The organism is Sphingobacterium humi (assembly GCF_009768885.1).
In the GTDB taxonomy this organism is placed as follows: Bacteria; Bacteroidota; Bacteroidia; order Sphingobacteriales; family Sphingobacteriaceae; genus Sphingobacterium; species Sphingobacterium humi.
The window spans coordinates 1-56,977 of the sequence record NZ_WSQA01000019.1 but is presented as its reverse complement, the minus strand read 5'-3'; the positions used below and the strand labels follow the sequence as shown (position 1 = coordinate 56,977).

Annotated in this window: 48 protein-coding genes; 25 read left to right on the top strand and 23 right to left on the bottom strand. The window is 42.6% G+C overall.

The genetic code is table 11. The features are described from left to right. Window positions 1–748 precede the first annotated feature (748 nt). Window positions 749–1,618 carry a pirin family protein gene (locus GQF63_RS18690; RefSeq protein WP_160370776.1) on the bottom strand — a complete coding sequence of 290 codons (870 nt, stop codon included), beginning with the start codon at window positions 1,616–1,618 and terminating at the stop codon, window positions 749–751. Between the two features lie 559 nt (window positions 1,619–2,177). On the opposite strand from GQF63_RS18690, the gene GQF63_RS18685 reads away from it, so the two are divergent. The 3 genes from GQF63_RS18685 to GQF63_RS18675 all read left to right on the top strand — a co-directional run bounded on the left by GQF63_RS18685 (window position 2,178) and on the right by GQF63_RS18675 (window position 4,940). Then, window positions 2,178–2,540 (top strand): BlaI/MecI/CopY family transcriptional regulator, encoded by a 363-nt coding sequence (locus tag GQF63_RS18685; RefSeq protein WP_160370775.1) that lies wholly within the window; start codon window positions 2,178–2,180, stop codon window positions 2,538–2,540. Window positions 2,541–2,542: 2 nt separating this feature from the next. After that, window positions 2,543–4,156 (top strand): M56 family metallopeptidase, encoded by a 1,614-nt coding sequence (locus GQF63_RS18680; protein WP_160370774.1) that lies wholly within the window; start codon window positions 2,543–2,545, stop codon window positions 4,154–4,156. 163 nt (window positions 4,157–4,319) lie between these two features. Beyond that, window positions 4,320–4,940, top strand: coding sequence for a trimeric intracellular cation channel family protein (locus GQF63_RS18675; RefSeq protein ID WP_160370773.1), 621 nt, complete (start codon window positions 4,320–4,322; stop codon window positions 4,938–4,940). A 44-nt stretch (window positions 4,941–4,984) separates the two neighbouring features. Here GQF63_RS18675 and def read toward each other — a convergent pair whose 3' ends face one another. Continuing rightward, the gene (gene def / locus GQF63_RS18670) at window positions 4,985–5,572 is read right to left on the bottom strand and encodes a peptide deformylase (protein ID WP_160370772.1); all 588 of its coding nucleotides are present in this window, start codon (window positions 5,570–5,572) and stop codon (window positions 4,985–4,987) included. A gap of 79 nt (window positions 5,573–5,651) precedes the next feature. Here def and GQF63_RS18665 point away from each other — a divergent pair, with 79 nt between their 5' ends. From GQF63_RS18665 to miaA, 3 genes are read left to right on the top strand one after another with little or no spacing between them, the layout of a single operon-like run. Continuing rightward, window positions 5,652–6,422: a hypothetical protein gene (locus GQF63_RS18665; RefSeq protein WP_212592656.1), complete on the top strand. Its 771-nt coding sequence runs from the start codon at window positions 5,652–5,654 to the stop codon at window positions 6,420–6,422. A 54-nt stretch (window positions 6,423–6,476) separates the two neighbouring features. After that, window positions 6,477–7,649 (top strand): Gfo/Idh/MocA family protein, encoded by a 1,173-nt coding sequence (locus GQF63_RS18660; RefSeq protein WP_160370770.1) that lies wholly within the window; start codon window positions 6,477–6,479, stop codon window positions 7,647–7,649. Further along, window positions 7,628–8,563, top strand: a complete 936-nt coding sequence (miaA, locus tag GQF63_RS18655) for a tRNA (adenosine(37)-N6)-dimethylallyltransferase MiaA (RefSeq protein WP_160370769.1) — start codon at window positions 7,628–7,630, stop codon at window positions 8,561–8,563. Before GQF63_RS18660 ends, miaA begins: the two co-directional genes overlap by 22 nt. A gap of 50 nt (window positions 8,564–8,613) precedes the next feature. On the opposite strand, the gene GQF63_RS18650 is transcribed toward miaA, so the two are convergent. The 4 genes from GQF63_RS18650 to GQF63_RS18635 form a co-directional block, all read right to left on the bottom strand. Further along, window positions 8,614–10,167, bottom strand: a complete 1,554-nt coding sequence (locus GQF63_RS18650) for an Rne/Rng family ribonuclease (RefSeq protein ID WP_160370768.1) — start codon at window positions 10,165–10,167, stop codon at window positions 8,614–8,616. A gap of 275 nt (window positions 10,168–10,442) precedes the next feature. Beyond that, the gene (locus tag GQF63_RS18645; protein ID WP_160370767.1) at window positions 10,443–11,291 is read right to left on the bottom strand and encodes a tetratricopeptide repeat protein; all 849 of its coding nucleotides are present in this window, start codon (window positions 11,289–11,291) and stop codon (window positions 10,443–10,445) included. 11 nt (window positions 11,292–11,302) lie between these two features. Beyond that, window positions 11,303–11,590, bottom strand: coding sequence for an HU family DNA-binding protein (locus tag GQF63_RS18640; protein ID WP_149527532.1), 288 nt, complete (start codon window positions 11,588–11,590; stop codon window positions 11,303–11,305). A gap of 199 nt (window positions 11,591–11,789) precedes the next feature. Continuing rightward, on the bottom strand, window positions 11,790–12,854 hold the full coding sequence (locus tag GQF63_RS18635) for an aminotransferase class I/II-fold pyridoxal phosphate-dependent enzyme (RefSeq protein WP_160370766.1): 1,065 nt from the start codon (window positions 12,852–12,854) through the stop codon (window positions 11,790–11,792). A gap of 137 nt (window positions 12,855–12,991) precedes the next feature. Between GQF63_RS18635 and GQF63_RS18630 the strand changes: the two genes are divergently transcribed. Next, window positions 12,992–14,026 carry a TonB-dependent receptor gene (locus GQF63_RS18630; RefSeq protein WP_160370765.1) on the top strand — a complete coding sequence of 345 codons (1,035 nt, stop codon included), beginning with the start codon at window positions 12,992–12,994 and terminating at the stop codon, window positions 14,024–14,026. Between the two features lie 6 nt (window positions 14,027–14,032). Beyond that, the gene (locus tag GQF63_RS18625; protein ID WP_160370764.1) at window positions 14,033–14,374 is read left to right on the top strand and encodes a LytR/AlgR family response regulator transcription factor; all 342 of its coding nucleotides are present in this window, start codon (window positions 14,033–14,035) and stop codon (window positions 14,372–14,374) included. Window positions 14,375–14,387: 13 nt separating this feature from the next. Here GQF63_RS18625 and GQF63_RS18620 read toward each other — a convergent pair whose 3' ends face one another. Genes GQF63_RS18620 through GQF63_RS18610 form a run of 3 tightly spaced genes read right to left on the bottom strand, consistent with a single transcriptional unit; the run spans window position 14,388 to window position 16,614 of the window. Next, window positions 14,388–14,849, bottom strand: coding sequence for a hypothetical protein (locus GQF63_RS18620; protein ID WP_160370763.1), 462 nt, complete (start codon window positions 14,847–14,849; stop codon window positions 14,388–14,390). A 33-nt stretch (window positions 14,850–14,882) separates the two neighbouring features. Next, entirely contained in the window at window positions 14,883–16,232 is a 1,350-nt protein-coding gene (locus GQF63_RS18615) for a tetratricopeptide repeat protein (protein WP_160370762.1), read from the bottom strand. After that, window positions 16,186–16,614, bottom strand: a complete 429-nt coding sequence (locus tag GQF63_RS18610; RefSeq protein ID WP_160370761.1) for a hypothetical protein — start codon at window positions 16,612–16,614, stop codon at window positions 16,186–16,188. Before GQF63_RS18610 ends, GQF63_RS18615 begins: the two co-directional genes overlap by 47 nt. Window positions 16,615–17,054: 440 nt before the next feature. On the opposite strand from GQF63_RS18610, the gene GQF63_RS18605 reads away from it, so the two are divergent. Next, window positions 17,055–17,612, top strand: a complete 558-nt coding sequence (locus tag GQF63_RS18605) for a hypothetical protein (RefSeq protein ID WP_160370760.1) — start codon at window positions 17,055–17,057, stop codon at window positions 17,610–17,612. A 92-nt stretch (window positions 17,613–17,704) separates the two neighbouring features. Beyond that, on the top strand, window positions 17,705–18,265 hold the full coding sequence (locus GQF63_RS18600; RefSeq protein WP_160370759.1) for a DUF4256 domain-containing protein: 561 nt from the start codon (window positions 17,705–17,707) through the stop codon (window positions 18,263–18,265). 35 nt (window positions 18,266–18,300) lie between these two features. Here GQF63_RS18600 and GQF63_RS18595 read toward each other — a convergent pair whose 3' ends face one another. The 3 genes from GQF63_RS18595 to GQF63_RS18585 form a co-directional block, all read right to left on the bottom strand. Next, on the bottom strand, window positions 18,301–19,194 hold the full coding sequence (locus GQF63_RS18595; protein WP_160370758.1) for a phosphatidylserine decarboxylase: 894 nt from the start codon (window positions 19,192–19,194) through the stop codon (window positions 18,301–18,303). Window positions 19,195–19,870: 676 nt separating this feature from the next. Beyond that, window positions 19,871–20,095: a hypothetical protein gene (locus GQF63_RS18590; RefSeq protein WP_160370757.1), complete on the bottom strand. Its 225-nt coding sequence runs from the start codon at window positions 20,093–20,095 to the stop codon at window positions 19,871–19,873. 45 nt (window positions 20,096–20,140) lie between these two features. Beyond that, the gene (locus tag GQF63_RS18585) at window positions 20,141–21,661 is read right to left on the bottom strand and encodes a glycoside hydrolase family 130 protein (RefSeq protein ID WP_160370756.1); all 1,521 of its coding nucleotides are present in this window, start codon (window positions 21,659–21,661) and stop codon (window positions 20,141–20,143) included. A gap of 168 nt (window positions 21,662–21,829) precedes the next feature. Between GQF63_RS18585 and GQF63_RS18580 the strand changes: the two genes are divergently transcribed. The 13 genes from GQF63_RS18580 to GQF63_RS18520 all read left to right on the top strand — a co-directional run bounded on the left by GQF63_RS18580 (window position 21,830) and on the right by GQF63_RS18520 (window position 38,506). Next, the gene (locus GQF63_RS18580) at window positions 21,830–23,050 is read left to right on the top strand and encodes a glycosyltransferase family 4 protein (RefSeq protein ID WP_160370755.1); all 1,221 of its coding nucleotides are present in this window, start codon (window positions 21,830–21,832) and stop codon (window positions 23,048–23,050) included. 2 nt (window positions 23,051–23,052) lie between these two features. Further along, entirely contained in the window at window positions 23,053–24,135 is a 1,083-nt protein-coding gene (locus tag GQF63_RS18575) for a hypothetical protein (protein WP_160370754.1), read from the top strand. 98 nt (window positions 24,136–24,233) lie between these two features. Then, window positions 24,234–25,238 carry a LacI family DNA-binding transcriptional regulator gene (locus GQF63_RS18570; protein WP_160370753.1) on the top strand — a complete coding sequence of 335 codons (1,005 nt, stop codon included), beginning with the start codon at window positions 24,234–24,236 and terminating at the stop codon, window positions 25,236–25,238. 184 nt (window positions 25,239–25,422) lie between these two features. Further along, window positions 25,423–26,268 (top strand): glycerophosphodiester phosphodiesterase, encoded by an 846-nt coding sequence (locus GQF63_RS18565; RefSeq protein ID WP_160370752.1) that lies wholly within the window; start codon window positions 25,423–25,425, stop codon window positions 26,266–26,268. Between the two features lie 10 nt (window positions 26,269–26,278). Beyond that, entirely contained in the window at window positions 26,279–29,512 is a 3,234-nt protein-coding gene (locus GQF63_RS18560; RefSeq protein ID WP_160370751.1) for a SusC/RagA family TonB-linked outer membrane protein, read from the top strand. Between the two features lie 5 nt (window positions 29,513–29,517). After that, window positions 29,518–30,978, top strand: coding sequence for a RagB/SusD family nutrient uptake outer membrane protein (locus GQF63_RS18555; protein ID WP_160370750.1), 1,461 nt, complete (start codon window positions 29,518–29,520; stop codon window positions 30,976–30,978). 9 nt (window positions 30,979–30,987) lie between these two features. Next, complete coding sequence (locus tag GQF63_RS18550) at window positions 30,988–31,773, top strand: glycerophosphodiester phosphodiesterase (RefSeq protein ID WP_160370749.1); 786 nt, start codon at window positions 30,988–30,990, stop codon at window positions 31,771–31,773. 19 nt (window positions 31,774–31,792) lie between these two features. Beyond that, window positions 31,793–32,818, top strand: a complete 1,026-nt coding sequence (locus GQF63_RS18545; protein WP_212592655.1) for a substrate-binding domain-containing protein — start codon at window positions 31,793–31,795, stop codon at window positions 32,816–32,818. Window positions 32,819–32,827: 9 nt separating this feature from the next. After that, window positions 32,828–34,303, top strand: a complete 1,476-nt coding sequence (locus GQF63_RS18540) for a sugar ABC transporter ATP-binding protein (RefSeq protein ID WP_160370747.1) — start codon at window positions 32,828–32,830, stop codon at window positions 34,301–34,303. A gap of 9 nt (window positions 34,304–34,312) precedes the next feature. Further along, window positions 34,313–35,233 (top strand): ABC transporter permease, encoded by a 921-nt coding sequence (locus GQF63_RS18535; RefSeq protein WP_160370746.1) that lies wholly within the window; start codon window positions 34,313–34,315, stop codon window positions 35,231–35,233. Between the two features lie 2 nt (window positions 35,234–35,235). Further along, window positions 35,236–36,732 (top strand): mannitol dehydrogenase family protein, encoded by a 1,497-nt coding sequence (locus GQF63_RS18530; protein ID WP_160370745.1) that lies wholly within the window; start codon window positions 35,236–35,238, stop codon window positions 36,730–36,732. Then, entirely contained in the window at window positions 36,725–37,594 is an 870-nt protein-coding gene (locus GQF63_RS18525) for a PfkB family carbohydrate kinase (RefSeq protein WP_160370744.1), read from the top strand. The genes GQF63_RS18530 and GQF63_RS18525 overlap by 8 nt, the downstream gene beginning before the upstream one ends. 12 nt (window positions 37,595–37,606) lie before the next feature. Beyond that, a complete protein-coding gene (locus GQF63_RS18520; RefSeq protein ID WP_160370743.1) occupies window positions 37,607–38,506 on the top strand; it encodes a glycerophosphodiester phosphodiesterase family protein in 900 nt (299 codons plus the stop codon). 56 nt (window positions 38,507–38,562) lie between these two features. Here GQF63_RS18520 and GQF63_RS18515 read toward each other — a convergent pair whose 3' ends face one another. Next, on the bottom strand, window positions 38,563–39,123 hold the full coding sequence (locus GQF63_RS18515; RefSeq protein WP_160370742.1) for a hypothetical protein: 561 nt from the start codon (window positions 39,121–39,123) through the stop codon (window positions 38,563–38,565). A 1,117-nt stretch (window positions 39,124–40,240) separates the two neighbouring features. On the opposite strand from GQF63_RS18515, the gene GQF63_RS18510 reads away from it, so the two are divergent. Then, window positions 40,241–41,491: a YaiO family outer membrane beta-barrel protein gene (locus GQF63_RS18510; protein ID WP_160370741.1), complete on the top strand. Its 1,251-nt coding sequence runs from the start codon at window positions 40,241–40,243 to the stop codon at window positions 41,489–41,491. Between the two features lie 2 nt (window positions 41,492–41,493). Here GQF63_RS18510 and GQF63_RS18505 read toward each other — a convergent pair whose 3' ends face one another. From GQF63_RS18505 to GQF63_RS18465, 9 genes are all read right to left on the bottom strand, one after another. Beyond that, complete coding sequence (locus tag GQF63_RS18505; protein WP_160370740.1) at window positions 41,494–44,901, bottom strand: sulfatase-like hydrolase/transferase; 3,408 nt, start codon at window positions 44,899–44,901, stop codon at window positions 41,494–41,496. Beyond that, complete coding sequence (locus tag GQF63_RS18500) at window positions 44,898–45,968, bottom strand: hypothetical protein (protein ID WP_160370739.1); 1,071 nt, start codon at window positions 45,966–45,968, stop codon at window positions 44,898–44,900. Before GQF63_RS18500 ends, GQF63_RS18505 begins: the two co-directional genes overlap by 4 nt. A 3-nt stretch (window positions 45,969–45,971) precedes the next feature. After that, entirely contained in the window at window positions 45,972–46,334 is a 363-nt protein-coding gene (locus tag GQF63_RS18495) for a response regulator transcription factor (RefSeq protein ID WP_160370777.1), read from the bottom strand. 5 nt (window positions 46,335–46,339) lie between these two features. After that, window positions 46,340–50,254, bottom strand: coding sequence for a response regulator (locus GQF63_RS18490; protein ID WP_160370738.1), 3,915 nt, complete (start codon window positions 50,252–50,254; stop codon window positions 46,340–46,342). A gap of 242 nt (window positions 50,255–50,496) precedes the next feature. Beyond that, on the bottom strand, window positions 50,497–50,958 hold the full coding sequence (locus tag GQF63_RS18485; protein WP_160370737.1) for a hemerythrin domain-containing protein: 462 nt from the start codon (window positions 50,956–50,958) through the stop codon (window positions 50,497–50,499). Between the two features lie 36 nt (window positions 50,959–50,994). After that, a complete protein-coding gene (locus GQF63_RS18480; RefSeq protein WP_160370736.1) occupies window positions 50,995–51,399 on the bottom strand; it encodes a cytochrome C in 405 nt (134 codons plus the stop codon). Beyond that, complete coding sequence (locus tag GQF63_RS18475) at window positions 51,392–51,661, bottom strand: hypothetical protein (RefSeq protein ID WP_160370735.1); 270 nt, start codon at window positions 51,659–51,661, stop codon at window positions 51,392–51,394. The genes GQF63_RS18480 and GQF63_RS18475 overlap by 8 nt, the downstream gene beginning before the upstream one ends. Window positions 51,662–51,668: 7 nt before the next feature. Beyond that, complete coding sequence (locus tag GQF63_RS18470; protein WP_160370734.1) at window positions 51,669–52,682, bottom strand: cytochrome c; 1,014 nt, start codon at window positions 52,680–52,682, stop codon at window positions 51,669–51,671. A gap of 23 nt (window positions 52,683–52,705) precedes the next feature. Beyond that, window positions 52,706–54,838 carry a cbb3-type cytochrome c oxidase subunit I gene (locus tag GQF63_RS18465; RefSeq protein ID WP_160370733.1) on the bottom strand — a complete coding sequence of 711 codons (2,133 nt, stop codon included), beginning with the start codon at window positions 54,836–54,838 and terminating at the stop codon, window positions 52,706–52,708. Between the two features lie 322 nt (window positions 54,839–55,160). Here GQF63_RS18465 and GQF63_RS18460 point away from each other — a divergent pair, with 322 nt between their 5' ends. Next, on the top strand, window positions 55,161–56,675 hold the full coding sequence (locus GQF63_RS18460; protein WP_160370732.1) for an NAD(P)H-dependent oxidoreductase: 1,515 nt from the start codon (window positions 55,161–55,163) through the stop codon (window positions 56,673–56,675). Between the two features lie 69 nt (window positions 56,676–56,744). Here the strand turns inward: GQF63_RS18460 and GQF63_RS18455 are convergent. Further along, a partial coding sequence (locus GQF63_RS18455) for a transposase (RefSeq protein ID WP_160370731.1) occupies window positions 56,745–56,977 on the bottom strand: 233 nt, incomplete at its 5' end.

Sequence of the window (56,977 nt, the reverse complement as noted above, 5' to 3'; positions counted from 1 at the left end):
AGGTAGAAGGTTTTTTTGATTCTGCAAAATTTATTTTAAAATAATTTCTGAGGCTCTTTTTGTATGGTGTGTGTTGCTCCTAATTGCTTAGTCTCAACGGCCCATTCCCTTCTGTTTGTCATGGCTGATTCCAGCCGTCCCTCCCTTGCGGAGTGGTGCAAAGATAGGGACAAATTACCTTCACTTCCAAGAGATACAGCAAAGTATTTTTGTGGAAATAGCGTAACTCGCTAGGACATTGCGTGATAAATTTAGCAGACAGGAGATGTGAGTGCGTAAAGGGTTAACCAAGGGAGGGATTTCCCAATTATTTTCTCTACAGTACATTTAGCAAACGAATCACAGAATTTACTAAAAGTTGTATAATATAATTAAATCTTACCCTATCATTAAAGATTAACTTAGATTCTAATTTATAATCCAGAAGTCCCTCCCCTATCTCTCCAAAATAGATGGAACGCAGAACAGAACTCTCAACTAAAATCGAAGGATAAAACCATCATTTCTACTAGATGAAACAATGCATTATGACAACCTGGAAATAAACTACACAACATTAATAGATAGTATAACCTTTTTTATTTTGGTCGATTATATAACAAATTTCGAAATTTGAATTAAAAAAAGAATTGAACAAAAACGGTTAAACGCATTTTTGTAAACTGGATATGACTATTTTATCTAAAAGAACAAATAAGTGGCCCTAACGAACTCATAAGAATTTCCTATGTTCAAAGTCGGGTGAAATCTAATCTTTCAGATATCCAAACTTTCCGGCTTTAAAATCCCGGTATGCTTGTTTAACCTCATCCTCTGTATTCATCACAAATGGACCATATGCTACTATAGGTTCATTTATAGGCGCACCACTTATAATAAGAACAACTGCATCTTGAACCGCATCCAAATCTATCCTTTGTCCACTGTTTTCAAACAAAACAAAATGATCCGTAGCAACAGCATGTCCATTGACCACAACAGAACCTTCCAAAATCAACAAGCCAGTATTATAATTTTCTGGTAATTCAAAATGAACCTTTGCCGTAGCTTTCAATTTGGCATTAAACAAATTCACCGGAGAAAATGTGCTCGCTGCACCCTGTACACCATTAAATTCACCTGCGACCACTTCAATAAATCCTAATTCTCCATCCACTTCAACTTTTGGAATCGAATTATTTTCTAAGGCCTGATATTTTGGAGAAGACATCTTATATTTAGAAGGGAGGTTAACCCATAACTGTACCATTTGAAATTCACCTCCTTTTTTGCTCCAATCCGATTCATGAAATTCCTTATGTAATACGCCGGAAGCAGCCGTCATCCACTGCACATCACCTTCACCGATAATTCCTCCACCACCACTGCTATCAGCATGTTCTACTTTGCCTTTGTAAGCTAATGTCACAGTTTCAAAGCCGCGATGCGGGTGTACTCCTACTCCTTTTGGGATCTCACTTGCTGGAAAATTATATTTTGAATTATAATCAAATACTATAAAGGGATCCATTCTTTCCATTGGAATCGCTGATGGAATAAAACTATGAACTCTAAATCCGTCACCTACAAAATGGGGTAATTCAGGCCTAATTATCCTTTCTACATGTTTTAAATTCATTATACTCTCCTTTTTATATAATACAAAGCTAACCGTTCCTTAAAGGAAAACCATTGATCTATGTTAATAATTCACAAATTCCTATTATATTAATATATAGCAATTATTTGATAGTTCAAACTTGATAAAATATTGTGAAACAATCCGAAAACTCTTTATTAATTCCAATTCTAATTGGTTACAGTTTGATTAATAGGTTGTTGGTAGGTAGAAAATTTTTAGGCCCTTTTTTATTATCAATACCTTTACTAGATTAATTCATAAAAATTCGAGCCTTAACTTTTGGTTTTTTTATCATCGAACGATTCTAAGGATTTTTTCGCTCGCTCAATGTCCGGCTTATTTAAGAATAATAAAATTGTCGTCGCTTTTTATTATTAAAATAATAAAAAGCAAATGGCAAGAAAATACAACTTAAGAACTGACATATATGTGACCAATCTAGATTTTCCAGAGCCAACTTTTGTTTGAAATAAAAAAAACTAAAAAATATTTTGATATTACGAAAACCTTCGTACATTTGATTACGAAACAATTCGTAGATAAAGAAAGGAAAGCAATGAAACCAACGGAAAGTGAAATGGAAATCTTACAGGTATTATGGAAACAGGGACCTTCCAGCGTACGTACAGTATTTGAACAGCTCGATAAAAAGGATGTGGGCTATACCACCATTCTGAAGCTGATGCAGATTATGCATGAAAAAGGCATGGTGGACCGGGATACCTCTTCCAAAACGCATATCTACGTAGCGTTGATCAGCAAGGAAAATACCCAGAACCAGTTTTTAGATAAGATGATCGACACCGTATATAATGGATCGACGGCTCGCTTGGTGATGCAGGCCTTAGGCAACGAGCGAACCAGCAAAAAAGAAATAGAAGAAATTAAGGCGTTCTTAAAATCCTTAGAAAATAATTAATCATGGAAATCCTCCTCTACAAAACCATTACCGCCATCGGGTGGAGCATGCTTCACTCCATATGGCAAGGTGCCATTCTGTATATACTCTTATGTATAGCCATGCTTGCCCTACCAAAGATGCATGCTCGCGGAAAATTTAACTTGGCTTTTATTTTTCAGGGCTTAATGGTTGTCGGTTTTATAAGCAGCTTTTCTTATTATTACCAACTACCCTTGGCGGAAACGGATAGCCTAACCATCCATGCAGACTTGATGGCTCAGTACCTGCAACAGGTGCCTCAGCATGCTTTCGCCTTAGAGAGTCTCTTCCCTTACCTCTTTATTATATACCTATTAGGTTTAGGCATTCACACGCTGCTATTAACAAGAAGCTACCTACAATTGCGTAAGCTAAAATATAAAGGACTCCATGGCAGCCCATTGGATTGGCAGGCACAATTTGAAAAAACAAAAGCATTGTTGGGCATATCAGGCTATGTACCCTTGTTTTTATCGCAGCGCATCAGTGTGCCCATTACCATCGGCTTTATAAAACCAATGGTGCTCTTTCCGCTGGCCTACGCTAATCAGATGGCTATTGAACAAGTTGAGGCCATCCTACTACACGAGTTGGCGCATATTAAAAGAAAAGATTACTTATTAAACCTAATTAAAGTAACCATAGAAACCATGTTGTTTTTCAATCCGTTTACCTGGGCCTTTTCGAAGATCATGGAGCGCGAGCGTGAACATGCATGCGACGATATGGTGCTGGAATTGGTAGACAAACCGTTAACCTATGCGCATGCACTGGTGGAACTGGAAACCCTTCGTCAGGAAAAAAATCACCCATTAAGCATGGCAGCAACAGGCAGAAATAACCTATTTAAACGCATTAAACGCATCACCAAAATGGAAACAAATTACATCTCCGTAAAGCAACAATTGCTGGCCCTATTGATCAGCTCCGTTGCTTTAATCAGCCTAGTCTGGCTATTACCAAGCCAGGAACTGCAGGCAGCAGAACCGGAAAAAGTACAGTTGCAAACAGTAAAGGCTCCCCTTGTACCCTTAGCTGCCTTAGCGCCTGTGCAGGATACCACGAAAAAGAAAAAGGTAAAAACACAGCAGGTCATCGTCAACAGCAGGGCAGATAGTTTAGCCCTACCAAAAGAGGTACAAGCTAAACTAAAGAGCATTAAGGAACAATCTAAAGACATAGAAAAGCATTTCAATTCACCGGAATGGAAGGAGCGAATGGCCTTCATTGAGAAAAATGCACAATCCATCCAAGAGCATTTCAATTCGCCAGAGTGGAAGGAGAAAATAGAAAAAATGACTCAAAAGATTGAGGCGCAATTCGACAGCCCGGAATGGAAAGCAAAAATGAAGGAAATTGAAAAGCAGGGTAAAGAAATTGAAAAATACTACAACTCGCCGGAATGGAAGGAGAAAATAGCCAAAATAGAACGTGAAGCCAGTAAAGTAGAAGCCTATTTTGAATCGCCGGAATGGAAAGAAAAGATTAAAAAAATTGAAGAAACCGGAAAAGACATTGATAAGTATTTCAAAAGTGAAGAGTGGAAAAAGAAAGAAAAGGAATTGAAAGCATTACAAAATTCCACGGAATTATAATGAAGAAACTGCAGCCTTGCAGCTTAACCCTATCTTATGTTTTGTTGTTTAGTCAAGGAGCCTAGCCGGCTCCTTATTTGATTTTACTCCTAGCCTAAGCCGTAAAAAGCCATTTAGCCCTTTAATAAATTTTGTATTATTGTAGCTGTTAACCAAGCAGTATATGGATTTAATCTATGGCATCGATTTATTAGGAACGATGGTCTTTGCAATTTCCGGCGCCATGGCCGCCAACAGAAAGGGAATTGATATATTTGGCGCCACCTTTATGGGATTTGTTACCGCCATTGGGGGCGGTTCCCTACGAGATGTTTTCCTGAATATACGCCCGGTATGGGTGGAGGATGGCAATTATTTACTGGCCATCTTTACCGGGGTATTAATATCGGTGCTCTTCAATAAAAATCTCTATAGCTTTGCGCGCACACTCTTCCTGTTTGATGCGCTCGGTATCGGCTTCTTCACTATTGTAGGGGTTCAAAAATCGTTAAGTTATGAAAGTTCGGCCATGGCCGCTGTTATGTTGGGTATGTTTTCTGCCAGTATGGGTGGGGTAATCCGCGACACCCTGATGAACGAAACCCCCTTGATATTAAGAAAGGAAATCTACGCATCAGCATGCTTGGCCGGCGCCATCTGTTATGTGCTATTGCATATGACACCAATTTCTGAGAATTTCAATGCCTTTATAAGCGCCAGTCTGGTTTTCCTGATCCGCTTTTTATCGGTGCGTTATAATTTATCTCTGCCTAGCGTGCCTCCGGTAGAAGAAAAAGAAACATAAAAAAAGCCAGATTTTTGATCTGGCTTTCTTGTATGTAAGAACGATTATCGTTTCTTCTTTAATTGCGGGAAGCTCATTTTATAAGCTACACGGATTTGCCCTTTTGAAATGGCATCCAACTTACCTTTCAACATCGCTTTGCGCAAAGGCCCTAATTTATCGATAAACAATTTACCTTCGATGTGATCGTATTCATGCTGAACCACGCGGGCCGCTAAACCGGTCAGCTCCTCTTCTTGCTCTTCAAAATTCTCGTCCAAATAATTAATCACGATATGCTCCGGGCGCAACACCTCTTCATTGATATGAGGTATACTTAAACATCCCTCTGAAAAAGGCCATTTTTCCCCAGTTTCCTCCACCATAATCGGATTGATGAACACCCGTTTGAAATCCTTTGCTGTAGGATCGCCTGGTCCATCCTCGTCGTCCTCCCCGAAAGGAGAGGCATCGATTACAAAAACACGGATTGGCAAGCCAACCTGTGGTGCTGCAAGGCCTACCCCATTTGCCGCATACATCGTTTCAAACATATTAGCAATTAAGCCTTTTAATGCTGGATAATCTTCGTCTATTTCTTCGGCTTTCTTGCGCAAAACCGGGTCGCCATACGCTACTATAGGTAATTTCATTTATTATATTTTACCCTGCAAAGTTATTAATAATTATAGGAATGGACGATATTGTTCGCAAATAGCCTAATTTTGCAGCATGAATAAGGGTGGATTAAATGCATTAATGGCATTTCTTGAGGAATCATTAGGTTTTAAACCTATGCGCAGGGATTTTGCATCCTATAGCCTCATTCAGGCAGAAGGCCTCCCCTTTCATATCCATTATTATCCCGATTCCGATAGCCCTACACAAACAGGAAGTAGCGACAAAACCATCCATCTGCGGGAGGCGCAAATACGACGCATGCCTGAGAAGCTTTTTGCACGTTTAAAAGTACAAGCCGGCCAAGGCCGTCGGATCTATGCGCGAGATACCGTTGTTGCGCGTATTGATAAGGGCATGGTACTGGAGTTTCTGCAGGAACAGCACCTGCAAGTAGCCCTTCCGGGAAAATATCGCTATGGACTATTTTTGGCAGGAGAGCTGGTTTCTGTTGCCGTATTTGCCGGAGGAAGGCGCATGCCCGAAAAAGGAACTGATTATCGCTCTTTCGAACTCCTTCGCTTCTGTCATAAAGGTGACCTGCTAGTGGTTGGCGGACTATCTAAGCTTATCAAGCGTTTGGTGGCGGATTTCAATCCGCAAGATATCATGACTTATGTAGACTTGGATTGGACGCAGGACTCTTCTTTGCAGGGCATTGGGTTTAATATAGAAAAAACGCTAGCTCCGCAGCAGTTCTGGATAACAGATCAAAACCAGATACCCATCCACAGCCCGCAGGACATTCAAACATGCATGGAAAAAGCGCCGGACGGCTATCTTCATTACAATAGTGGAAGTACAAAATTAGTGCTGTACCTATAAATCCTTCAAGATTTTACTATATTTATTCTTTAATCAATCGAAATACACTCATTTATGAAACGAAAACTTCGCATGGGCATGGTCGGCGGAGGAAACGACGCTTTTATTGGCGCCGTTCACCGTATTGCTGCCTTTATGGATGGAAAAATAGAATTAGTTTGTGGATCGTTTAGCGTGAACCCAGAGATTTCGCTGCAATCAGCACGCGATCTTTTTGTTCCCGAGAATCGCGTATATGGCAGTTACCAGGAAATGATAGAAAAGGAAGCGCAGCTTCCGGAAGGTGAACGTATGGACTTTGTGACCATCGTGACGCCTAACTTCTTACACTTCGAGCCTGCGAAAATGGCGATGGAACACGGCTTCGATGTGGTTGTGGAAAAACCAATGACCGTTTCCTTAGAAGAGGCGCAAGAATTACAGGCCACTGTAGAGAAAACCGGCAGAACGCTTTGCCTTACCCATACTTATTCGGGCTATCCGATGGTGAAACAAGCCAAAGCCATGGTGAAAGAAGGCCATTTTGGTAAGATTCGTAAAATTGTGGTAGAATACCCGCAAGGCTGGTTAAGCCGCTTAAGCGAGCGTGAAGGAAACGCCGGTGCCGCTTGGCGCGCCGATCCGAAGCGTTCCGGAAAGTCGTTGGTCATGGGTGATATTGGTACGCATGCTGCCCACCTTGCTGAATACGTAACGGGATTAAAGATTCAAGAAGTTTGTGCCGATTTAACCACCTTTGTGGAAGGCCGTTTATTGGATGACGATGGTTCGGTATTGTTACATTTTGAAAACAACGCCAAGGGTGTTTTAATGGCTTCGCAGATTTCTGCAGGTGAGGAAAACGCTGTGCGTATTCGTGTATACGGTGAAAAAGGCGGTTTGGAATGGGCAAACGAAGACCCGAATAACCTGATTATTAAAATGCTGGATCAGCCAAGACAATACTACCGTACGGGAAATGCCTATGCAGCGCCCTTTACGTTAAGTAGTTTTGCTACCCATAATACCCGTATCCCTGCAGGGCACCCGGAAGGCCTATTGGAGTCTTTCGCGAATATTTATCGTAACTTCGCCTTAACGGTTTCCGCGAAGATGGAAGGTCGCACAGCAAGTCCTGAGGAGCAGGACTTCCCGAATGTATATGACGGGGTTCGCGGCATGGCCTTCATCGAAACGGTGGTAAAAAGCAACGAAAGCAACGAAAAATGGACCAAGTTTGTGATCTAAACAACGTTCAAGATATTATCAGTTTTATAAATCGGGCGAAAGAACATCTTTCGCCTGATTTTCTTTGTATCCTCCTTGGCCCCACAGCCTCGGGGAAAACCAAGCTGGCCGTGCAGCTGGCAAAGGCACTGGATGGGGAAATTATCTCCGCCGATTCCCGCCAGGTATACCAAGGTTTGGACATTGGCACCGGAAAAGACCTGCAAGAATACGACGGCATTCCCTATCATTTAATAGATATTATCCCTCCAGATACCCATTATGAGGTAAAAACATTTAGGAAAGATTTTCAGGAGGCTTTTGCAAAGATTAAAGCAAAAGGGAAACTCGCTATTTTATGTGGCGGCACCGGCTCTTACATCCAATCGTTATTGCAAGAACAACCCTATAGCCATATCCCGAAATCGGAGGATTTTCATGTGGAACATCGCGGTTTTACCAAGGAAGAACTCATCGCGCGCCTAAAACAGGAAGCGATTCCTGCCGATTTCCAGATCGATTGGGACAATCATAAACGCTTAGTTCGTGCCCTAGAAATTGTAGCATACCTGAAAACCCATCCCTTGCCAAAAGCAGCAGCGAAACCTCATTTCGATTACCTCATCCTGGGACTTAACCCTGATCTTGCTGAACGCAGAACCCGTATCGATATCCGATTGGAGAAAAGAATAGATGAAGGCTTAATCGATGAAATTCAAGGACTCCTAAATAAAGGACTTAGTCATGAGCAAATCCAATGGTTTGGCTTGGAGTATAAATATGGTTCGATGTATCTCCTCGGCGAACTGGATAAAACAGGTTTTCAACAAAAACTGCAAACGGAGATCCACCGTTTCGCCAAACGACAAATGACCTATTTCCGGAAGATGGAAAAAGATGGTCTTAAGATACATTGGATAAACAAGAGTGAATAGCTTAAATCTAAATCTTTATAACTAAAAAAAGCGACCCGAGGGTCGCTTTCTTACAATTTAATTTCTTCGTCTTTGGCATTAAAGAAGTGGAATTCTGTTAGATAGTAGGAACTCATTTCCTTCACTTTAATCCATTTTCCGTATTTGAAAAACCAGTTCACTCTTCGGGAAATCAGCCCTTTTGTAATATAGGCTGCGATATAAGGGTGAACACATAGCGTTACGCCTTTTTCGTTTTGTTCCTGTAGAATAAAACTTAAATTGTTTTCAATATCGTCCAGTAAGACGATGCTGGATCTAATTTCGCCAGTGCCATCACAAGCCGGACATTTTTCATTCGTCACAATGCTCATTTCTGGTCTAACGCGTTGCCTAGTAATCTGTACTAATCCAAATTTACTAGGAGGGAGAATCGTATGTCTGGCCCGATCACTGGCCATACATTCTTTTAAGAATCCATATAATTCTTTTCGGTTAGGGGCTTTGTGCATATCGATAAAATCGATTACAACAATGCCGCCCATATCCCGCAGCCTAAGCTGACGGGCAATTTCTTTTGCCGCTTCCTTATTTACCATAAGGGCGTTATCTTCTTGATTTTCCTTGTTGGCAATGCGATTTCCGCTGTTCACATCAATCACATGCAGTGCTTCGGTATGTTCGATGACCAAATAGGCACCACCCTGTAAATTGACGGTTTTGCCGAAGGACGCCTTAATTTGCTTTTCTACCCCAAAATGGTCGAAAATAGGCTCTTTACCTTTGTAGTGCTTGACTATCTTTTCGAGGTCAGGAGATATCTCCTTGATATATGATTTGACCTCTTCGAAAATATCCGTATCGTTAACATAGATATGGGAGAATTCATCGGTAAGGATGTCGCGCAATATTGTTGAGGCGCGATCCATTTCCCCAAGTACTTTTTGAGGGGGTTCAGCTGTTTTAAGGCGTTTGGTAAATAGTTCCCATTTAGAAATCAGGTCGAGTAGATCTTTTTGCATTTCTTCTACTCCTTTACCTTCAGAAACGGTGCGAATGATTACCCCGAAGTTTGGCGGTTTAATACTTTCGACGATTTTCTTTAATCTGTTTCTTTCGGCGCTGCCTTTTATCTTCTTGGAAATGGAAACCGAACTTGAGAAAGGAACCAGCACTACAAAACGGCCGGCGATGGATAAGTCAGAACTTAACCGTGGGCCTTTGGTAGAAATGGGTTCTTTTGCTATTTGCACGGGCAACAGCATATTTCGGCTTAATATGTCCGAAATCTTACCTGCTTTGTCAATGTCCTTTTCAAGTTTTAAACTATTGAGCAGTTTCTCTTGATAACTGCCATTCTTTACCACTCTGGTAAGTTTAAGCAAGGATTGAACTTGAGGTCCGAGATCCAGATAATGCAAGAATGCATCTTTTTCGTAGCCTACATCTACGAATGCAGCGTTTAACCCCGGCATGATTTTCTTTACTCTCCCTAAGTAAATATCACCTACCGCGTAGTTATTGTCTGCTTGCTCTCGGTTGAGCTCAACCAGTTGCTTATCCTGTAGTAAAGCAATAGTCACCCCCTTATCGGGGACTGAATCGATAATTAATTCCTTTACCAACAGCTAATAAATTAAGGACGGTTGTGAACTCGCTCCACAACGTATGGTGTCCGGTTAAACAAAAAACCGTTTAATGAAAAAACAATCTATGATGAATATACTATCATAGATTGTATCCACATATGTTTAGAAAAAAGCTTTACAGCTTATTTTTTCTTGTGTCTATTTTTTCTTAAACGTTTTTTGCGCTTGTGAGTAGCCATTTTGTGTCTTTTTCTTTTTTTTCCGCTTGGCATAGCTTTAATGTTTTTAAATGATTATTACTAATGTGTTAATTACTTACTTAGCTCTTCGATACGTCTATCGATGAACTGGGAGAGACTCGGATCGGCGGCCATTTCTTTGCTTTTTTGAAACGCAGCGATAGCTTCGTTCTTCATCCCTATATTTTCATAGCCAGTGGCTAAATAGAAGTATGATTCAGCATCAGGTTTTTGTTCTACAACCGTTTTAAAGCGTTCGATAGCTTTATCGAACTGTCTAGATTGTAGCGAGAAAAGACCTAATGTTTTATTCGCTTCTAAGTTTTTAGGTTCTGCTTGTACTACTTCACGTAAAATAGCGATTCCGGCCATCGGATTGTTTGTTCCGGTAACCATAGCAGCTCCTAATCCTGTTTTGGCATCCAAATTTGCACCGTCTAGTTCTACTGCTTTTTCATAAGCTACAATAGCCTGCTGATTCAGCGCTTTGGCCATGGTACTATCTTGAAGGTTAGTATACGCTTTACGGTAAGCATTTCCTGCTTTTAACCAATAGTCGAATTTAGGAGAAATTTTCGCCATTTCCTCATACAATAATGCTTGAGGGGCAAATTTTTCCACATCATTCCATTTATTGGCCAATTGCTGGTAGAAATCTACTTTTTCTTGGCCATCGGCTTTTTCAGCTTTTGCTTCCAAGTCGTTGATTTCTGCTAATAGGGAAGGGTTTAAGCCGCGTTTTGCAGCTTCGGAGGCCGTGCTCAGGTTCACTTGTTGAGCAGGGGCAGCTGAAGACTCAGCGGCACCTGCGGTATCTTTTTCTTGATCAACCAAGCCCTTCACCGGACGTAACACAAGGAATCCCATAATGAGGACGACTGCTGCAACAACGATGATTTGGATTTTCTTGGTATTTTTCATGAATCGAATACTTATTTTTTATTCCCGTTTTTAACTTTTTCTACAAAAACTTTTGCAGGTTTGAAACTAGGCACGAAGTGCTCAGGAATGATGATAGCTGTGTTTTTAGAGATATTACGTGCTGTTTTTTCCGCTCTCTTTTTTACCACAAAGCTTCCAAAACCTCTAACGTACACATTTTCTCCACCTACCATTGCGTTTTTAACCACTTTGAAGAATGCTTCAACGGTTTCTTGTACATCAACCTTCTCTAAACCAGTTTTGTTAGAGATTTCTGCAATAATTTCTGCTTTAGTCATATCTATATTTACTCTAATTATTCTAAACCCTTGGCATCTTTGCCCTTTTGGGGATGCAAAAGTATTCTTTTAAAATGAGTAATGGAAATATTTTTATGTTTTTTTACAGACCAAATTCCTACTATTCAAGTATTTAGTCTAAAATTCCCCAATATTACATTTCAAAAGGCTTGCAAAGCTACAATTATTTTATTGACAATCAAAGAATTAATACATCTTGTGACAACAATATTTCAGATAATGCTTGGATACCTTCCTTCGAATGCAGTGCTGAAATCACGATACGATTTAACAAGGGACTGGTCGGTAAGGGATAGGGAAAACTCGAAATTAACACCTTCTTTTTCAGCAAGGCTCGGTATAATCCAGGTTCTTTTGAGGTAAAAACCGGAAACCGCGGCACCTGTTGTAACCTCGCTTGCGCGAATAAGTCTTTCGCTAGCGCTATATTTTCATGCAAACGCTCGAATGCTGCCTCATAAATTTCCTGCCCCTTTAGCAAGGCAAATAAGGCTGCCGGTGCGCTCGGCGAAGCCCCCATATAGATAGGATGTTTGCGAATCAGGTGAATGTAACGCTCCGGCCCCAAGATAACACCAGCATCGGTTCCCATTCCCTTTGCTAAGGAAGCTAATAGAACAAGCTCCAGATTTTCCGATTCAAAGGCTGCAGTATCAACCGAGGGCCTATTTTTTTCCAAAACAGCGATTCCATGGGAATCATCCAAGATAAACAGCACTTTTTTATGTTTCGGGAGCTGCCGAAAATCAGAAAATTCAAATAATTCCGGAGTTAAATTATCCAAACAGTTGGAGATAATCACAAATTGCGACCCTGCGGATTCCTGGATTTCCTGGATAACATCGGTTTTCCATTGCTGAAAGCTTCGGTTTTCGGAATGATTTTCTTCCAACCATAAAGCCGGATGACTGCCGGGTGCATAAAACACCTGACCTATCTTCGCTAAAGATCGTACCACAGCTTGCGCGGCCAGATAGCCCGAAGATAACAATACCGCATCTTCAAAGCCAAAGCGCTGCGCCATATGCTTTTCGGCTTCTTCGTAAATTCCCAATTGCACATTATTGGTTCTGGAAGTACCATTGTTTAGGCCATAAGCATCTATTCCTTGCTTATAAAGCTGAATATAGGCCGGGTTATCCAACAAGCCGAGGTATGCCGTTCCGCCGAAGAAGGCGTAATCTTGACCATCAATGTGAATGGTTCTGCCGGTAGGCTGATGCAAGTTGCGAAAAGAAGTCATGTTTCAGGTATTGATAGGCAAATGTACAAAAACCTTCCCTAACCGATTTACCCAATCTATCTCCCTTATTCGTCAATTGGTCTACAAATAATTTCAAACCGAGTAAGCTGTTCCTAAATTCCTCAAAAAAACAATCCATGCGTTTTATCCTTCTTATTTTTCTCTTGTTTCCATATGTTGCCAGCAGTCAACAGGCCCTCATTTCTGGACGAATCCTTCAGAAAAACAAAAAACCATTAAGCGCTGCCAATATTTTTATTTCGGGTAGTTATGACGGTGCCAGTAGCGATAGTTTAGGATTTTTCCATTTTAACAGTGCCCTTAAGGGGCCTCAAACCTTACTCATTAGCGCCGTTGGCCTTCAACCCCAAAAAGCATCCATCGATCTTAAAGACTCCATCTATCTAACCATTATCCTTCAAGCAGATCAGCAGGCTATTGAAGAAGTGCTTATTCGTGCCGGACAGTTCAAAGTAGGTCAACAAGCAAATGCAGCCATATCTCCTTTAGATATTGTGACTACTGCTGGAAGTATGGGCAATATTATCGCAGCATTAGAAAAGCTTCCCGGTGCTCAGATTGCTGGTGAAAACGGACGATTGATGGTTCGCGGAGGAGATCCTTGGGAAACCCAAACCTATATTAATGGATTTCGGGTTGCCCAACCCTACACGGCATCGGCCAATGGAGTGCCTGTAAGGGGTCGTTTTTCGCCCTTCCTTTTTAAGGGCACCAATTTTTCTACAGGAGGCTATTCAGCAGAATTTGGCAATGCTCTATCCAGTATATTAAACCTTAGCACGGATGTGAAACTCGCTGAACCCAAAACCGACTTATCCTTTTCTTCCATTGGCCTTGGTCTCAGCAACAGCCAAACCTGGAAAAACAGCTCACTCAGTATCAATGGAACCTACAGCAATCTGGGGCCCTATTTAAAGATCATCCCACAGGACATCGTTTGGGAAAAACCTTATCAACAAACCAATGCCGAAGCCATTTATCGAACTAAAAGCGACAAGCATTTCTTCAATCTATATGCCGCATACAGCGATGAACGCTTTGCTTTTGAAGATTATGCCATAGCTTATGATCAATCCGTCAAAACCAGTATCCACGAGAATAATATATATCTCAATAGCAATATCAGCTATTATCTTCCGGCTGGATGGTAGTTTGACTTGGGTGGAAGTACCCGATTTACCTTTAAAGTAGGTCAACAGTTAAAACTAATCAGCATTGAAGAAATAGAGAGCTTTTATGCTGCCAACAAAGGCACCTATTGCTATGGAAAATCAGGAGAAAATTATTTAATAGATTATACGTTAGATCAATTGGAAAAACAATTAGATCCTGAATTATTCTTCCGGATAAACAGAGGCTATATTGTGCAGCATCGTGGCATAAAAAGCATTGCCATCCACTCCAATTCAAGGCTACGGATTATTTTTAACCACAACCCCGCCAGCGATGCCATCGTCAGCCGAGAAAGGGTGCAAGCCTTTAAGTCCTGGTTAGCATAAGCACTACCCTTCCCTACAAATGGAATTTCAGCGGAATATTCACCCCTACGGAAAAAGTAAAGCCATCAATAGGTTTAAAATCCTTTTTTGTGTTGATATCGAAACCATAACCCGCGGCGAATTCCAAGAGATTGAACAGCCCTACTCCAGCTTTAGCAGTTGCTGTATAAGGGGTTATCTCACCCTTAATAAATGGCCAAATTGCCACATTATTCAGGTAATAGGTCAGGCCAAGTTCGGGGATAACGGTGGTTTTATCCATCATCCAGGTAAAATTAGCGCCAGCATCGATTTTTAAGAATTGGGAAGGGTTGGTTGCAAACAGCCCCCAACCGGAAGCCTTGAGGAAACTTCCACTTTGGTACTGATAGCCCAAGCTAGGGCCAAAAATCCAACCGTTATTTTGATTCCTTTGGGCATGTGCCTGCCCTACAGTCAGGCCCAAAACAAGTAATAAACTATAGAAAACCTTCATTTGATATTTCTTTATTGCAATTTACAATAAAATCTATGAAATTAATTCCATGACGGTTTCATATTCTTCGCCAAAGCGTTTTCGCAGTCGTTGGTTATATTTCTTGACGGCTTCCAAGGAAACCCCCAGCACATTCGCCGTTTCATGCGAGCTTAATCCCAGTTTCTGAAGAACAATAAAGCGAATACTTTTCTCACTGAGGTCCGAGAAATCGCGGCGCATCTGACCGTAATAAGAAGGAAATTTCTCTTCAAACAGCTGCTTAAACTTCCTCCAATGCTCATCTGTCATCACATGCGAATACAAAACCTGCCTCAGCTTTCCATTTTTCTCTTCAATATAAGCCGATTTAGAAAGGTTTATCCGTTTTATTTCCGTTTGCAAGCCTTCAATCTGTCTATTCTTCTCCTCGAGGTATTTCAAATAACTGTCCATGGTTCGGTTAGTGCGTTCCAATTTCTGATCGAGCAGCAATTTTTCCATACGGAAAGCCAGCACCTTGCGTTCGTAGCGACTATAACGGATACGTTGCTTCCGCCTTGAATCGATATAGGCAATACAGGAAATCACCAGCAAAAGACAGATAATGATGATAAACATGATCCGCAACGTCTTCTGCTGATCCATTTTAAGACTACTGATTTTTCTTTCGTTTAGAAAACGTTCCTTCGCCACCTGAATTTTAGTACGTTGTATGGCATGGAAGTTTTCACCAAAATCAATGCTATCTTGCAAAATGGATAAGCTCCGTCTAGCATCCAATTCCATGTACTTATCGCCCAATTGTGCAGCCAGGAGTACTTTTAGCTTTTCTGTTTCTATCCACACCTCGGTTTTATAGCGAATCGTCGGTAAGATACTCCTTAGCCATTCCAGGGTCTTTTGCAAGGCTGGCCAATTCTGTTGCGCAGCATAAATTTTCGCTTTTAGAACACCGGCAAAACAAACATTTGCCCCATCATTTACCAATTGGCTCAACCGAATATCCTCCTCCACGTAAGCCATGGCGGAATCCAACAGGCCTTTTCCTAGCGCAATCTGACCTAAATTCCCTTTCACTTTAGCCAAACGAAGCTCGTCTTTTTGGGCTTCCGCAAGCGTTTCGGCCTCCTTCAAATAGCCATAAGCAATGGCCGTATCTCGTGCCTGCAAATAATACAGTCCTAAATTATCCAACAAGGTCGCTCGTTTATTGCTGCCTGCAGCACTGTAATGCAGGGCCTTTTTTAAATAAGCCACCGCATCTTGATACTCGCCAATGGTACCAAAAAAATAGCCTAGGGCACGGTAAGAATCATCAGGGGTGAGCAAAGTCGAAGGCGAAATTTCCCCGATTTTAAACGAGGCCGCCATAAAATAGGGCAAGGATTTCTCTAACTGCACAAATTGATAGTAATACTTTGCGAACTCCAACTGAGCCCAAAGCAATAAGGCCGGGGTCTTCGGTTTCGCGGGCTTTAACGAGCGCTAACTGAAAATAACGCTCACTATACGGGTTCAAACTATTAAATCGCCGTGCTATCCCCCTGCCCATCAAAGCATAATATACCAAGGATTGCATTTTTGGCGAAGCTTTCAGCACCTGTTGACGCAAAGGGGTCAAAAACTCCTTTAAAGCCAAGGTATCTGCTTTATAATTCCCTTCCCGCTCAATAAAATTACTTACAGAGCCGTTCGTTTTACTTTTTCGGTGCTGTGCATAGCCAGGTATAACTACCCCAAATAGCAATAGAAGGAAAGCATAAACAGATAATTGTTTAAACATCAGTTATTAAAATAATAGTATCTCTTTACAAGATTTCGTGTGATTTAAATCGAAGATACAATAATCTATAGGATTTAAACAACATAAGGGTATACAAATGGCATAAAAAGCTCATTATCTGCAATATAGAAAATTATCAATTTAATTTACACGAACAATAAAACAATATTTTTGCACGCTTTGTCCCTTTTTGTTCACCAAAATAGGCAAATATGGAATTAAGGCATAAAATTTGTCCGCCAATTGTCCGATGGTTAAATTATTAAACTTTAGACAATATTGTTTATATTTGGTTAGTCGAATAAATCACACTAAATAAATCGACCTTGGAACCTAGTTCCGCTCACACAATTGTATGATAGCTCTTGTTGTCAGGCCCCCAAAGCTGGTTGCACCTGTTATTGTATTTGGTACTATACTATTAGTAAAATCGAAGCACTATGGAATTTCTGTATGCTATTCCTTTAGGCACCATTCAGGTTTTGTCAGAAGCCTGCATTCGTCTATTACAAACGAATATCCTGGTGTATATTTTGCAAGGGGTGCTCCTCTATGGCCTTTGCATCTGTTCTGTCATCTTTCTGATGTCTTTTTTAGGCCGAAACCTCGATAAGAAACAGAAAATAACCTATTGCAAACTACAAGAACGCTATATTAATTTTATTCAAAACCAACTATCTACGCATGAATGCCTCAGGGAAGAGGACTTCCAACGCGCTTATTATAAATATTTCGAAGATCTGCCCCATAGGAACCCGGCCTTTTTGTCCTTGGCCTTCCACCTTTTGATGCAGGAAGAAACGTACCTCAAGGAAAGTTATAATTTTGAAACCTTTAAATCGGCTTTGCATATCGCCGCTCAACCACCTCGGGGTTATAATGCGCTAATTGCCAATTTCAAATTGCGCACCTGCTATCGGGTTTCTTTGTTGAAAAACTATGTCTTAAACTCCAAGCTGATGATGGATATCCGAAAATGGATCCCCAAACATACCTGAACCTAGGAAAATCTGAATCCCCTTGTTCTATTTATGGCAGATTAAAACTAATTTGCATGGGTATTGTTTACCCCAATACTTGATAAACAACTATGAAAAAGAAAAAACTCTCAATTGAACAATGCGCCGGCCTATTGGAAGTCCTGCAAAAGCGTTTTGAAAAACATATAGAACGACATCCTGACCTGCAATGGACTGCAGTACAAGCCAAACTTGAAGCACATCCCGACAAACTGGCCTCCTTAATGGAAATGGAGCAAACCGAAGGGGAACCAGATGTTTTATTTTACAATAAAGAAACGGATGAATATGGCTTTGTAGATTGTGCTGCGGAAAGCCCTAAAGGCCGCCGTAGCTTATGTTATGATGCTGAAGCCTTAGCCTCCAGAAAAGAACACAAGCCCAAGAATAGTGCAGTAGCCGTGGCTGAGGCCATGGGCGCAAGCCTGTTGGATGAAGCCCAATACCAACAGCTACAGGAAACCGGGAAATATGACTTGAAGACTTCGTCCTGGCTAAAAACGCCAGATGCCGTTCGCACCTTAGGGGGAGCTCTGTTTGGTGACCGACGTTATAACCGTGTGTTTACCTACCATAATGGTGCTGAATCCTATTACGCCGCACGCGGTTTCCGAGTGTTATTAACAGTATAACAAAAAGTACTTGACCGCGGTCAAGTACTTTTTTGTTAGTTTGCTTTTAGCCCCACCTTTTCCCCTAGCTGCACCAGGGTTTCTATTCTTTTTTGGGAATAGGCCAAAATATCTGCATCGGGCTGAATGCTGTCCTTTTTAAAGATCTGTACTACAGTTGATCCGCCATATTCGAAATAACCCTTCTCCTCGCCTCTTTCAAAGCTATAGGGGCCATCGTGACCTTGGATGATCTTACCCACCAGCAATGCACCAACTTCCAAGTGCAATACATCACCAAAGTTTTCGGTATGCAATATGGTCAGTTCCCGGTAGTTCTTCGCAATCAAAGCACGCGTTTCGGCCAAAGCCAAAGGATGCACCGAGTGCAACACCCCTTTTATGCGACGAACACCATCCTGTGTACCTTTATCGATATAGCTATAGCGGTGGTAATCGTTCGGCGCCAAACGATACACAAAACACCAGCCATCGGCATATTCGGCAGCCAAGGCTTCATCCTTCAATAAACTTTCCAAGCTATACCAATAGCCCTTTACCGGAATATTGCTGGCCTCCGATAGATCGAAGATCATTAACCTGGAATCAGCAGGTGATATCAAATGCGACGGCTCGTTATCAATCGGGCGTGCATTTTCCTTCAGCTCGCGGATAAAGAAATCATTAAAGCATTTAAAGGAATGGATAGGCTCCTTCACCTCCTCGGTATTGATTTGATAATGGTCGATAAATTTTGGAATCTGCCCTAAGCTTTTTGGCGACTTCACGTAACGCGCATAGGCTTTCGATACCATGCTTTTATTCAACAACGATTTGGTCAATGCCCTGCCTAAGGTGTTTTTGTACAAAAAGGCCAACCCATTCACCTTGTAAGTGTTCTCCAGTTCTATTTTCTTGGTTTGCCGATTGTATAACTCCGGAACTTTCATTTGATAGCGATTTATGGCCAAATTTAATAAATAGAATTTAGTTTACGATAGTGGAAAGAGAGAGTATACTAGTGAAAAGGACAATAATGTAGTTCGGCGGTGAACTCTTGTAGACATTTTGTTGTGCTTTTGCACTTCCCTTGTTCAACACTTTTCAATGGGTAGTGATAGGGGTGAGAAAGGGGTTTAGAAGGGTGGTGATTTTTTGAAGTATGGTTAGAGTTCTCATGGTGCTGTTATCGTGAGCGGATTCGAAGGACTGCTACGTCAGTGCAATCAATCATGCATATCGCTCTTAATAGTAGTGTCTTACAGCAATATGTCTTTGATAGCTTCGTCAAAGTGTTTGACATCAGTAGATGAAAATTGTTAATCACATTTTGATATCATCACATCAATAACAGTTAATTAAGTACATTAAGAATGCTTGAACACACTGTCGTACTTGTCGTTCGTGGTTGGACACAGCTAGTAATGACATGTTTTTACAATACATTTTTAATAAACGTATTAGTTATGCTTGAATGTATTGACGTACCAGACCTTCGAATCCGCTCAGGATGACAATACTTGCCGGCACGCAATATAAGGCGGGCCGCAGTTTACTAACATAGCCCAAGAAAAGAACGACATTTTGCTGTGCTCTTTCCCCAGGCTACCTCGCTGCTTATTTTAATTATTTCTTTGCGCCGCCACCTCTTAATAAGGCGACCAGTAATAAAATAAATACGGCGCCTCCTACTACCCATACCCAAGGTTTGGCAAATAGATTTCCGTCATCACCCTTATCAATATCCACATTAATGTCTAGTCCCTTTTCTTGTGCAAAAGATTGCAGGGATAAAAAAACAAACATGAAGAGCGTCCATGGACGCATGCTGCTTAACAATTCTCTTTTCATAGCATCGTAATTTTAGTTTATAGGGGTTATAACATCCATTCTCAATTAAATGTTTTTTGCTGGTTCTTTTTTGCTGTTGCTGCTGGGTGGCATTTCTTGCTCGCCATCTTGCAATGCCGCTAAGAGTTCGTTTAAACAAATCGTTGCGTAGGTCGATTCCTGATCGGAATAAGCATAGGGTAAGATAAGCTGGTTATTATGAATCATCTGCCCACAAGAATATAAAACATTCGGTACGTAGCCATTCCGTTCTTCTTCATTGGCGAATAATAAGGGCCGAGTTAATTTTCCGATGACCTTGGTCGGGTCGTTTAAGTCTAATAAAATAGCGCTTAGGGAATATTCGCGCATGGGTCCCACCGAATGGGTAATCACTAACCAGCCGGCCTCCGTTTCTAGGGGTGAACCGCAATTACCAACCTGAATATATTCCCATGGGTATTCAGGCTCGGCCACTAAAATAATCTCCTCATGCCAGTTGGTGAGGGAAGTCGAAAAGGTGATGTAGCTATTCTCTCCATCAATGCGGCAGAGCATCGCGTATTTCCCGTTGATTTTTCGCGGAAACAGGGCCGCCCCTTTATTGGCGATCTTCCCATTGATGGGCTGCACCTTAAAGTTGACAAAATCCTTGGTCGATAACAGTTTGGGAAGAATGGAATGGCCATCATAAGCCGTATAGGTGGCGTAGTAAGTAACCTTCCCTTTTTCATTGACATAGCGTACAAATCGTGCGTCCTCGATACCGTTTTTCTCGGTATCACTAATCGGGAAAATCACCCGTTCCGATATAGAGGTGTCCAAGGAGTAGGAAATTTCATAATGTGAGGAGGCAATCCACAGCATTTGTTGCATCAGGATTTCATCATCATGGGTCAGGTCATGGTCTTCAATCATCTCGCGCACAAAACGCTGCAACTCATCGTAAGTGAAAGTTTCTGTAAGCTTGTTTTGTATGACTTCCATAATGCCATTCTCCGGCTTATGGAGCTCGACCAGTTTCTCCAAAAATTCCTCCCTTTTGTAGCGATGGTTTTTAATGTGTTTTGGTTTATCCAATAATCCCCCGACCTCATCCAGGTGGATATTGAGGTCCTTGTCGATAATGGCCGATCGGAACACAATCGAAGAGAGGTGCCCTTCCCCTACGGCTCTAAAGCTCATGATAATCCTTTTTTCCCCTTCGTGAATTTGCGATTGATCGGGCGACAAGATAATAGATGGGTTAAAATAGGCCGCCGCTTCAATGGAATATTCCATAGTAAAATAGGACCCGATCAGCAGCTTATCCACATCTGTCAGGCTTTGCTTATCAATTTTGAGTTCTTTCAACACAGGTTCCACGTAATCAAAGTTACGATCCAGCACCCGTAAGATGCTGCGATGCCGGCGGGCATAGTTCCTCAGGATTTGGGTCACCAGGTTGGACTTCTGCTCGGCAGACATCGCCAATACCCGGCCGACAATTTTCTTAGACCGATCTATGGACAGGACAAACCTACGGGCTAACACCCGATCCATTTTAGGCTTAAAAAATATCTGTTTTCGGTTTACTGTAATTCCCATTATGATGAATTTATTACAACACGTTTATTCCATAACGTCATAAATGCCCTGATGTTTAAGGAATTGTCATAATATTTTTATTTTTCTGCCCATGCTGAACAAATTCAGCAGCACATTGTTCCTTTCATAGATCACGAATAAAACATTCAAATTTTTGGAACGATATCTATGAAAATATTAATTATTGGCACCTACCTTCCCCTGCAATGTGGCATTGCTACCTTTAGCCACGACTTATACCGCTCTTTACGTGGCAAAGGCCAGGATGTGGATGTGCTAGCTATTTCTGCCCAGGCGGACTTAAAATATCCGCGGGAAGTGGTTTTTAGTATTTACCGCAATGAGCTTTCCGATTATAAGCTTGCTGCACTATGGATAAATAGCCAAAAATACGATGCCTGCATTATACAACATGAGTTTGGGATTTTCGGAGGACCTGCCGGCAATTTCTTGCTGACCTTACTGAAAGGGTTAAAAATTCCGGTAATCAGCAATTTACATACGGTATTGCAGGAGCCTAGTGCGGAGGAATATGAAGTGATTCAACAGCTTGCCGCGGGAAGTTCTATGCTCACGGTGATGACCCAGCGTGCCATTAGCATGTTGCAGGATCGGTATCATCTTCCTGCCGATAAATTAAGGCTTATTCCACATGGGGTTCCTGAATTTGGCATTACTGCAACAGAAGCCAAAGAGTACCTCGGTCTGGAGGGAAAAACCGTAATGCTGTCCTTCGGTTTATTGGGGCGTAGCAAAGGTTTTAACGTAGCTATTGAGGCGGTATCCAAAATACGCGATGAAAACTTTGTGTATATCATTTTAGGTGCTACCCATCCGAATGTGCTGCGCGAGGAGGGTGAGAAATATCGCAACGAACTCATTCAGCTAGCCGCCGATTTAAACTTAAGTGGGAAGGTGCAGTTTGTAAATAAATATGCCAGTGATACGCTGCTACAGATTTATTTAAAAGCCTGCGACATCTACGTTACCCCTTACCCGCATGAAAACCAGATGAGTAGCGGCACGCTGTCCTTTGCTTTGGGTGCGGGCGCCGCCGTAATCTCCACACCTTATTGGTATGCAAAGGATTTACTGGCCGAAGGGCGCGGCTGTTTATTTGATTTTAATGATGCGGATGCTTTGAGCCACTGCGTGCAACAATTAATAGATACCCCTTCTTTAATGCAATGGTATCGGCAGAATGCGCTGCGTTTTGGCAGCAGTATGTCGTGGTCTAATGTTGGCCAGCAACAGGTGGAGTTAATCGCGACACTCTTGGCGAGCCAATCCCGGAATAAAAGTATGGAAATCGTACGCAGCAAAGCGGTGGCCTTGGGTCTTAGCTTTTCGAAAAAAGCGAAAGGTCAACATCAAATTGCTAAAAACTAATTGTGCAAAATTTTACAGAACAGACCTTAAAGCACCTTATCACTTCTTTTTTTGAAGAAGTTCCGGTTGTAGACCTCCGTTATATTCGAAAACTGAGCAGCCAAACCGGGATATATCAGCATGCGCGCTATCAGCTTCCTAATTATCATCATGGCTATTGCTTGGATGATAATAGCCGGGCCCTGCTCTTGCTCTTAATGGCCGATCCGACGCAGCAGGAGGAAACGCTATTTCGATCCTACCTCTCTTTTATTGCCTATGCCCAATTAGCCGATGGCAACTTTCGGAATTTTATGAGCTATGACCTGCAATGGCTAGAGCCGCAAGGTTCCGAAGATAGCTTGGGGCGCACAATTTGGGCTTTGGGTTACCTCATGAATAATACAGCTTATGCCTCCTATTTTGCGCTGGCCGATGAGCTTTTTAACCGTAGCCTCAACCCTATGCTGACGCTACGTTCCGCACGCGCCATTGCCTACACCTTACTCGGTTTGGAACAGGCCTTAGCCGTGAAACCTAAGGATGGCTGCTATTTGGAAAATGCCAAGCAGCTCAGCTTATTTTTAGTGGGTGAATTCCGATCCTGCGCCGATGCAGATTGGCCTTGGTTCGAGGAGGTCATCTCCTATGATAATGCGGTTATTCCCCTGGCTTTGTTGCGCATGTCCAACTTGTTCCAGAAAGAAGAGTGGCAACAAATTGGCTTGGAGGCTGCTAATTTCTTAGATAGCATTCTCTTTCAGGGCGATCACCTGTCGACCATCGGGAATGAAAGCTGGTATAGTAAAGGTAGGGAGTGCTCAATTTACGGTCAGCAGCCTATTGAAATTCCTAGCATTATCATGCTGTACCAAGAATTGTATCGCCTTGCCCCTTCGGATTTGCTGGCCCATAAAATCTATAAAAGCTTCCTTTGGTATTTGGGGTATAATGTACAAGGCGAAAACATGTTCAATGCCGTGGAAGGTTCTTGCTATGATGGCCTGGAAGCTTATGGCGTGAATAGGAACCAAGGAGCAGAAAGTAATATCTCCTTCTGGATGAGCTATGTGTTGCTGCAGGAGTGGTTGGCAGGGCGGGGGTAGCTAAAAATTTAAAAAAATAATTTTTTCTTTTGTTTAATCGTTTAAATGAAATAATTTAGTAGTACCAATTGCTAAAATCGATGTCAAAGAAGGTTTCTATGAAAGATATTGCAACCGAGCTCGGGGTATCCGTTGCTTTGGTTTCCTATGTCTTAAACGGTAAGTTTACAAATCGGATAAACGTAGAAACAGCCGAGAAGATACGAAAGCTGGCTAAGCAACATAATTACCGTCCGAATCAAATCGCAAAGAGTTTAAAGAGCAGCAAAACCTACACTATTGGTTTAATTATCGCTGATATTTCCAACTTATTCTATTCTTCCATTGCACATTTTATCGAAGAAGAAGCCAACAAGCAAGGCTATAATGTTGTTTTTGGCAGTGCCTATGAAGATCCGGAGCGCTTTGCCTCCATCTTAGATGTATTCATTGCCAAGCAAGTGGACGGATTAATTCTAGCCGTTCCTGAAGGTGGCGAGAAATATTTGGAGCGGGTGAAAGAAGTAAGTTTGCCTTTTGTAGTTTTAGACCGGGAGTTTGCCGAGCTTGACCGCAGCATGATTGTTAATATTGATAATTATGGGGCCTCGAAAGTGGTGGTTGAACATTTTCAACAACAAGGCTTTACAAAAACTGCTGCAATAGCATTAAAAACCAACTTGAAGCACTTACAAGCGCGTAAGGAAGGTTTTATGGAAACCAGTAGTCAAGCTTTAGGACTTCGCGAACCCCTCTTTTATGAGGTGTTGGAGAAAGACCTGGAGCAGGAAATAGAACGGATTATCCTACATGCCGTACAAGTAGAAAAGGTAGATTCTCTTTATTTTTTCACCAATCGTATTGCGATGGCCGGTCTGGCAGTATTGGCACGATTTGATATCGCCGTTCCCGAACAAGTAGCTGTCGTTTGTTTTGATGAAGCTGATGCTTATAAAATCTTTAAACGCGAAATTACCTATGTTCAACAGCCGCTAAAAGAAATGAGCCAAATGGCCGTTCAAAAAATCCTAAATCCGGAGATTAGAAAATTAAAAAAGATTTTTCAAACGAAGTTGATCGTTAAAGAATCTACTAATCAAATTATAGATAACGAAAAACTATAAGGAAATAACCAATTTATTTCTGTTTTATTTAAGCAAGTAAACTGATAAACCATCTATTATTTAACAAAGTGTTAAGACATCCTTAATAAATAGATAATACGAGGCTTCTAATATTGCAGGAATATTAAAAAAGAACAAAGTCTTCGCTTGGATGATTTTGTTTAATCGTTTAAACAAACTACCTATGAAAAAATTATGTATGCTTTTCCTCAGCTTGGCATTGCTTTCTTGCAGCAAGAGCAGCTTGCCCGGCAATCAACCGCCAGAAGAAAATCCTCCGGGTGCAACAGTCGATCTTGCGGAAAAAATTGTGGCTCACCGCGGTGCATGGAAAGAGTTCGGTTATCCAGACAATTCCCTAATTGCATTTGAAAAAGCCTTGAGCATGGATATCCTAGCCTCGGAATGCGATATTCAAATTACCAAAGACGGCAAAGTGTTGATTTACCATGACGAACAAATTAACGGCAAGTACGTAAAAGACCTAACTTATCAGCAAATCCAAGAGACTTACAATCTAAGTAACCAAGAGGATGTGCCGCTATTATCGACCTTCTTAACCAGCTTGTCGGCCTCCAGTACAAAAACCCATTTATGGATGGATGTTAAATCACTGAGCGATGCCGCCGGCGGTAATGAGCAATCGATCCGTGCCGGAAAAGAGGCTAGCAAATTAATAAAAGCCGCAGGGCTAATGAGCAAGGTTCGCTTTTTAGTCGGCCGTAAAGCCGTATTAGACCCTGTAATTGCAGAAGTGGATGGAAAATGGGAAGTAGCCTATATGAACACGGCTTATACCGCCAATCAATTCAGCAATGCAGGCTATACTTGGGCGAACTTCTCCTATGCCCATATCTACAAGTCGGGGACTGGTGATCAGCCTTTATTTGACAGTTATACCGATAAAAACATCAAATTAAGTGTACACACCGTAGATGATGTCGCTATCGCACTTTGGTTTTTAAAACAACCAAAACTCTATGGTCTTACAACCAACAACCCGTTAATTATGAAAAATCTAAAACTCTAATCTTCTACTTATGAAATTTGTTTCATTCAGGTTTAGAAATAGGACGACCCGTGCCTCAGTTCTGTTTCTACTAACCGTAGGCCTACCAACAGTAGGTTTACAAGCGAACAGTAAGGCTCCTTCCCTTACTTTTTTATCGGGGATACAGCAAGAACCAACCATTAAGGTGGTTGATTCTAACGGGGAAGCCATTGCAGGTGCTTCGGTCCATGTGGTAGGCACCTCCATTTCAGGGTCGACCAACCAGCAAGGAGAACTCAAACTCGCCGGTATCAAAAACGGACAATCCATTCGTGTAAGTATGCTAGGCTACCAGGAATTGGTGAAAGCATATATAGCAGGAGAAGCCTTGCAATTTACCTTATTAAATAACGATGAGGCTTTAGAAGAAGTGGTGGTTGTGGGCTACGGCACCCAGTCAAAAAAAACCGTAACAGCAGCAATCGGCCGTATTGATGGCAAAAACTTTGAGAATCTACCCTTAAACTCGGTTGGTGATGCCATGAAAGGGAAAGTAGCAGGTTTACGCGTTTATACCACCGACAACCAACCAGGGGAAAACCCAACCTTCCGCATTCGGGGTGGTTCCTCCATCAACCAATCCGATGCGCCTATTATTGTCGTAGACGGGGTAGTTCGGGATATGTCTGGCATCAACCCAAACGACATTGAATCGGTTGAAATCCTAAAAGATGCCGCTGCAGCTGCCATTTATGGCGCACGTGCATCGAATGGTATCGTGATGATTAGCACCAAAAAAGGAAAAAACCAAAAGCCACAGATTACTTTTGAGAGCAGCCATGCTGCTCAAAGCCCGGCACAGCAGTTTGACCTGATGAACGCCGAAGACTATATTACTTGGATGCGTAAAGCCGTTCAGAATGGTAAATACCCCCAGCGGAACTTCCAGAATGGCTATTCCATGAGTTCGGCAAATACCGAAACCTCTATTTGGACGCCTCGTTATTTGGAAAATGGAGAAAATGCACCGGAAGGTTGGAAAACAATGACTGATCCATTAGATCCTAGCAAAACCATTATGTTCCAGGATGTAGATTACCAAAAGCGTTTCTTTGATAATTCCTTCTGGAGCAACTACTATGTAGGTGTAAACGGCGGAAGCGAAGCTGTGAAATACGCTGCCTCCGCAGGCTATACCGATGACCAAGGGATTGGTATCGGCACGGGATACGACCGCTTTACCATGAAAGGCAATATGGACATCAAAATCACCGATAAATTGAACTTTGCCGGTGGCTATGATTTCTCTAAAACCAATATGGAAGACTACCCGGATAATAAACGGAACTCCGTTCAAAGAGGCTTAAGTACACCGAATACCCACCGCTTATACAATACCCTGACTGGACTACCGGAAAAAGGAATTAATGGCAGCACCCCTGCCCCAGATTGGTATGAATATTACTATGACCGTGGCCAAGTAACCAAGAGAAATACAGCCTTCGGACGTTTAGACTATCGCCCTATTAATGATTTGAAGTTTACGGCCATGTTGACCAATTTCAACCGCCATTCCCGCTTCAATAGCTTTATCAAAGCCAATGAATACAATGGCCTACGGGATACAGAAGAAGGATTCAGCGAAACAGAACGTTTAAACTTTCAGGCGTATGCAAACTACAGCAAGCAAATTGGGGATCATGATTTGAACATCGTAGTAGGTACCGATTATATGAAGGATAAACTGAACTCCTTTTCGGCCTCGGTAACGGGTGCTTCTTCCGATAAGGTGCCAACGCTATCTGCGGGTTCTATCCCAGGTATGCCTAGTAGTGGTCGTACTGCAGAAGTGTTGATTTCCTATTTCGGTCGAGCCAACTACAATTATAAAAGCCGCTATTTATTAAGCTTAACTATGCGTGCAGATGGTTCATCAAAATTTGCGGAAGGCAATCGTTGGGGCTACTTTCCGGCGGCATCTGCAGGCTGGATTGTATCGGAAGAAGACTTCTGGACAGCAGAATCTTGGTTTAATAATTTAAAAATCCGTGGTAGCTACGGGATGACCGGAAACAATGCAATCGGCTTGTTTGATGCGTATGGTAGCTACAGTACCAGCGGCAAATACAATGGCAATTCTACCATCCTAACTTCCAGCATTCCGAACAATTCCTTGCGTTGGGAAACCACAAACCAGCTTGATATCGGTTTGGAAATGGGCTTCTTACATGATCGCATCAATGTATCGGCAGATTATTTCAATAAAATCACGAACGATTTGATTTTCGATCAACCCCTGCCCAATACCTCAGGCTATTCGTCGATTATGACCAATATTGGCAAGGTGAATTTCTATGGCGCCGACTTCCACCTTTCTACCGTAAATATTAAGAAAGGAAACTTCACCTGGTCTACGGATTTAACCTATAGCTATATCATGAACAAGGTGTTGGAATTACCGAATAATGGCTATGACAAAAACCGGATCGGCGGAATTACAGCAGGTGATGGCAGCAGCTTCGGAGGTATTGCTGAAGGAGAGCGTATGTATCAGATTTATGGTTTTGTAACAGACGGCATTTTAGAAACCAAAGAGGCTGCTTACAATGCGATGTATGATGCCAACTCCAACGGCTTCCGTTTAGAGGATCGCAAAGGCATTACTGGCCGTAAAGATGTGGGTGATTATGAGTGGAAAAACAGACCGGGTTCTACCCAACGTGCAGGCAAGGACCAAATTACTAATGAAGACCAGTTTTTACTGGGCTATACCATCCCACACTCAACAGGTGGTATCGGCAATAACTTCCAATACAAAAACTGGGGATTGAACATCTTTATGGATTATGCAATTGGCCATACGGTTCAAAACTACCTGCAAGAGCGTTACTTCATGGGTACTTTCAACTATAACTACAACCTAACGAATGCGGTTAAAGAAACCTGGCAACAACCGGGCGACAATCAGAAATATGCTAAATTCTTCGCGAATGATGCCGATGATGGCAATAAGAACTATTCGCGGGTTTCCAATGTGTTTAGTGAGAAAGGTGATTTCTTAGCCTTACGCGAAGTTACCCTATCTTATTCCCTTCCGCAAAGCTTGGTAGGAAAATGGGGTATGCAACGTGCTACGCTATACGCTTCGGGGCAAAACTTACACTTCTTCACTGCTGTGACGGGAGTTTCACCGGAGCGGGGAACCGGGTCGACTTACAACACGGACTACAACCCTTACCCTGCAGCCCGTAAATATTCACTAGGTATCAAAGTTTCATTTTAACGATCATGAATAAGAAATTCAGCATAATCATCGCAATGGCCGGTTTGTTAAGTTTTACAGCTTGCCATAATGATTTAAATATAGAACAAGACAGTCAACTGTCGGCGAATAACATGTGGAAAGAGCAGGCTGACGCCAAAGCGGCGATGCTTGGCTCGCATGCTCGCCTGCGCACAGCTTTTAATAACGGATTGGTGTACTGGGGCGAATACCGCACCGGCCTTTGGGGGCCTGGTACACATGGAGGACTATCGCAAACTGAACGCGACCGCACCTACCAAGGCACGATGGACAATACGCATACCTATGCCGATTGGGAGAATATCTATAAAATCATTAACCAAGCTAATCTGGTGATTCGTTATACACCAGGCATTAGCTTTAACAATGAAAACGAAAAGAATGAAGTTTTAGCAAATGCGCTCTTTGTTCGGGCTTATAGCTACTATTGGATCGCCCGTATCTGGGGAGATGCTCCTTTGGTTTTGGAGGGTTATGAATCTGCCGATCAGGAATTACGTCCGAATCGATCCTCCGCAGAAGATATCTTTAAACAAGTGGAGCAAGATATCAATGAGGCTGCACGCCTTATGCCAGCCTCTGTGACGGCGAAAAAGACCGCATCAATTGGAGCCATCCAAATGCTTAAAGCCGATTACTCCTTATGGATGTACAAGGTTAGAAATGCTGGAAATGCTTACTTAACAGCAGCGCAGGAGGCTGTAAATGTCGTTATCTCTAGCAATAAGTATACTTTACAAAGCAATTATGCGCAGATCTTTAGTTCTGCATCAGAGAATGGAAGCGAGGTTATCTACGCTTGGAACTATCAACAAGAAGAACATGTAGGTGGTTATCCTTCCGATTATCAATTCAATTCAGCAACCGTTACACCGAAATACCATTACAACCCGATTGTCGTAGGAACCGGTCAGCAATGGACATTCTATACCGATGCGTATATCAATGTGCTGAAGGCCAATCCGGCAGATAAGCGTTTGGCAACGACCTACCAGACTTTCTACGATGATGGTATGAAGCAAAACTTTGCCTGGACGAACAAATACAAAGGCACCTGGCTAAACAGCACCTTAGTCCTGGATTCAGACATTATCCTGTATCGTTTAGCAGATGCGTATTTCTTCGATGCAGAGATTAAGTTTTATCAGGGTAATTCTACTCAGGCGATAAGTTCATTGAACAAAGTGTTAGAGCGCGCCTACGGTACAGCAAACTATTACAACAGCACCGTGAATGTTAAGGATGTATTGGTAAAAGAGCGTATGCGGGAGTTTCCTTCGGAAGGCAAACTTTGGTGGGATTTTATCCGATTAGGTGTTGTATTTGAGATGAATCCACATTTGGCGGGAAAAGAAAACCAGGAGAATATCCTGTTATGGCCAATTTCAGATAATTCAATCAATGATAATCCAAACCTAGGAGGTCAAACTCCGGGCTGGAATTAATAATTGCTTATGAAAAATTTAGTGTTTTACATTTGGGTTTGTTGCCTGGCCGTTGGCCAGGCACTGGCTCAACAGCCTTTTCAAGGTGTTGTTGCCCACCGTGCAGGTATTTATGAAGATCCGGCTTTTCCTGAGAACAGTGTGGCCGCCTTACGTAAGAGTGCAGCCCTGGGGGTCAATATGATCGAGATTGATGTGCTGCTGAGCAAGGACCATCAGGTTGTGGTCAATCATGATCACGATTTCCAAGGCTTGGACATTGCCAGTTCGACATTTCAGGATCTAAAAGCCAAGGGGAAGCTTTCAAACGGTGAACAGTTAAGTAGTTTGGAGGCCTATATTCGAGAAATTGCCAAGCATAAAGGCCTGGGTTTACTCATTGATATCAAACGATCTAATGTAAGTCAAGCCTGGGATGCCCTAACCGGCCAATATGTAGCGGAAATTATCCGTAAAACTCAAAGCGAATCTTTTGTGGCGGTCATTGCGCCGATGTTTCCGGCCTTAGTAAAAATAAAAATTGACAATCCGAAAGTCAAAATCTATTATATTGGAGTAGATTATAGCCCGGAGACCCTTAAAGTGTTGGGATTTGATGGGGTAAACCTTCAATACAAGCGTTATCAAAGTGAGTATGACATGAAGGCCTTGCAAGATGCAGGCCTGGCTGTGGGGGCTTATGTCGTGGATGATGCTGCCATCATGAATACCTTGCTTGACCAGCAGGTGGACTTTATTACCACTAACAAACCATGGATTCTAATGGATGTATTGAAGACCCGAAAACAGAAATAGCATACCTTAATTAAGCCGCATGAATCTTACCGTAACAATGAAACAATTACTGAGCTGCCTCTGTTTTCTGTTGCTAATGGGCTGTTTACCCAAAGAAGCAAAACAGGAGAGCACGGCACAGAAATCGAGCAAAACAACCTATGCCTCCAAGAAAAACCTATCGCATATTAAAGTAGGATATTGTACTCCTACATTAGATGGCCCTTTTTATGTGGCACTGGAAGATGCCGTAAAAAACGCTGTAAAAGCTTATGGTATGCAATACTTAAGTACAGACGGGCAAGGTGACATCAATAAACAAGTAATGGCCGTGGACGACTTATTATCCAAAGGCATACAAGTATTGGTATTAAACCCTTTAGACCCTAAAGCCCTGGTTCCTATTGTTAAATCGGCCAATGAAAAGGGCGTAATGGTTTTTATCCTTGATTCTACAATTGAAGATGAAGCCCCTTATATATCCTCGGTCGTGGCCAACAATCAATTAAATGGGGAGCTATTGGGACTTTGGCTAGCCGAGCAAAAAAAAGCTGATTTGAAAATAGCCATTATTAGTGGCAACCAAGGAAATCCTGTTGGTCGGGAAAAGCGCTTAGGCTTTGTTCGCGGACTGGCAGATGGTCAATTGCATGGGCAGGCAAAAACCAACTTTCAGATTGTAGCCCAAGGCTGGGGTGGCTGGAATAATAACGGCGGCCTTAAAGCCATGGAAGACATCCTGGTCGCCCATCCGGAGGTAAATACCTTATTGGCAGAAAACGATGCCATGGCCTTGGGTGCATTAAAAGTAATTACGCAGATGGGAAAATCAGATGCCATTACCGTATTGGCCTTTGATGGGCAGAAGGAGGCGTATGTGGCTATAAAAAATGGTGAATTTGCAGTGACTGCGTTAAATAGCCCGAAAATATTAGGCGAGACCATGATTGAGGTTGTGGCGCGCCACTTAAATGAGGAAGAAACCGCCCGAACGATTTATACCCCGTCGGTATTGATTAATAAACAGAAAGTTGATCAATACTACGATCCAAAGGCTTTGTTTTAGGAGGAAATTATGTTAAAACTAACGCATATAACGAAATCCTTCGGAGGTGTGAAAGCACTAAAAGAGGTGAGCCTAGAAGTTCGCTCTGGTGAGATACATGCCTTACTGGGTGAAAATGGTGCTGGAAAATCAACCTTGATGAAGATTATCTCGGGCGCTTACCAAGCGGATTCCGGCCAGGTTGAAATCAATGGCGAAGTACTATCGGGGAATAATCCACACCTGGCTAAGTTACATGGCATCAGCATCATTTATCAGGAGTTTTCGCTGGTTCCATCGCTATCTGTGGCCGAGAATATTTACCTGGGCCAGCAACAAGGTTCCTGGATTCACTGGAAGAGCATGGAAGCTTCGGCACAGGCCTTAATCCAATCGATTGGTTTTGAATTGGATGTTCGCAAAAAGGTGGAAGAATTGACCGTTGCCCAGCAGCAGGTGGTAGAAATTGCCAAAGCCCTCAGTCAAGACGTCAAGTTGCTCATCTTAGATGAACCTTCTGCCGTTTTGGGAAGCCAAGAGGTGAAAAAGCTATTTTCACTATTAAACAAGCTCAAAGAAAAAGGAGTTTCTATTATCTACATATCGCATCATTTGGCGGAGTTACTCGCTATCACCGATCGGATTACGGTATTGAAAGACGGCCGTACCATTACGACGGTTGAAACCCGCGAAATGGATAAAAACCAATTGGTGAACTATATGGTTGGCCGCGAGCTGTCGAGCATGTATCCGGAAAAGAAGACCAAAAGCTTCGATGCGGCCAAGCTAGAAGCCAACCATATCGAAAGTATCCCGGGGAAAGGGGCAGTTTCCTTTCACCTACATCGGGGAGAAATCTTGGGTATCGGCGGACTGGTGGGTTCCGGCCGTACCGAGGTGTTGGAGCGTCTTTTCGGGAAAGGCAGCACCAGAGATGCACAGGTGAACCTAGATGGGAAAAAGGTTAGTTTAAAATCGCCACGTTCCTTAGTGAAACAGAAATGGGCCATGCTTCCCGAAGACCGTAAAAAGCATGGAGGTATTTTAGGCCGTAGTATTAAGGAAAATATCAGCTTGGCCAATTTAGCTGCTTTAGCAAACGCCTGGGGTTTTATTAGCGTCAGTAAAGAAAAGAAAGCGGTGCAGGAGCTCATCCACAAGTTGCAGATTAAGATTGGTGATATGGAAAACCCTCTATCGTCATTAAGTGGCGGCAACCAGCAGAAGGTTATTCTGGCCAAATGGCTACACCTTCAACCGGAGGTTCTGCTTATTGATGAGCCTACGCGAGGCGTGGATGTGGGCGCCCGAGCAGAAATTTACCAGATTATTCAAAACTTGGCCGATAGTGGCCTCTATATTCTGATGGTTTCCTCAGATATGGATGAATTAATGGGCTTGTCTGACCGGATTCTAGTGATGAAAAATGGACAGATTCAAGGCGAACTCCAGCGTGCTGACTTTAGCGAAGAACGAATACTAAGAATGGCCATAGGCGCCAATTAATCGACAATTATGAAAGCTATACTTTTAAAAAACAATACATTACTCATATTTCTTCTCTTATTTATAGGCTCTGCGCTATTATCCGATTCTTTTCTTTCGGGCAATAACCTGGCTAACCTTTTGCGGCAGACTGCTCCAATCGGACTCATCAGCTTGGGTATGTTCTTGGTAATCTTGACCGGAGGGATTGATTTATCTGTTGGTTCTATTGTTGCTTGTATCGGGGTGACCTTTGCCCTACTCTCTTACGAACTGTATTACAGTGCCGGTTTGCTTCTATCTCTGGCCATTGGATTAGGCATAGGTGCCATTTCGGGTTATTTAATTGCCTACCAACGAGTAGCACCCTTTATTGCTACTTTAGCCATGATGACCATTGCGCGAGGTGCGGCCTTTTTATTTTCAAAAGGGGCGCCGATTACTGTGGGCGAGCATTCTGCAGCAATTTTAGCCTTAGGTTCAGCTACGATCTTGGGTATTCCTGTTTCGGCAATTATCTTATTCGTGGTATTCGCTTTGGTATTTATTTTATTAAAATATCATATCCTGGGCCGACATATTATCGCCATTGGCTCGAATGAGGAAGCTGTGCATCTTTCGGGTATTTCCGTGGAAAGAACCAAGTTTATGGTGTATGCGATTTCGGGTTTCTTAGCGGCACTAGCGGCTTTATTAATGGTGGGGCGCACTGGTGTCGGCACGGCAAATATTGGGGTAGGCCTGGAATTGGACGCTATTGCGGCCGTGGTTATCGGCGGAGCAAGCCTTTCAGGTGGACGTGGTTCTGTGTTCCATACCCTATTAGGCGTGTTAATCTTAGGTATGATTGGTAATATCATGAACTTATTGGATGTCACGTCTTACTTACAACAGCTGATAAAAGGAATCATCATCATCTTAGCTGTTATCTTTCAAAAAAATCAAAAATAATCATGGCCTTACTTAATCAACAACATAGTAAACAATTACCGGCTTCGGTGTTACAGCCGCAAGCATTGCCTGTGGTCCAAAAGAACCACATCATGCACATAGGAATCGGGGGATTTCACCGTGCGCATCAGGCCTATACCTGGCAACAACTGATTCAGTCGAATCCGGAAGCAAATGCAGCCTGGCGTATTACAGGAGTATGCCTTTTACCATCGGATAAACCATTTGTAGAAGCTTTCCGCAAGCAAGATCAGCTTTACTGCCTCCGCAGCTGCGCTGCCGACGGTAAAGCAGAAACCATGCTGATTAACAGCCTACAAGACCTGCTGTTCGGTCCGGAAGATGCGGAAGCTATTTTAGCAAAAATTGCCGATCCTGCTACTCGCATCATCAGCTTTACCATCACAGAGGGCGGTTATAACGTAGATTTTGAACAAAAGAAATTCCTATTAGATACAGCCGCAATTGCCGAAGATTTAAATGATACAGCAGCTCCTAAGACGGTTTTTGGCTTTCTGGCCAAAGGACTCCAACGTCGCAAAGAAGCCGGGCTAAACGGACTAACCCTAATGTCTTGTGATAATATTCAAGAGAATGGCGAGGTGCTGCACTTTGCGTTAGATGCTTATCTGGATGCTTTTGATCCGGAACTTAAAGCTTGGGTTGCAGCGCATGTTCACTTTCCGAATAGTATGGTAGACCGGATTACACCTGTGACCAAATTAGCGGATAAGGACGCTTTTGAAGCAAGCTATGGCTTGCGGGACGAAGCTTTAATAGTTTGCGAAGATTATTTTCAATGGGTGCTAGAGGATAAAGGCCTAGACCATATTCCTTACCTTCCCCCATTCGGCGTGGAAGTTGTCTCGGATGTACGCCCTTATGAATCGATGAAACTCGGTATCTTGAATGCCGGTCATTCCCTGGTGGGGTTGATTGGTAATGCCTTAGGTATTTATACCATCCATGAAGCGGTTCAAGATCCGATGATAGCCAGAATATTTACACATTATGCGAAGCAAGAGGCTATTCCTGTTTTACAGGAAATAAAAGGGGTATCTTTTACCACCTATTTTGAGAAGGTAAAATCGCGCTTTTCCAATGCGATGATTAATGATAGTACCGCTAGGATTATTTCGGGATCATCAGATAAAATCCCCAAATTCCTTTTGCCTATTACCCTGAAACAATTCAAACAAGAAAACCCACAATGGAAAGCTACAGCCCTGGTTATTGCTTTTTGGTGGTTTTACTTGCACCAGGAATATGCGAAAAATGAACTTTCAGATATTCTTGACAACCGAAAAACAGCTTTAAAAGGCATATTTCAGCAGAAAACGAATTCTATTGATTTGTTTATGGCGATGGAGGACATCTTTGGCGAATTGGGATCCCAAAAGGACTTCTACAGCTGCTATGCACAATATGCTACCCAACTGGCAACAGGCGATGTAAGAGCTGTTTTATCCCAGTTTTTAGAGGAGGTTGAATATGCTTAAACCTGCTATTTGTTTTGGGGAAGTGCTTTGGGATAACCTGCCAAGTGGAAGAAAAGTTGGTGGAGCACCCTTAAATGTATGCTATCATTTAATTAAAAACGGTCTTCCTGCCATGATAATTAGCCAAGTCGGTCAGGATTTAAATGGCGGGAAATTATTGGAGGAGATCAAAAAACTGGGCATCAATTCCTCGTATATTTTTGAAACAGCTGATGTGCCAACCTCTACCGTAGAAGTACAAGTAGCGGCAAATGGACAGGTGAGTTATGAAATTGTAGAACAGGTGGCTTGGGATTATATTCCCTTTGATGCAGAAATTGCTGAAACCGTGCAGCAAGCTTCGGCTTTTGTATTTGGGAGCTTGGCGGCGCGAAGCCCTATTTCCCGTGAAACTTTACTGCAATACATCCAGTATACTCCATGGCCTGTTTTCGACATTAACCTACGTCGCCCTTTTTTTGATGAGCATTTAATCATTGACTTGATTGGCCGTAGTAAAACGCTGAAGCTAAACGAAGAGGAACTGCATATTGTAGCTAATTGGTTGCAATTGGAGGAAAAACAAACGGACATCTTATTGCCGACCTTGCTTAGCCATTTCCCCGATCTTGAAGAAATTATCTATACCAAAGGTCCTGAAGGAGCCAGCTATTGCAATAGAAAAGAACAATGCTCAGTACCAGGTTTGGTGGTAAAGGTTAAAGATACAGTTGGTAGTGGCGATTCTTTCCTCGGAACCTTTCTTGCAAAACGTGCGCAGGGTGCATCGGCGCAAGACGCATTAACCGCTGCCATTCAGATTAGTGCCTATGTCGCTAGCTGTGATGGAGCCTGCCCTCCTTATCCAAATGAAAACATCTAAATAAATAATACCATGAAAACTAATCCTATTCGTTCGATCATAAGCCTATTTGCCTTATCCTTAGCCGGATATTCTGCTCAAGCACAGGCAAACCTATTCCTCACGCCCTCCAAAAACCTTTCGGAATTGCAAGAATACTTTCGCTATGAGGAAGGAAAACCGGTAATCATTTCTGGACATCGCGGCGGCATGCTGGAAGGCTACCCTGAGAATAGCATTGAAGCAATGGAGAAAACATTAAGCCTCTTGCCTTCATTCTTTGAAATCGATCCGCAGCTAACCAAAGACAGCGTAATAGTGCTGATGCACGATAAGACCTTGGATAGAACCACAAATGCAAAAGGTAAAGTAATTGACTATACCTACAAGGAGTTGCAAAAGGTTCGCCTGAAAGATAGACAAGGCAATGTGACCCCCTATAGAATTCCGACATTAGTTGAAGCCTTAGAATGGGGAAAAGACAGGACCTTGTTTAATCTGGATAATAAGAATATTCCCTGGGAAAAATATGTAGACCTGTTTAAAGATGGTAAATATGGAAATATTGTGCTCTCAGTGCGTTCTATGAAGGAAGCTAAGTTTTATTACGACAGGCTAGACCAGGTAATGTTATGTGTCGCGATCTTTAATCAGGAAGATTTAAAGGCCTTTCAAGCAACCGGTATTCCTTACAATCGGATTATGGCCTATGTAGGACTCACCATGAATCCGGAACAACAAGAACTGTATAGCTTTCTAAGAAAAAAGGGAGTAATGTGTTTTGTTTCCATTCATCCAACTGCCGACAAGAAGAAGAATCCAATAGAACAAGTAAAAGCTTACGCCGAAGAGTTGATTAAAAAGCCAGATATTATTGAAACGGATTATCCGGCAATGTTTGTCAACGAACCTGCCCAACAACTTAAAAAATAAAAAAACGAGGGGCATTGCTTATCGCAAATGCCCCTTTTATATAAAATTAAACAACCTTACTGTACATACACCCCACCCACGCGTGCCGTCTTCGCGTTTAGTAAATCTAAGGGCAGTCTTTCCTTATTTTTAAATAAAACCGGTGTAAACTCTTTTCCCACATTATCTAACCCCATCGTATACACATCGCAATTTTTAACATAGAAGCCTTCCACAGTATAGCTACCACGATCAACATCCAGGAGCACTTTCCCATTCTTCCATATGCGGAGGGTTCTATCGTATACAGCGTGGTCAAGGGCCGCCAGCACATAGCAGTCTGCACCCTCCATAAAGCCCATTGATTTATACACATCATTCCATACAAAGCCTTTAAGGGGTAGATTGTATAATTCGGTGCCATTCTTATAAATTCGATAATCATTGACGTTTTCCTTCAGCCCAAAATAAGAGGATACGAAATAATAAAGATCCTGTCCATGTGCTTGCACCAACGCGCCATTTGTTTTAGGGCCAAATTGCTTTTCAATCTTTCCATTTTTCCAGAAGGTGGCATGGAAGTATAGGCCGATAGTGGTCGCGCCGGCAGCATAAAAATCGGCACCTAACTCGGTCATACTGTAAGGGGTATACCGCGTGCCATTGAACGCTAATGGATAAATGGTTTGATTTCGCCAAATGGTGTAGCTATTGGAGGTTTCGTAATTATTCCCCTACTCATACACATCTCCATTCGAGTTCACGTAGATATCCTCCCCTATAGCATCTCCTGTTTTTTCTATATTCAGGTGCTTCCATTTTTCCAGACAATAGCTGCACGACCGTTGTTTTGGGTTTCAGTGGATCCTCGCCATACATAACCTGTAACATAGGTCTGACCTTGATATCCAGTAATGCCATACGCGTTCCCGCAAAGCCCACCTACATCAAGAAGACTGGACCCCTGCACCGCTAAATGCATAGGTTTCCTCCGGTTCGTTATTATCCTTTTTCCAAGAAAACAGCAAAAGAAAAAAAAGAAAGAGGATAAAAAGCTTCCAAGGGTCTATCGACTTAAATTTCATATGTTTCGAATGATTAAAAAATGACCCCTAACACCTGACAATCTGGAAGATGTAAAATTTGTTGTTTATTGATATTATTTAAATTGACCAGTTAGTCTTGTACCACATTGGGGAATGAAATTATTTTCCCATAATATGTAGTTCCGTGGATAAATAGCCGTATTGCTTTAAACGCAGCAGACAAATGTGAAGAATCCCTATAACTGAATTTAATGGCTACTTCCATTCAATATTGTATGAGATCGCGAATAGTGAATTGGAAAAGACTATTCTTAAATCTGCTGACCTAACCTAATTATGTGTTCGTCACCATCCAGATAACATAGCTAAAGTTAATTCATAAAATCCCTGGATGATATTACTCAATAGTATCCCCATCTACTAAAAATACGCTCTTGTTAATCATTTGATGCGTACCAAAGTTCAAAACGAGTTAACCATTGCCAATGAAGTATCTCTTTCCAGTCTCCAAAGGCCATTTGGAAGAATTATGTCTGAATACCGGATTTGAGGCGACCTTAAGCTTTTTTCAAAGCAGCGTTTATATGTGCTGGATGATGCATAAAAAATAAGCTTCCAGCCAAGTACTCAAGAAGTTAAAATGTTTCCTAATAATTTTAAAATCAAGTAAAACCACTTACCTTTGGGAATCTAACGATACCATCTACGTATGCATTTACACACTAAACTATTGGGAATCCTCCTGGTAATTCTATTGAGCCATGGGCTATTGCGTGCTCAGGAAACTGTATTGAGTTCTGATGAGCTGTTTCAAAAGGCTCGTCAAGAAGCTTTTGACCATAAAAACTATCCGAAAGCGATCGCATTATCCAAACAGGCTCTGCAAAAAAGCCCGAATTATACCGATATCAGCATCTTCTTGGGGCGATTATACACCTGGTCAGATAAAGTTGATTCGGCACGCATGGTTTTTCAAGACCTTGCCCTAAGAAACCCAACCGATGCGGATTATTACCTCGCTTACGGATCTTTGGAATATTGGGAAGATCAGAATGATCCTGCTCTTGCTATTGTTGACAAGGGTTTGTTGCAGGCACCAAAATCTGAAGACCTTTTATTGTTAAGAGCTAAGATCTTAAAAGCAACTAAAAAATACAGCGAGGCCAATCAAAGTTTAGAAAACCTATTGAAGGTAAACCCGCAACATACCGAAGGCCGCGAGCAGTTGCTCAGCATTAAGGATTTAATTGCAGGGAATGAGGTCGGCATCAACTACAATTTTATGCATTTCGACAAGCAGTTTGAAGATCCCTGGCATATCCTTAGCCTAAGCTATAAGAGAGGCACTCCTATCGGATCGGTGATCTTCAAAACTAACCTAGCCAATAAGTTCGCCAGCAATGGCGTACAATTCGAATTGGAAGCTTATCCGCGCCTTTCCAAAACCTTCTATATGTACTTGGGAACGGGATATTCCAATAGCGATGGCTTATTTCCAAAATTCCGTACCGGAGCATCCTTATATGCCAATTTGCCCTTAAGCTTTGAGGCCGAAGCCGGATTCCGACAATTAAAGTTTACCGAAAACATTTGGATGTATACCGCATCAATCGGTAAGTACTATAAAAGCCTTTGGTTTAATCTGCGCACCTACCTCACGCCGGGTGATGATAATATCTCCCAATCCTATACCCTCACCACACGCTATTATACAGGTGGTGCCAATGATTACCTGGGACTGGTTGTCGGGACAGGTATTAGCCCGGAGGAAAACCGCGAGAATCTACTCTCAGACAGTCCATATAAGCTAAAAACCTTTAAGACAGGATTAGATTACAACTTCTCGATCAAAACCAAGAATATGTTTTCTATTACAGCGACCTACTATAATTTAGAATTCAAGCCTAAAACCAGAGACAATCAAATCGATGTATCTATAGGCTATAGAAGACGTTTTTAAGGCTATTTAGCTTCGTTAAAATACTGATGATAGAGCGAATCAGGGACTAAGCGTTTCTCTTCGATAAACTGCTTATTCGCTTTTTGATACCGTTCAAAGTTGCGTAAGGCGGTTGCAGCGGCAGTTCCATCCACTGGATCTTCCTGCAGCGGCCCCATTAACTTGTAGCCCTTTCCAGCGTTGATATGGATATCCATAAAAACAAAGTCAATCAGCTGATTCTTGCTTTGCATCATCGGGATTCCAAAACCCGGTCTCCCTACCCCAACGGATAAACCTTCCCCAACCCAAGTAGCTTGCGCTGGCAGCTGAAGATTATAATTGTGTTTATAATAAGACAGAACAGAAGGCGCTACGTCGAAATGACTCACCGTTTTACTAAAGCGTTTCTTTTCTTTTAATAGCGGCGAATAAATTAGCAAAGGCACGTGGAACCTGTCGATTTTTGACTCCAAGGGTATTTCAGGCATACTATGGTCTCCCGTAATAATAAAGATGGTATGCTTAAAATCTGCCCGTTTTTTATAGTTTTCAAAGAATCCTTTTAAGGCTTCATCCAAGTTGATCACCGACGTCAATTGCTTTTTATTCTCCAGGGCTGCTGCCTGCGCTGCAGCAGGAAGCTTTAATTCCTGCAAGCGTTTAGTAAACTTCCTTTCATATAAAGCGGCATCATTAATCAAGAACGGATTATGGGTCGATAGCGTCAGCCCGATATGGAAATAAGGTTGTGCTGCCACTGGTTCCTTCGTCATTTTGGCAAATACCGCTTGGTCCTCATAGCCCCAGGAGCCTCCAGAGCCAGCCGGTAGTTTTCGGTAGCTATCGTCATAATCGCCTTGATCCACCAATTGATCGATCCCCTGTGCTTGCAGGTATTTTGCCATAAAATCGAAACTCGCATCCCCACCGTAAAAGAAGCCTGTTTTAAAGCCATTTTTCCCTAAGATATTAATCAAGTTAAAGTGCTTTGGATAGGTTTCCTGTTCCAAAAAGCCCTTCGCCCCAAAAGGAAGGGAGCCTAACATCGTCGGTAGCACCGAAAACGTACGCCCCGAGGAACTCAGGTTATTTTCCCAAACCAAGGAACTATCCTTCAGGCTTTCTAGAAAAGGTGTAAAATTGCCGATATATCCAGAGTTCGCACTATAAGCATTCCCCAAGCCCTCAATAATCAAGAACACTAGGTTTGGCGCCTGCTCGGCTTTCTGCAGGTAGGGTCCTAAGAAATCAGCTGTTTGCTCATCTTTCAAAAAAGGATAATCCGGATTCGCAAAAACAAGACTTTTATCGGCACCTGAAGAAAATATAGACAAGTCATTTTGCTCAATCAGGTCTTCCACATTAGAGCGCAGGAAGAAATGTAATTTACTACGTTCCGCAGTTTCCAGAAAATCATCCTGCTTGGCAGAACGCAATTCTCCAGATAAGGATAAGAAGCCTAAGGAAACAATCCCCAGAATAAATACCGTTAATCCTACATACACCCCTGTTTTAAGCTTCTGACTGCTATGTGCAATCGGATAATAAAACAAGAGGATAGCCACGAATAACAAGGCAATATTACCGATGGACAACATCCCACTGGCGGCTAGAATGGTCTTTAACTCCTCCCGGGAATAATAGAACAGATCAGCTCCAAGCAGGTTCTTTGATTCCGAAAAATACAGTGCTAATACAGCCTGCCCCACTAAAAACAAAGCCAATAGGGCTGCTATTAAATTACGCGATAAGGAACGCCCCAGAATACTTAACAGTGCAAATAAAAAGGTTATAATCAACAATAAAACCGAAGCAAATAACAGGTTATTGCTCAAGATTACCAATAAGGCTTCCGAGGACTTGAGCTTGGCGAACTGTTTCCCATACCAAAACCATTCGAGTATAGAAATAATTGACACAAAGCTCATAAAGGTAATGGCCATTTTACCCATATGGGCCAACAGGAAAGAAGCAAATAGCTTACATTGCTCTGCAAAAGGCAGGTCTTTTTCCTGCGAGAAACCTTGCCGGGTCATTTCCCCCCATCCATTTTTCTTTAAGAAAAAGTCGATCATGCCCCTTACGCCGGCCCAAACTACCAAAGGATGGAAATAGAAAGGCTCCAACATGGCGGTAACCATAAGCTTGGTCAGGTCTTTACGCTTGGAATACACCTGCCGACTCACCAGATCCACTAATATGCCATACACGGAATAGAGTAAGGAGGAAAGCAGCACCAAGGCATATAGCGCAATAAAAAAAGTCCAGTTAATAATGCCTAAAAAAACAAATATCCAGAAGGTGATATAGCCACAAAGCTCCACAAATGGCCCCAGGAACTCAAAGAAGAACCAATAGGGCAAGCTGACCATACCCAGCTTCCCATACTTGGGGTTAAACATCAGTTTACGATGTGTCCACAGGGTTTCCATGGTTCCACGCATCCAGCGGTTTCGCTGCTTTTTGAGGACTTCCTTATCCTCAGGCACCTCCGTCCAACACAATGGATCCGGAATATTAATCACCCGATGTGGCAAATCCTGCTCTATCATATAGCGACGCATGCGCACCACCAGTTCCATATCCTCGCCTACGGTATTATGGTCATAGCCTCCACAGGCGAGCACAATTTCCTTATCAAAAGCACCGAAAGCTCCAGAAATCAAAATCAAACCACTGGCGCGCGACCAGGCCATCCGTCCCAGCACAAAAGCCCGAATATACTCTAACGCTTGACTACGTCCCAACCAAGACTTCGGAAGGTTTACTGCCGTTACTTTACCATTTTCAATTTTACAATTATTGGCTAAGCGAATCACCCCACCACAGGCCACCAAACGCTTATCCGTCTGTTCCATAAAGGGCTTGGCCAGCTTTAGGATGGCATCCTGCTCAATAATACAGTCCACATCAATACAAACGATGTATTCATTTTTAGAAATATTCACCCCTACATTCAGCGCGTCGGCTTTCCCACCGTTTTTCTTGTCCACAACAATGAGCTTGCGGAAGGCCGGATTACTACTTTTATAAACATTAATAACCTCTTTGGTCATAAGATTGCCTGCAATAAAGTAGGAAACCTTCTCCAGGTCATAGGCTTCGATTAGGCGTTCCATAGAATCGTCTTTCGAGCCATCATTAACGATAATAATCTCCAGCTTATGGTAGTAAATGGACAGCAAGGAACGCACATTCTCTACAATGGTTTTCCCTTCGTTATAGGCCGGAGCAATTAAACTAAAACCCGGAGCATTCGGGTTTTTCGCAATCATGGAATAGTCCGTAAAAACATTCCCCTGCTTATAGCGGGTTACCGCACCGTAGGAAAATATAGCAATCCAGGAGTACACCGAAAATATCCCTGCAGAATATAACAGAAAGAGCCAAATAACAATTTCAGAAAGTAATTGAACGAACTCACTCATAGTTTTCTTTGCAAGGCATGGTTTAAAATTAATAGGTAGGCTTCGTCCTGTTGGGCTTGCTGGCTGGCGGTTTCCAGATAGTCTTGCTCACCAATAGCCATTAATGATTCTGCCGCAAATACACGACCTTGATCTTGCGGATATTCCTGTAATTGTACTTTTACGAAGTCCGCATACGCCATTTCCCGCGCATAGCCAATTCCTTTTAAGATTTCATATTGAACCTCCTGCGGCAGTTGCGGAAACTGTTGGATTAAATAGGCCATGGTTTGATCGCTTTCTATGCTCAACAGTGTTTTCACTACTTCCAATTGTATCTTCACATCCTGATGGCACAGCAAGGCCTGCACCTGATCGTGAAATTGGATCAACTGAAACTTGCGGATTATCTTTAAACAAAAACTTATCACATACCTATTCGTGGATTGCAGCCAATTTTCAAGCTGAGCCACACCCTCGGTCGGTATCTTGGTCAAGGAGTTCAACATCCGCAACTGTTGCCATTCCGAAATCGGGTGTTCCAGCCCATCCAAAAAGGTCGACAACCCTGTAAAGCCTTCCAAACGCACCATGGCATACTCCGCTTCCTGAAAAACCAAGGGATGTTTATCCGTCAGTTTACTTTTTATTTGTGGCATGGCTTCCCGAACTTCCATCACCGTTAAGGCTTGGATGGCTCGAGCTTCTAAATGTGGTTTATTACTACGCAATAATCGATAAGCTTCTCCTTCTAAGTCATACAACTGAAAAATACCAAAGAGTGCGCGAACAGCCGTACCGGCAAATTTACGCTCCGACTCCATCAATAAACCCAAAAAGTAACGACGAAAGGCACCCAAACGCATCCAGCGCTGTATACCCGGATCTTTTTTAATAGGCACTCCAGGGCCATTTACAATCACTTCCATAATCTGATCATCAATCAAGCCCTTCCAGGTTTGCTGATTCGAGAAGATCTTAAACTCCCGAAAACTATAAATCAGCACAGCAATAATCAGGAGAAACACGAGGATTAACACCAGCATGATTCCCAATACGACTTCCTGTAGGGTAATCAGTTCATTCATGGACTACTTTTGCAAGGCGATTAGGCGATTTACGCGAATTATTAACTCGTTCGGGCTGAAAGGCTTCACCATAAAATCCGAAGCCCCCAAGTCAAAGGCCTCCAGCACAATTTCCTCCTGACCCATACCCGATAACATGATAATGGGGATAGCCCGACCCAGACGCTTTAAGGCCGAAAGAATCTCAATCCCCGATGCAAAAGGCATCATAATATCACTAATAATAAGGTCTATGCCTCCTTCCTTAATCAAATCAATTGCCTCCAGGCCGTTTCGTGTCAAAACAACCTCAAATCCTTCTTTCTTTAATTTATGCGCAATAGTTTTGAGGATTAATTCATCATCTTCTGCTAATAACACAACCATTTTACTCAATTTTTATGCTTTTCAATAACTTTAATTCCTATACTAATTTCTTCCATAATGGCCTTTACTTCTTCCAGCGGGAAGGCAAATTCCGGAAACTGTTCTTCCAATTCCAGCACCATTTTATGAAGACGCATTAAGCCGGCGGTACTTGATGTTCCCTTCAGCTTATGCAATAACTTTTTCAACATCGGCATCTCCTTATTTTGGATGTAAAGACGCATACAATCCAAGGCGATTTCCAACTCTGTAATCACCAATCCGATAAATTCTTGCTTAAAGTCTTCATCATCATCGGTTGATTCGGCAAGGCGCGCCAGGTCTAGGCGTTCAATTTCTTCCAAAGGCGATTGCTTCAGCGCCGTTTCCACGGGTGCCGTAGCCAGGCGTTTTAATATGGCGGCCTTAAAGTCTTCGCTGCGAATAGGCTTGGTCAAGAAGTCCGTCATCCCGGCCTCGATACAGCGTTCCTTTTCGCCAATCACATTGCCGGCGGTAATCCCGATAATCGGAATGGCTTCATACCCTGCAAGCTGCCGGATTAAGCGGGTGGCTTCCACCCCATCCATAATCGGCATCTGAATATCCATCAAAATCAGGTCGAATTGGCTTCCGGCACATTCATTCACCGCTTCCTGGCCGTTCTCCACACTGATGCAATGGCTATTCGGGAAGATATTCTGAACCAAACGCAGGTTTAGCGCCATATTTACGGTATTATCATCGGCCAAAAGCACATGCAATACCCGGTGGAACAAGCGTTCTTCCGCTTCCGCCGTTAATACGGTTGGCGCTACGGCTGCTGTTTGCTCCTTTTGTTCTTGTTGTCTCAAGATGCGATACAGCTCATCCGAAATAATAGGCTTCGTGAGGCAATAACAGTTAGGTTCCTGCTTAAACGATCCCACCAAGCGTTGGTCATCGTTCGAGCTGTGCAGCACCATAATAGGCAAGTCCTCTTGCTGCTGTTGGTAATATTCTTTTATTTTCTCAATGGTTTCTATCCCATTCAATATGGGCATGCGGTAATCCATTAATATCGCATCAAACCGTTGCCCGCTGGCAATTAATTGCAAGGCCTCAAAACCATTGGCAATGGAAACCGTTTCTACCCCTTTGTAGTCGAGCATGTGCTCTAAGATCACGCGGTTGTTATGGTTATCATCCACAATCAATACCCGGTTCACATCAAGCTTCACCTCTTCCGAGTCCGTCAACTCATAGGGCACCGTTATATCGAAATAGAAAGTCGATCCCTTGCCCGGGCTGCTTTCTAAATTCAATTGGCTACCCATATAGCGCAGGATATTGTTAGAAATGGTAAGGCCTAATCCGGTTCCGCCGTATTTCTTGCTCACCGAGCTATCTTCCTGCGTAAAGGCATCAAAAATACGCTGCTGTTTCTCCTCCGGAATACCGATACCCGTATCGCGAACGGCAAAACGCAGCTCAATTTCATCCGTCAACAAGGCTCTTTTCTCAACGCGCAATTCAATTTCACCCACTTCGGTAAATTTAACTGCATTCCCCAATAGGTTAATCAATACCTGCTTTACGCGCGATTCATCGATATAAATTACAGAAGGTAAACCCTGCTCGATATTTAATAAGATTTCGATTCCTTTTTGCTGCGCTTGGTATATGATGACATTGATCACCTGATTCACCAACTCGTATAAATTGTACTTGTCAATGTAGAATTCTAGCTTGCCGGATTCTATTTTCGAAAAGTCCAGGATATCATTGATAATGGCCAATAAGCTATTCCCAGATTCATTAATATATTTTAAGTACTGCTTTTGGATATCGTTTAAGGGTGTTTTCAATAAGAGATCGGAAAAGCCAATTACCCCATTAAGCGGGGTTCTGATTTCATGACTCATATTGGCCAGGAATTCAGACTTCGCCTTGCTGGCCAAATCCGCCAAATGCTTCGCTTTCTTGAGCTCATCGTTTTTCTCGACCATCTCGGAGATGTTTTGTGAGAAAATAATAATCCCACCGATCGAACCGTCGGCCAAACGCCAAGGGCGTACTTCCCAATTGTAATGCTGCGGAATTCCTATCCCGCCTGGCTGGACAATTTCATTGGTGTTTTTATAGGCAATACCTTCCAATGCCAATTGATATATTTTCTTACGCCCTTCCGGAATCAATGGGAAGATTTCATAAAGATGACGCTGGGTATGGCGTTCTTTATTCTGGTGAAACTCTTCAACCCATTGGTTGCTGACCGACACGTAATTTAAATCCTGATCAAACATGGCAACCGAAGCCGGTACATAATCAACAAACGACTGCAACATCGCTTCCTTGCGTTCCAACTCCACATAGAGTTTCTTGCTTTGGTCTATATCTTGAATTATACCAAATATCCGCCTGCAAACAGCATCTTCCATTTCCGGGATCCCTTTCACCCGAACCCAGATTTCTTCGCCATCTTGCTTTTTCAATAGCAATTCCACATCGTAGGCAATGCCTTGCTCCATTGCGTCTGAATAGCATTTTTGTAATACAGGCACACTTCCTTGTTCATAGAATGAGAAGATGTTGCCTAAGTTAGGTTGGAAGTCCAGTGCGACCCCATAGATATATTTTGTAGAGTCTGACCAGTAGACTTCATTTTTCTTCAGGTCTATTTCCCAGCCCCCTACTTGAGCCACCTGATTGGTCTCTTCTAATATTCGCTTTGTATGTTGCAGGTCCTTTTCCAATAAAATCCGATCGGTCATATTTAAGGCCGAAGACACCACATAAGGGTTGCCATCCTGGTCTTTTTCCAGGATATTATTGTATAACCAATAAATCCACTCGCCATCTTTACGTTTCAAGATCATCATGCCGCTATCTTCACCATACTGTGCAATTCGATCTAAATACGCATCGATAAAAGAGGAGCGTTCCTCTGGAATCAGATCCCGAAGGTTCAGCCCATTTACTTCCTCCGCCTTATACTGTAAAATATCGCGCCCTTTTTCATTAACTTCAATAATATTGCCCTGCATATCGTGCATACTCATCAGGCCAATACTGTTTTCAAAAAAATTACGGAAGCGACGCTCGGAGCCTTCCAGTTTTATTTTTTCTTCGTTTTCTTTGGTATTGTTTCTACCGAAGGCAAAAATTTCTTTATTATGCGGGTCATAGCGTAAATGCCAGTTCACGGTAAAAGGATCAAGCCCTGCTAAGCTGGTTTGGGTTGATATAGCAACCGCCGTATTCAACGAAGTGGTGCTATTCACTTTCTCCAATGTAGCCGGATCGTTAATTTGCATTAAGGAGCGAAAATCTAAACCCTGGCATTGTTTCGCCGGATATTGGATCAGATTAGCGAAAGCTGGATTCACCTCTTTGATGTTCAAATCGGCATCCAACACACAAATAAGATTTTGGGTAACAGAAAGTATTTGTTTGAAATAACTAGCTTGTAGCACTCTCTTTTTCGCCAATATAACAGTAACAATGGTTTTTGCTAGCTTTTGAAGTGCCGCTAACTGCGCATCTTCCAAGCGCTTCGGCTTGTAATCGATAACACATAAGGTGCCTAAGCCATAGCCCTGTTCATCTAATAAGGGCACCCCCGCATAAAAGCGAATATTTCCCGCACGAACCAAGGGGTTATCAGACGAACGCTCATCGGCAAACGTATCGCTAATCATTAAAGGTTTATCGCTAAGCAGGGTATATTGGCAAATGGTATTCTTGCGCTCAACGGTTTCCAGGTCTATCCCGAAACAACTTTGCACCCGTTGGGTTTCCTCCTCCATAATAGCAATTATAGACGAAGGACAATCAGTGAGCTGGCAAGCCATCTCGGCAAAGATATCTAGCTCAGGGAGCTTACCTAGGCCATTCAAACCTAAAGTAAATAGCATATCCAAGCGTTCCGTTTCGTTATTCGGAAGTACCATAGGGCTCATAGTGTGTTTTTCAGGTAGTGTTTATTTTACTGGGGTTGAAGATAATCAATAATTTTTATCTCACATATTTTAATAAACATAATTTAAACCAATAAAACATATTGCAATGCCTAATATGAAAGTAAACAAACAATTAGATGAATTGGTTTTGAGAACCAGGCATTACTGGGGGACAGTGAAGCCTTTATCTTTGAAAAACAACACAGAAGCTTCTTTTAGCGAAGATTAAGGGTGCCTAGTTTTTATTTCCAGAAGGGATCTTCCCATTCGAGTTCCTTCATGGGGCAATCGTGCACTTTAGCAATCAGTTCAAGTTGTTCTGGGCTCGCAATTTTCTGAATTTCCGGAAATATAACCCGTTCTTCCAGGCGAATATGGGTAACCATATTTTTCTCTATGCGGTGCAGGGTAAAATGGGTAAATGGATGTAACATAATCAGCCATTTTAACAGGCGATGGTCAGCAATCGCATCCAACACATCCGGATTGGAGGCATCCAATAAAGGAAAAACAAATTTCTCCTCCAGCTCAAAATGCTCCGCCAGCTGATGCTGCCACACTTGCTTTAGGTAATTCCCGATGCGATCGGGATCAATGCTTAAATTCAACCCCCGTCTGATCTTCCAGCAAAGAAGCAAGCTAAAATGGTGATCTCGACTGAGGGGTTGTAAAGCAATATGTCTTTTTAACGGTTTCTCTTCCATAATATTGGATTTTAATCAACAGTACTCCTCCTTTTCTCAACCCAGGAATAAGTACATAAAGGTGTAATACATGCCCCAGCCCACAAAACCAATAATCAAGATCCAAATCCACCAAGGAATACTCTGTGGGGTTTCACTTCCTTCAATTAAAAAGGTTTTAGAATCTCCTTTGCCGTAGGCATGAATCATTATTGGCACCAAATCATCCACAATGGCATTTTCTTTAATGCCCGTTACCTCAATAGCGGGGCCATTTCTGACCTCAAAAGGAATAACACGGAGGCCTTCTTTCCCGGTGGGATCTTTACTGACAATACGTAATTGGTGAGGGCCATCCACCAGTTTTCGGGTATCTAACTCAAAAGTGACAGGCGCATACATTTCCGCCAAGGGAACCGCCTCCTCATCTATGAAAATATAGATCTTACTTTTCTCATTCATGCAGTTCGTTATTTAATACGGTCCTTTTGATGTGATCGTCTTGTTTCTCTCCGGGTTTAATTAACCATTTAACCGAAAAATACAAGGCGATAAGTGCCAGGATAATCATTGCAATCACTGGCAGGTAATCCAGAATCCCGTTGGGTCCTCCGGCATGTGTCCAGCCTTTCAGAATTTTCGGCTGATTACGATCACATACCGGACAGGCCCATACAGGTGCATCAAGAACTACATAACACACGATTAACCATCGTTTTTTCATGATTTTTTTATTTTGCTTGTCCTTTGACAAAGTCAACAATGTCTTTAATATCGGCGGCTTTCACCATCTTGCCCTGGTTTCCCCAATGGCTACGTTCATAGTTAATGATGGCCGCCACTTCTTTCTCTGTAAATCCGGCGTTCGCACCTACGGCCGTCATTACGCCATACTCGGGGCGGCTATCATAACCATTCATAATGATATCAATATATAGGTTCAAATCATCATCCATTACTACTTTGCTACCGCGCAGCGGTGGGAATGCGCCAGGCAACCCATTGCCATCGGCTTGGTGGCAAGCCTGGCAATGAGCTACATATAGCGCCTCTCCATCCAATTCTTCCTCCTCTGCGGCAGCTCCGCCTTCAGCGTTCGCAGCTGCTAATTTTTTCTTGTATAAAAAGTCCGGTGCGGGGGTTTCTTCCGCCAAGGGCGTTTGTTTTAACGATTGCAGGTAGGCAATAAGCTGCATGGCTTCTTCCGTTGCTACCACTTGCTTTCCGGCAGGTGCTGCAAAGGCCTCCGGCAATTTTATCGTCACATCGCCCTCCTCGGCTTTATCTTTCAGTGTAAATAAAAAGGGATAGGCAGGCATCACCGATTCTTTGACCACAATGCGTGGATTATACAGGTGCACCAGGTTCCAGTCTTGACTGGGCTGCCGGGTTCCGATATCGCTTAAGTCTGGCCCTGTTCGTTCTGTGCCCATCAAGGTGGCGGTATTGCGCCAGAAGTCCATCCGGTGGATATCGGCATAATCGGCGGCTAAACTTGGCCGTTGCCCAAACACTTTATCCATTTCTACATTGCGCACCTGCTGGGTATGGCATGACACACAACCATGGGCCACATACAAGGCTTTCCCTTTTAGGGCTTCCGCAGAAAGGGGCTTTGCTTGAGGCAGGGGCGCATTGATCAGTTGATTATGAAAGGCCGGTAGGATGGCCACGAATATGGTCAACAACACAAAAAATAAGGTTGCCGTTAAAAATAGTTTCTTATGATTATCAAAAAAATGCATGATCTGTATATTAGCGCTCCTTGTTAGGATTTAACTTGTTCTATTTGCTCTATAATTTCTTCCCCTAAGTCCAGTTCTTTAGTTGCAGAAAGCATCTTATACAGGTTGTAGGCAAAGAAGAAATGCGAAATCCACATTAAACTGCCCCCAATTGCCCGCCATAACCAGTAAGGCGCCATAAAGGCTACCCCATCGATAAAGGGCTTTCCTTCCATCCACATCAGCCCTTTCAGGGTGCTTCCATACATCAATGGAATGGTATACATCATCATGCCCAACAAGGCCAACCAGAAATGCGCACCAATAGTAATTTGAGGGGCCTCGCGTCCACTTAAGCGAGGAACAATAGCGTAAATACAAGCCCACAAAAAGAAACTGATAATGCCATACATGGTTAGATGCGAATGTGCCACCGTAAAGTCTGTGAAGTGCCAGATCAGATTTGTTTCCCGGAAGGCCTCTGCTGTGCCCTGCATAGAACCGGTGAAATAAAAGATGGTACCCACTAAGAAGAAAGGTAAAATATAACTGTCGGCCAATTTATACCAGGCTCCTTTAAAGGTCATTAAGAAATTCGTGGTGCCCGCAATAACCGGAATAGCCATCCCCGCACTGCCTACAATAGCAACGGTTTGCAGCCACCATGGAATAGCACTGAACACAAAGTGGTGGCTCCCGATAAGGGTATAGAATAAAATCTGGGTCCAAAAGGCTAAAATACCAAGGCTATAGGAGTAAATAGGTTTATTCAATTGCTGTGGCAAGAAATAGTAAACCAAGCCTAGGGTAAACAGCATAAACCACATGCCCACCCCTTGGTGCATATAATAACCTTGAATAATAGTCTCCCCAAGGCCATGCTGCCAAAAAGGAACATAGGCAACAATGGAAATAACGATAGTAAAGATAATTGCCGAAACGATGTACCAATTAGAGATATAGATTTCACGGGTGGTTCGTCGGCCAATGGTTTTATAGAAATTAATCAGGGTAAGCAGCAGGCCAATGCCAAAGAGCAACATAATGGGCCAAATGTATTCCCGATATTCGCCACCCCCATTATTAATGCCGGCCATCAAAGCTATAGTGCCCAGCAGTACTGTAAGGTTTATTAAAAGTAGTGCATACCATCCCCAGCGGATACTAAATAAAGGAACATTACTGACACGCGGAACCACATAATAGCCCAGCCCAATCATTGCCAAGGACGCCCATCCCCAAAAGATGGCATTGGTATGCACAGGTCTTAATCGGCCAAAGCTCAGCCAAGAGAGGTGCTCCAAATCCGGAGCTACGAATTTTATCCCAACATACTCGCCAATGGTTGTGCCGAAGAGCAACCAAAAGCAGGCCGTCATTAGGTACCACAGCACCAACTTACCAAGTGCTGGTTCTACATAAGGACGGGGCACTGCTTTCTTTTTGCGGGAAACAATAGGAATTTCCACGCCTTCCTGCAGCGCCAGCAGGCCTTTCGGATCGTTGGCAAGATGGTTGCCCGATAAGCTATCTGGGGCTAGCCGATACGTTAGGGCTTCTTGCCGCGCCAAAAGGGTCGCTTCCAAAGCAGGATCTTCATTGGCCACGATTTCTTGGGCAATTTGCTTGGCCTCCTCTTTTTGCGCGCCCATATGTAAGCGACGAATGCCCTTATTGATTTTTACAAAAAGGAGAATGACGGCTAACAAGGTGGGGATTAACAAGAGCACCAAGGTGATGATAAAGCCTGCTTTGCCCCAGGAAACACTGGGACTTGCCGCTTGCAACAAGCTATTGGCGGCCATTAAAGGCTGCGGCAACAACAGACTTGATAAGCCTAAAAGGCCCATGAAAAGTACTTTTAGGGTGTGTTGGTTTCTTTTAAATCGAAGGATTTTAGCAATCTGCTGCCCATTCAATCGTTTCACTTGATCGCTAAACGATTGGTTGTGTTTCTTTTGCTTGTCACGCAGTAAAAAGCCGGAAAGTTCACGGATACGCTCTACCAATAAAACGACTAGCAACAAGAGGGTAAGGAAAATAAAGAATAGCGTCCAAAGCATAAAATCCTGCAGATCCATATGGTAATGGAACACCGCGGATTTTGAAGGTAATTCGCTAGTCATAGGCCCGGCAATAGAAAACAGATACCAGGAGATATTCGCAAAAGCTATCATATTAAATTTAATTATTACTATATATTGAACCTTTATAGGCAAGGAGGTCGCTCAATGGAAAGCTCGGACTTCGTAAAGAATGGTAGCTTATTGACTCAGGATAAATATATTTTATTCATATAAATTCAATGGGTTACCATCTATATTAAAACAAATAATTGCTAAAACTGATGTAAAGTTAGACAAGATTCTATAAAAGACAAAATTATCTTTTATTAATTTATTGGAAATTTTGAAATGCTTGATTTTTAGGTAAAAAAATTCAGCATCTCTAGAAAATTTGAAGTTTAAACTTTTTTAGTTACTTAGCTGTTATAGGGGTATGAACGTCCTTGTCCTCTTAGGCCATCCAAGAACTGATAGTTATTGTGCCGCTTTAGCCGCGGCATATGTCCGTGGCGCCCAAGCCAGTGGTGCACAAGTAGAGCTGCTGGAAATTGCCAATCTGGATTTTGAAGTACATGTAAAAGTACCATCACCGCAAAAACAAGAAGCAGAACCCGACATTATTCGTGCAAGAACACTCATCACGTGGGCCGACCATCTTGCTTTTGTCTTTCCAATTTGGTGGGGCAGTATGCCGGCCTTACTCAAAGGGTTCCTAGATCGCGTATTGGTTCCAGGCTTTGCCTTTCGCGAACTGCAATTTGATAGCTATGCTAAATTATTAAGCCCCCGTTCTGCACAGCTCATTTGTAGCATGGACACCCCTCCACTGATCGACCGCATCATCAACCGTTCCTCGGCAATTAATGCCTTATCTGTAGCCACCCTGAGATTTTGTGGTATATCGCCGGTAAGGGTCATGCGAATCAGCCCTATCAAACATGCCAGTGAGGAACAGCTCAAACAGCGATTAGATCAGGCGTATGCCATCGGAAAACAATTAGAATCCGGAGTAAAAACGCCTTTTGAAAAAGCTTGGTCCAAACTAAGCCCCTGGCTGAAAGCAATAAGGCTACAATTTTATCCAATGACTTTCTTTGCTTATGCTTCAGGCGCCTTCGCCGCCGCTAATAGTATCGGAGCATTCCATACTTATACATTTATACTGGCCTACCTCCTCTTATTTGTGCTAGAAGCGATGGTGGTATTCAGCAATGATTATTGCGATTTCGAAACCGACCGCCGAAATAGAACCTATAGCATGTTTACAGGTGGATCGCGCGTATTGCATGATGGCTCTATCAGCAAACCACAGCTGAAAAAAGGTATTCAATACAGCGGTCTTATTTTTATTGCTCTCGCCCTGCTATTGCTGGCCATAGCACCCCTTCCTCAGTGGCAAACTGCGCTTCTGATCGTTTTTCTATTTTGCTGCACAATGGCTTACACGGCAGCCCCATTGAAATTATCGTATCATGGTCTTGGCGAGCTAACCGTAGGCTTTACCCATAGCTTTATGAGCATTCTGTTTGGCTATTATCTACAAAACGGATCCTTCCAAAATCCGTACCCTTGGCTGTTGGGAATCCCCCTTTTCTTTTCTATTCTTCCTGCCATCCTGATGGCAGGAGTACCCGATGCTGAAGCCGACAAATCGGTTGCCAAAAACACCCTAACCGTACTCCTAGGAAAAACAAAAGTCACTTTCCTAGCCGTTGGTTCCATATTACTGTGTCTGTTAAGCACCCTCCTCTTAAAGGAAAACGGATTACTTGCAGATGCCTACGGTAATTTAATCTACCTGTCCTTTCTGCATGCCGCTTGGCTAATTTATCTGCTTCTGCAGTTTGCGCATAAAAAACAAAAACCTGCCCGCATTGATAGTCTGCTAGCTTTAGCCTTAGCCTTTATTTTATGGTATGCATTAATTCCATATTTCAACTTAAGATAATCCGGATTGTCTGACCATCATCAAGTGTATAAGTTTCGGATCATACCAAAAGTTTGGGGGTAATAATTTTTAAGTATACAATTTCATCACCCGATATAAGAAAAAGGTAGTATCTCTAACTCCTCGAAATACACTTCTAAAAGCCTTAAGTTTTGCATTGAAAGACTCTGCAGAGGCATTGGTACTCCTGTTGTCGAAGTAATGCAGGATTTCAGGATGATGTGCTGCAATAGACTTTGCGACACTCTCGAAGGACAGTATTCCAGCATGTTCCACCTGGTTATGCCATAAGCTCAATTTGG

What these genes read in the sequence shown, in the direction of transcription:
- GQF63_RS18690 (WP_160370776.1), bottom strand. Translation starts at nt 1,618, where the DNA reads ATGAATTTAAAACATGTAGAAAGGATAATTAGGCCTGAATTACCCCAT.
- GQF63_RS18685 (WP_160370775.1), top strand. Translation starts at nt 2,178, where the DNA reads ATGAAACCAACGGAAAGTGAAATGGAAATCTTACAGGTATTATGGAAA.
- GQF63_RS18680 (WP_160370774.1), top strand. Translation starts at nt 2,543, where the DNA reads ATGGAAATCCTCCTCTACAAAACCATTACCGCCATCGGGTGGAGCATG.
- GQF63_RS18675 (WP_160370773.1), top strand. Translation starts at nt 4,320, where the DNA reads ATGGATTTAATCTATGGCATCGATTTATTAGGAACGATGGTCTTTGCA.
- def (WP_160370772.1), bottom strand. Translation starts at nt 5,572, where the DNA reads ATGAAATTACCTATAGTAGCGTATGGCGACCCGGTTTTGCGCAAGAAA.
- GQF63_RS18665 (WP_212592656.1), top strand. Translation starts at nt 5,652, where the DNA reads ATGAATAAGGGTGGATTAAATGCATTAATGGCATTTCTTGAGGAATCA.
- GQF63_RS18660 (WP_160370770.1), top strand. Translation starts at nt 6,477, where the DNA reads ATGAAACGAAAACTTCGCATGGGCATGGTCGGCGGAGGAAACGACGCT.
- miaA (WP_160370769.1), top strand. Translation starts at nt 7,628, where the DNA reads ATGGACCAAGTTTGTGATCTAAACAACGTTCAAGATATTATCAGTTTT.
- GQF63_RS18645 (WP_160370767.1), bottom strand. Translation starts at nt 11,291, where the DNA reads ATGAAAAATACCAAGAAAATCCAAATCATCGTTGTTGCAGCAGTCGTC.
- GQF63_RS18640 (WP_149527532.1), bottom strand. Translation starts at nt 11,590, where the DNA reads ATGACTAAAGCAGAAATTATTGCAGAAATCTCTAACAAAACTGGTTTA.
- GQF63_RS18635 (WP_160370766.1), bottom strand. Translation starts at nt 12,854, where the DNA reads ATGACTTCTTTTCGCAACTTGCATCAGCCTACCGGCAGAACCATTCAC.
- GQF63_RS18630 (WP_160370765.1), top strand. Translation starts at nt 12,992, where the DNA reads ATGCGTTTTATCCTTCTTATTTTTCTCTTGTTTCCATATGTTGCCAGC.
- GQF63_RS18620 (WP_160370763.1), bottom strand. Translation starts at nt 14,849, where the DNA reads ATGAAGGTTTTCTATAGTTTATTACTTGTTTTGGGCCTGACTGTAGGG.
- GQF63_RS18610 (WP_160370761.1), bottom strand. Translation starts at nt 16,614, where the DNA reads ATGTTTAAACAATTATCTGTTTATGCTTTCCTTCTATTGCTATTTGGG.
- GQF63_RS18605 (WP_160370760.1), top strand. Translation starts at nt 17,055, where the DNA reads ATGGAATTTCTGTATGCTATTCCTTTAGGCACCATTCAGGTTTTGTCA.
- GQF63_RS18600 (WP_160370759.1), top strand. Translation starts at nt 17,705, where the DNA reads ATGAAAAAGAAAAAACTCTCAATTGAACAATGCGCCGGCCTATTGGAA.
- GQF63_RS18595 (WP_160370758.1), bottom strand. Translation starts at nt 19,194, where the DNA reads ATGAAAGTTCCGGAGTTATACAATCGGCAAACCAAGAAAATAGAACTG.
- GQF63_RS18590 (WP_160370757.1), bottom strand. Translation starts at nt 20,095, where the DNA reads ATGAAAAGAGAATTGTTAAGCAGCATGCGTCCATGGACGCTCTTCATG.
- GQF63_RS18585 (WP_160370756.1), bottom strand. Translation starts at nt 21,661, where the DNA reads ATGGGAATTACAGTAAACCGAAAACAGATATTTTTTAAGCCTAAAATG.
- GQF63_RS18580 (WP_160370755.1), top strand. Translation starts at nt 21,830, where the DNA reads ATGAAAATATTAATTATTGGCACCTACCTTCCCCTGCAATGTGGCATT.
- GQF63_RS18570 (WP_160370753.1), top strand. Translation starts at nt 24,234, where the DNA reads ATGAAAGATATTGCAACCGAGCTCGGGGTATCCGTTGCTTTGGTTTCC.
- GQF63_RS18565 (WP_160370752.1), top strand. Translation starts at nt 25,423, where the DNA reads ATGAAAAAATTATGTATGCTTTTCCTCAGCTTGGCATTGCTTTCTTGC.
- GQF63_RS18560 (WP_160370751.1), top strand. Translation starts at nt 26,279, where the DNA reads ATGAAATTTGTTTCATTCAGGTTTAGAAATAGGACGACCCGTGCCTCA.
- GQF63_RS18555 (WP_160370750.1), top strand. Translation starts at nt 29,518, where the DNA reads ATGAATAAGAAATTCAGCATAATCATCGCAATGGCCGGTTTGTTAAGT.
- GQF63_RS18550 (WP_160370749.1), top strand. Translation starts at nt 30,988, where the DNA reads ATGAAAAATTTAGTGTTTTACATTTGGGTTTGTTGCCTGGCCGTTGGC.
- GQF63_RS18545 (WP_212592655.1), top strand. Translation starts at nt 31,793, where the DNA reads ATGAATCTTACCGTAACAATGAAACAATTACTGAGCTGCCTCTGTTTT.
- GQF63_RS18540 (WP_160370747.1), top strand. Translation starts at nt 32,828, where the DNA reads ATGTTAAAACTAACGCATATAACGAAATCCTTCGGAGGTGTGAAAGCA.
- GQF63_RS18535 (WP_160370746.1), top strand. Translation starts at nt 34,313, where the DNA reads ATGAAAGCTATACTTTTAAAAAACAATACATTACTCATATTTCTTCTC.
- GQF63_RS18530 (WP_160370745.1), top strand. Translation starts at nt 35,236, where the DNA reads ATGGCCTTACTTAATCAACAACATAGTAAACAATTACCGGCTTCGGTG.
- GQF63_RS18525 (WP_160370744.1), top strand. Translation starts at nt 36,725, where the DNA reads ATGCTTAAACCTGCTATTTGTTTTGGGGAAGTGCTTTGGGATAACCTG.
- GQF63_RS18520 (WP_160370743.1), top strand. Translation starts at nt 37,607, where the DNA reads ATGAAAACTAATCCTATTCGTTCGATCATAAGCCTATTTGCCTTATCC.
- GQF63_RS18515 (WP_160370742.1), bottom strand. Translation starts at nt 39,123, where the DNA reads ATGACCGAGTTAGGTGCCGATTTTTATGCTGCCGGCGCGACCACTATC.
- GQF63_RS18510 (WP_160370741.1), top strand. Translation starts at nt 40,241, where the DNA reads ATGCATTTACACACTAAACTATTGGGAATCCTCCTGGTAATTCTATTG.
- GQF63_RS18505 (WP_160370740.1), bottom strand. Translation starts at nt 44,901, where the DNA reads ATGAGTGAGTTCGTTCAATTACTTTCTGAAATTGTTATTTGGCTCTTT.
- GQF63_RS18500 (WP_160370739.1), bottom strand. Translation starts at nt 45,968, where the DNA reads ATGAATGAACTGATTACCCTACAGGAAGTCGTATTGGGAATCATGCTG.
- GQF63_RS18495 (WP_160370777.1), bottom strand. Translation starts at nt 46,334, where the DNA reads ATGGTTGTGTTATTAGCAGAAGATGATGAATTAATCCTCAAAACTATT.
- GQF63_RS18490 (WP_160370738.1), bottom strand. Translation starts at nt 50,254, where the DNA reads ATGAGCCCTATGGTACTTCCGAATAACGAAACGGAACGCTTGGATATG.
- GQF63_RS18485 (WP_160370737.1), bottom strand. Translation starts at nt 50,958, where the DNA reads ATGGAAGAGAAACCGTTAAAAAGACATATTGCTTTACAACCCCTCAGT.
- GQF63_RS18480 (WP_160370736.1), bottom strand. Translation starts at nt 51,399, where the DNA reads ATGAATGAGAAAAGTAAGATCTATATTTTCATAGATGAGGAGGCGGTT.
- GQF63_RS18475 (WP_160370735.1), bottom strand. Translation starts at nt 51,661, where the DNA reads ATGAAAAAACGATGGTTAATCGTGTGTTATGTAGTTCTTGATGCACCT.
- GQF63_RS18470 (WP_160370734.1), bottom strand. Translation starts at nt 52,682, where the DNA reads ATGCATTTTTTTGATAATCATAAGAAACTATTTTTAACGGCAACCTTA.
- GQF63_RS18465 (WP_160370733.1), bottom strand. Translation starts at nt 54,838, where the DNA reads ATGATAGCTTTTGCGAATATCTCCTGGTATCTGTTTTCTATTGCCGGG.
- GQF63_RS18460 (WP_160370732.1), top strand. Translation starts at nt 55,161, where the DNA reads ATGAACGTCCTTGTCCTCTTAGGCCATCCAAGAACTGATAGTTATTGT.